At 66.1% G+C, this 57,671-nt stretch carries 49 protein-coding genes, 1 pseudogene and 1 riboswitch (2 of these 51 running past the window's edge); of the genes and pseudogenes, 32 read left to right on the top strand and 18 right to left on the bottom strand.

Annotated features, from left to right (window positions below; translation table 11 throughout):
- On the bottom strand, positions 1-288 hold the beginning of the coding sequence (locus ABD923_RS13050) for a ComF family protein (RefSeq protein ID WP_259548417.1). Its footprint begins 438 nt before the window's first position; the window shows 288 of its 726 coding nt (coding positions 1-288); the start codon lies at positions 286-288; its stop codon lies beyond the left edge, outside the window.
- Positions 289-335: 47 nt separating this feature from the next.
- Here ABD923_RS13050 and ABD923_RS13045 point away from each other — a divergent pair, with 47 nt between their 5' ends.
- Positions 336-1,193, top strand: coding sequence for a methyltransferase domain-containing protein (locus ABD923_RS13045; protein ID WP_259548419.1), 858 nt, complete (start codon positions 336-338; stop codon positions 1,191-1,193).
- A 30-nt stretch (positions 1,194-1,223) separates the two neighbouring features.
- On the top strand, positions 1,224-2,279 hold the full coding sequence (hemH, locus tag ABD923_RS13040) for a ferrochelatase (protein ID WP_259548420.1): 1,056 nt from the start codon (positions 1,224-1,226) through the stop codon (positions 2,277-2,279).
- A gap of 269 nt (positions 2,280-2,548) precedes the next feature.
- Here hemH and mutT read toward each other — a convergent pair whose 3' ends face one another.
- From mutT to ABD923_RS13025, 3 genes are read right to left on the bottom strand one after another with little or no spacing between them, the layout of a single operon-like run.
- A complete protein-coding gene (gene mutT / locus ABD923_RS13035; RefSeq protein WP_259548422.1) occupies positions 2,549-2,947 on the bottom strand; it encodes an 8-oxo-dGTP diphosphatase MutT in 399 nt (132 codons plus the stop codon).
- Positions 2,944-4,317 carry a bifunctional glutamate N-acetyltransferase/amino-acid acetyltransferase ArgJ gene (gene argJ, locus ABD923_RS13030; RefSeq protein WP_259548424.1) on the bottom strand — a complete coding sequence of 458 codons (1,374 nt, stop codon included), beginning with the start codon at positions 4,315-4,317 and terminating at the stop codon, positions 2,944-2,946. Before argJ ends, mutT begins: the two co-directional genes overlap by 4 nt.
- Before the next feature lie 20 nt (positions 4,318-4,337).
- The gene (locus ABD923_RS13025) at positions 4,338-5,177 is read right to left on the bottom strand and encodes a peptidylprolyl isomerase (RefSeq protein WP_259548425.1); all 840 of its coding nucleotides are present in this window, start codon (positions 5,175-5,177) and stop codon (positions 4,338-4,340) included.
- 229 nt (positions 5,178-5,406) lie between these two features.
- Between ABD923_RS13025 and secA the strand changes: the two genes are divergently transcribed.
- From secA to ABD923_RS13005, 4 genes are all read left to right on the top strand, one after another.
- Positions 5,407-8,136 (top strand): preprotein translocase subunit SecA, encoded by a 2,730-nt coding sequence (secA, locus tag ABD923_RS13020; RefSeq protein WP_259548426.1) that lies wholly within the window; start codon positions 5,407-5,409, stop codon positions 8,134-8,136.
- A 59-nt stretch (positions 8,137-8,195) separates the two neighbouring features.
- Complete coding sequence (locus tag ABD923_RS13015; protein WP_259548427.1) at positions 8,196-8,870, top strand: sulfotransferase family 2 domain-containing protein; 675 nt, start codon at positions 8,196-8,198, stop codon at positions 8,868-8,870.
- Between the two features lie 124 nt (positions 8,871-8,994).
- The gene (locus tag ABD923_RS13010; protein ID WP_345229502.1) at positions 8,995-10,095 is read left to right on the top strand and encodes a hypothetical protein; all 1,101 of its coding nucleotides are present in this window, start codon (positions 8,995-8,997) and stop codon (positions 10,093-10,095) included.
- Between the two features lie 24 nt (positions 10,096-10,119).
- A complete protein-coding gene (locus tag ABD923_RS13005) occupies positions 10,120-11,679 on the top strand; it encodes a phosphate ABC transporter substrate-binding/OmpA family protein (protein WP_259548431.1) in 1,560 nt (519 codons plus the stop codon).
- A gap of 62 nt (positions 11,680-11,741) precedes the next feature.
- Here the strand turns inward: ABD923_RS13005 and radC are convergent, their stop codons facing one another.
- The 3 genes from radC to sfsA all read right to left on the bottom strand — a co-directional run bounded on the left by radC (position 11,742) and on the right by sfsA (position 14,196).
- Positions 11,742-12,536 carry a RadC family protein gene (radC, locus tag ABD923_RS13000; RefSeq protein ID WP_405048294.1) on the bottom strand — a complete coding sequence of 265 codons (795 nt, stop codon included), beginning with the start codon at positions 12,534-12,536 and terminating at the stop codon, positions 11,742-11,744.
- Between the two features lie 54 nt (positions 12,537-12,590).
- Positions 12,591-13,400: a type I methionyl aminopeptidase gene (gene map, locus ABD923_RS12995; RefSeq protein ID WP_259548434.1), complete on the bottom strand. Its 810-nt coding sequence runs from the start codon at positions 13,398-13,400 to the stop codon at positions 12,591-12,593.
- Positions 13,401-13,473: 73 nt separating this feature from the next.
- Positions 13,474-14,196, bottom strand: coding sequence for a DNA/RNA nuclease SfsA (sfsA, locus tag ABD923_RS12990; RefSeq protein WP_259548435.1), 723 nt, complete (start codon positions 14,194-14,196; stop codon positions 13,474-13,476).
- 52 nt (positions 14,197-14,248) lie between these two features.
- Here sfsA and ABD923_RS12985 point away from each other — a divergent pair, with 52 nt between their 5' ends.
- Genes ABD923_RS12985 through ABD923_RS12975 form a run of 3 tightly spaced genes read left to right on the top strand, consistent with a single transcriptional unit; the run spans position 14,249 to position 16,715 of the window.
- Positions 14,249-14,977, top strand: a complete 729-nt coding sequence (locus ABD923_RS12985; RefSeq protein WP_259548436.1) for a competence/damage-inducible protein A — start codon at positions 14,249-14,251, stop codon at positions 14,975-14,977.
- Positions 14,974-15,726, top strand: a complete 753-nt coding sequence (locus ABD923_RS12980) for a GNAT family N-acetyltransferase (protein ID WP_259548437.1) — start codon at positions 14,974-14,976, stop codon at positions 15,724-15,726. The genes ABD923_RS12985 and ABD923_RS12980 overlap by 4 nt, the downstream gene beginning before the upstream one ends.
- Positions 15,727-15,728: 2 nt before the next feature.
- Positions 15,729-16,715, top strand: a complete 987-nt coding sequence (locus ABD923_RS12975) for an OmpA family protein (RefSeq protein ID WP_259548439.1) — start codon at positions 15,729-15,731, stop codon at positions 16,713-16,715.
- A gap of 118 nt (positions 16,716-16,833) precedes the next feature.
- On the opposite strand, the gene ABD923_RS12970 is transcribed toward ABD923_RS12975, so the two are convergent.
- On the bottom strand, positions 16,834-17,739 hold the full coding sequence (locus ABD923_RS12970) for a LysR family transcriptional regulator (protein WP_259548442.1): 906 nt from the start codon (positions 17,737-17,739) through the stop codon (positions 16,834-16,836).
- A 196-nt stretch (positions 17,740-17,935) separates the two neighbouring features.
- On the opposite strand from ABD923_RS12970, the gene ABD923_RS12965 reads away from it, so the two are divergent.
- Positions 17,936-18,661 (top strand): class II aldolase/adducin family protein, encoded by a 726-nt coding sequence (locus ABD923_RS12965; RefSeq protein WP_259548443.1) that lies wholly within the window; start codon positions 17,936-17,938, stop codon positions 18,659-18,661.
- A 4-nt stretch (positions 18,662-18,665) separates the two neighbouring features.
- Here ABD923_RS12965 and ABD923_RS12960 read toward each other — a convergent pair.
- Positions 18,666-19,202, bottom strand: a pseudogene (locus ABD923_RS12960) (arginase family protein).
- 126 nt (positions 19,203-19,328) lie between these two features.
- On the opposite strand from ABD923_RS12960, the gene mtgA reads away from it, so the two are divergent.
- The 5 genes from mtgA to ABD923_RS12935 are packed head-to-tail and all read left to right on the top strand — an operon-like array spanning position 19,329 to position 23,223.
- Positions 19,329-20,054 (top strand): monofunctional biosynthetic peptidoglycan transglycosylase, encoded by a 726-nt coding sequence (gene mtgA, locus ABD923_RS12955; RefSeq protein WP_259548444.1) that lies wholly within the window; start codon positions 19,329-19,331, stop codon positions 20,052-20,054.
- 60 nt (positions 20,055-20,114) lie between these two features.
- Positions 20,115-20,780, top strand: a complete 666-nt coding sequence (fzlA, locus tag ABD923_RS12950; RefSeq protein ID WP_259548445.1) for an FtsZ-binding protein FzlA — start codon at positions 20,115-20,117, stop codon at positions 20,778-20,780.
- A complete protein-coding gene (queG, locus tag ABD923_RS12945; protein ID WP_405048295.1) occupies positions 20,777-21,814 on the top strand; it encodes a tRNA epoxyqueuosine(34) reductase QueG in 1,038 nt (345 codons plus the stop codon). Before fzlA ends, queG begins: the two co-directional genes overlap by 4 nt.
- The gene (locus ABD923_RS12940; protein WP_405048296.1) at positions 21,805-22,677 is read left to right on the top strand and encodes an SDR family oxidoreductase; all 873 of its coding nucleotides are present in this window, start codon (positions 21,805-21,807) and stop codon (positions 22,675-22,677) included. The genes queG and ABD923_RS12940 overlap by 10 nt, the downstream gene beginning before the upstream one ends.
- Before the next feature lie 57 nt (positions 22,678-22,734).
- Positions 22,735-23,223, top strand: coding sequence for a L,D-transpeptidase family protein (locus ABD923_RS12935; RefSeq protein ID WP_259548446.1), 489 nt, complete (start codon positions 22,735-22,737; stop codon positions 23,221-23,223).
- On the opposite strand, the gene ABD923_RS12930 is transcribed toward ABD923_RS12935, so the two are convergent.
- Positions 23,210-23,716: a CAP domain-containing protein gene (locus ABD923_RS12930; RefSeq protein ID WP_259549140.1), complete on the bottom strand. Its 507-nt coding sequence runs from the start codon at positions 23,714-23,716 to the stop codon at positions 23,210-23,212. The genes ABD923_RS12935 and ABD923_RS12930 overlap by 14 nt on opposite strands.
- A gap of 392 nt (positions 23,717-24,108) precedes the next feature.
- Between ABD923_RS12930 and ABD923_RS12925 the strand changes: the two genes are divergently transcribed.
- Positions 24,109-24,294, top strand: coding sequence for a hypothetical protein (locus tag ABD923_RS12925; protein WP_222189782.1), 186 nt, complete (start codon positions 24,109-24,111; stop codon positions 24,292-24,294).
- Positions 24,295-24,436: 142 nt separating this feature from the next.
- On the opposite strand, the gene rlmN is transcribed toward ABD923_RS12925, so the two are convergent.
- Entirely contained in the window at positions 24,437-25,618 is a 1,182-nt protein-coding gene (rlmN, locus tag ABD923_RS12920) for a dual-specificity RNA methyltransferase RlmN (protein ID WP_259548448.1), read from the bottom strand.
- A 67-nt stretch (positions 25,619-25,685) separates the two neighbouring features.
- Positions 25,686-26,216, bottom strand: coding sequence for an invasion associated locus B family protein (locus ABD923_RS12915; protein ID WP_259548450.1), 531 nt, complete (start codon positions 26,214-26,216; stop codon positions 25,686-25,688).
- Positions 26,217-26,396: 180 nt separating this feature from the next.
- On the opposite strand from ABD923_RS12915, the gene ABD923_RS12910 reads away from it, so the two are divergent.
- A complete protein-coding gene (locus ABD923_RS12910) occupies positions 26,397-27,419 on the top strand; it encodes an asparaginase (RefSeq protein ID WP_259548452.1) in 1,023 nt (340 codons plus the stop codon).
- Here ABD923_RS12910 and ABD923_RS12905 read toward each other — a convergent pair.
- Complete coding sequence (locus ABD923_RS12905) at positions 27,416-29,569, bottom strand: ATP-binding protein (RefSeq protein WP_259548454.1); 2,154 nt, start codon at positions 29,567-29,569, stop codon at positions 27,416-27,418. The two genes, ABD923_RS12910 and ABD923_RS12905, sit on opposite strands and share 4 nt — an antisense overlap.
- Before the next feature lie 168 nt (positions 29,570-29,737).
- Between ABD923_RS12905 and ABD923_RS12900 the strand changes: the two genes are divergently transcribed.
- Positions 29,738-35,167, top strand: coding sequence for an alpha-2-macroglobulin family protein (locus ABD923_RS12900; RefSeq protein WP_259548455.1), 5,430 nt, complete (start codon positions 29,738-29,740; stop codon positions 35,165-35,167).
- Complete coding sequence (pbpC, locus tag ABD923_RS12895; RefSeq protein WP_259548457.1) at positions 35,164-37,215, top strand: penicillin-binding protein 1C; 2,052 nt, start codon at positions 35,164-35,166, stop codon at positions 37,213-37,215. Before ABD923_RS12900 ends, pbpC begins: the two co-directional genes overlap by 4 nt.
- 12 nt (positions 37,216-37,227) lie before the next feature.
- Here pbpC and ABD923_RS12890 read toward each other — a convergent pair whose 3' ends face one another.
- The 4 genes from ABD923_RS12890 to ABD923_RS12875 all read right to left on the bottom strand — a co-directional run bounded on the left by ABD923_RS12890 (position 37,228) and on the right by ABD923_RS12875 (position 41,942).
- Positions 37,228-38,403 carry an acetyl-CoA C-acyltransferase family protein gene (locus ABD923_RS12890; protein WP_259548458.1) on the bottom strand — a complete coding sequence of 392 codons (1,176 nt, stop codon included), beginning with the start codon at positions 38,401-38,403 and terminating at the stop codon, positions 37,228-37,230.
- Positions 38,404-38,487: 84 nt separating this feature from the next.
- Positions 38,488-38,937, bottom strand: coding sequence for a MarR family winged helix-turn-helix transcriptional regulator (locus ABD923_RS12885; RefSeq protein ID WP_259548459.1), 450 nt, complete (start codon positions 38,935-38,937; stop codon positions 38,488-38,490).
- Positions 38,938-39,060: 123 nt separating this feature from the next.
- Positions 39,061-40,656 (bottom strand): phosphoglycerate dehydrogenase, encoded by a 1,596-nt coding sequence (gene serA, locus ABD923_RS12880; RefSeq protein ID WP_259548460.1) that lies wholly within the window; start codon positions 40,654-40,656, stop codon positions 39,061-39,063.
- Positions 40,657-40,787: 131 nt separating this feature from the next.
- Positions 40,788-41,942 (bottom strand): phosphoserine transaminase, encoded by a 1,155-nt coding sequence (locus ABD923_RS12875; protein WP_259548464.1) that lies wholly within the window; start codon positions 41,940-41,942, stop codon positions 40,788-40,790.
- Positions 41,943-42,289: 347 nt separating this feature from the next.
- On the opposite strand from ABD923_RS12875, the gene ABD923_RS12870 reads away from it, so the two are divergent.
- Positions 42,290-42,724 (top strand): MarR family winged helix-turn-helix transcriptional regulator, encoded by a 435-nt coding sequence (locus ABD923_RS12870; protein WP_259548465.1) that lies wholly within the window; start codon positions 42,290-42,292, stop codon positions 42,722-42,724.
- Here the strand turns inward: ABD923_RS12870 and ABD923_RS12865 are convergent.
- Positions 42,715-43,524 carry an alpha/beta hydrolase gene (locus ABD923_RS12865; RefSeq protein ID WP_259548466.1) on the bottom strand — a complete coding sequence of 270 codons (810 nt, stop codon included), beginning with the start codon at positions 43,522-43,524 and terminating at the stop codon, positions 42,715-42,717. The two genes, ABD923_RS12870 and ABD923_RS12865, sit on opposite strands and share 10 nt — an antisense overlap.
- Before the next feature lie 75 nt (positions 43,525-43,599).
- Between ABD923_RS12865 and ABD923_RS12860 the strand changes: the two genes are divergently transcribed.
- From ABD923_RS12860 to ABD923_RS12805, 12 genes are all read left to right on the top strand, one after another.
- Positions 43,600-47,169 carry a hydantoinase B/oxoprolinase family protein gene (locus tag ABD923_RS12860; protein ID WP_259548467.1) on the top strand — a complete coding sequence of 1,190 codons (3,570 nt, stop codon included), beginning with the start codon at positions 43,600-43,602 and terminating at the stop codon, positions 47,167-47,169.
- Between the two features lie 143 nt (positions 47,170-47,312).
- Positions 47,313-47,504, top strand: a riboswitch (cobalamin riboswitch).
- A 140-nt stretch (positions 47,505-47,644) separates the two neighbouring features.
- Entirely contained in the window at positions 47,645-49,468 is a 1,824-nt protein-coding gene (locus tag ABD923_RS12855) for a TonB-dependent receptor plug domain-containing protein (protein WP_259548469.1), read from the top strand.
- Between the two features lie 31 nt (positions 49,469-49,499).
- On the top strand, positions 49,500-50,297 hold the full coding sequence (locus ABD923_RS12850; RefSeq protein ID WP_259548470.1) for an ABC transporter substrate-binding protein: 798 nt from the start codon (positions 49,500-49,502) through the stop codon (positions 50,295-50,297).
- A complete protein-coding gene (locus tag ABD923_RS12845; RefSeq protein ID WP_259548472.1) occupies positions 50,294-51,283 on the top strand; it encodes a FecCD family ABC transporter permease in 990 nt (329 codons plus the stop codon). The genes ABD923_RS12850 and ABD923_RS12845 overlap by 4 nt, the downstream gene beginning before the upstream one ends.
- Positions 51,280-52,038 (top strand): ABC transporter ATP-binding protein, encoded by a 759-nt coding sequence (locus ABD923_RS12840; protein ID WP_259548474.1) that lies wholly within the window; start codon positions 51,280-51,282, stop codon positions 52,036-52,038. The genes ABD923_RS12845 and ABD923_RS12840 overlap by 4 nt, the downstream gene beginning before the upstream one ends.
- The gene (locus tag ABD923_RS12835) at positions 52,035-52,679 is read left to right on the top strand and encodes an adenosylcobinamide amidohydrolase (RefSeq protein ID WP_259548475.1); all 645 of its coding nucleotides are present in this window, start codon (positions 52,035-52,037) and stop codon (positions 52,677-52,679) included. Before ABD923_RS12840 ends, ABD923_RS12835 begins: the two co-directional genes overlap by 4 nt.
- Before the next feature lie 28 nt (positions 52,680-52,707).
- Positions 52,708-53,325, top strand: a complete 618-nt coding sequence (locus ABD923_RS12830) for a MotA/TolQ/ExbB proton channel family protein (protein WP_259548477.1) — start codon at positions 52,708-52,710, stop codon at positions 53,323-53,325.
- Entirely contained in the window at positions 53,322-53,717 is a 396-nt protein-coding gene (locus ABD923_RS12825; RefSeq protein ID WP_259548478.1) for an ExbD/TolR family protein, read from the top strand. Before ABD923_RS12830 ends, ABD923_RS12825 begins: the two co-directional genes overlap by 4 nt.
- The gene (locus ABD923_RS12820) at positions 53,714-54,100 is read left to right on the top strand and encodes an ExbD/TolR family protein (RefSeq protein ID WP_259548480.1); all 387 of its coding nucleotides are present in this window, start codon (positions 53,714-53,716) and stop codon (positions 54,098-54,100) included. The genes ABD923_RS12825 and ABD923_RS12820 overlap by 4 nt, the downstream gene beginning before the upstream one ends.
- Positions 54,097-55,071, top strand: coding sequence for an energy transducer TonB family protein (locus ABD923_RS12815; protein WP_259548481.1), 975 nt, complete (start codon positions 54,097-54,099; stop codon positions 55,069-55,071). Before ABD923_RS12820 ends, ABD923_RS12815 begins: the two co-directional genes overlap by 4 nt.
- 39 nt (positions 55,072-55,110) lie before the next feature.
- Positions 55,111-55,794: an ABC transporter ATP-binding protein gene (locus tag ABD923_RS12810; RefSeq protein WP_259548482.1), complete on the top strand. Its 684-nt coding sequence runs from the start codon at positions 55,111-55,113 to the stop codon at positions 55,792-55,794.
- Between the two features lie 3 nt (positions 55,795-55,797).
- Positions 55,798-57,671, top strand: partial view of an ABC transporter permease gene (locus ABD923_RS12805; protein ID WP_259548492.1) — the 5' portion only. It continues 529 nt past the right edge of the window; only the first 1,874 of its 2,403 coding nucleotides appear in the window; the start codon lies at positions 55,798-55,800; its stop codon lies off the right edge, out of view.

Below are 57,671 nucleotides of genomic sequence, written 5' to 3'. Positions count from 1 at the left end.
GCCATGCTTGAGGCCAAGCACCAGTTTTCGCCCGACCCCGTCATAGGCCATGACCGCCCGCCCTGCGGCCCAAGGCCTCGCGATCCGGTGGCATTCGTCGCAGACCAGCCTCTCGCCCTCGGCGCTTTGGCCGGGCAAGCCGGTGCCGCAAAGGTCACAGGCCGCACCGAGAATGAAGGGCGTTTCGGCCCAGCACGACCCGCAAATCGCGAAATCGCTGTCCACCCGCGCGCCGCAATTCAGGCATTCCGGCGGAAAAACCGCATGCAGCAACGTTTGCAATCTCACCTTCGCCCCCTAAGTTGCGATGGGTCAGTGAACAGGACCCAGACTTGATGACCCCGACCGCCCCACAGCCTCGTCTCGTGGATGCCGCTGCCCTTGCGCGGCACCGCGCCCGTGCGCGGCTGGATCGGGCCGGGTTCCTGCATGACGAGGCCCGGTTCGAGCTTCAGGAAAGGCTGATCGACGTTAACAGAAGGTTTACGTCGCCCGCGATCGTGACGCCTTTCCCGCAAATCTGGGCCGATTTACTGCCGAATGCCCGCGTGGTCGCGGATACCGAGACGCTCGATCTTGTTGCGGGCGCGCATGACCTCGTGGTGCATGCCATGGGGCTGCACTGGGCCGATGACCCGGTTGGCCAGATCGTGCAATGCCGTCGCGCCCTGCGCCCTGATGGCCTGTTCCTCGCCACGTGTTTCGGCGGAGAGACCCTTGCGGAACTGCGCCAAACGCTCGCCGAGGCGGAGATCGCCACGATGGGCGGCCTGTCGCCGCGCGTGGCACCGATGGCCGAGATCCGCGACATGGGGTCGCTGCTGCAGCGCGCGGGCCTCGCCCTGCCGGTTGCGGACCGCGTGAAAAAGACCGTGACCTACCCTGACGCGTTCGCCCTGATGCGCGACCTGCGCGACATGGGCGAGACCAACGCGCTTGCCGATCGGCACCGTCGCACGATGCCGAAAGGCCTGTTTGCGCACATGGCTGCGCTTTATGTCGAACGGTTCGCGACACCCGATGGGCGGATCACCGCGACCTTCGATCTCGCCTTTCTGACCGGTTGGGCCCCGCATGACAGCCAACAGAAACCCCTGCGCCCCGGCGCCGCGCAATCACGGTTGGCGGACGCGCTGAACACCGCCGAATTTGACGAAGCGGCCATTCCGGCCCTAGACGGACCAGATGACTGAGGCTTGCCACAGATGAACATGATGAAGCAGATGCCCGACTTGAAAACGCCTTCCGACCACGCGCCTTCCGATCACCCCAAGGTGACTTTCGGCAAGGTGGGGATTCTGCTGGCCAATCTCGGCACGCCCGACAACTACGATTACTGGTCGATGCGCCGCTATCTGAACGAGTTCCTCTCGGACAAGCGCGTTATCGATTACAGCCCGTGGGTCTGGCAGCCGCTTCTGCAACTCATCATCCTGACCAAGCGGCCGTTCAGCTCGGGCGCGGCCTACAAGTCGATCTGGAACGAGGACAAGGGCGAAAGCCCCCTCATGACGATCACCAAGGATCAGACCGCCAAGATGAAGGCCCTGATGGAGGCGCGTTACGGCAACCAGGTCGTCGTCGATTTCTGCATGCGCTACGGCAACCCCTCGACCAAGTCCAAGGTCGATGAACTGGTTGCCCAGGGCTGCACCAAGATCCTGTTCTTCCCGCTCTATCCGCAATACGCGGGCGCGACCTCGGCCACGGCGTGTGACGAGTTCTTCCGCGCGCTTCAGAACATCAAGTGGCAGCCCATCGCCCGCACGGTCGAGCCGTATTTCGAGAACCCCCTCTATATAGAAGCCCTCGCGCAATCCATCGAACGGGCTTATGGCGCGTTGGAGAAGCGGCCCGATATCCTCGTCTGCTCTTACCACGGGGTGCCGCGCCGCTACCTGATGGAGGGCGACCCGTACCACTGCCAGTGCCAGAAAACGACGCGCCTGCTGAAGGAACGCCTTGGCTGGGACGATACCGAGATCACCACGACCTTCCAGTCGCGCTTTGGCCCCGAGGAATGGTTGAAGCCCTACACCGTGGAAGAGGTCGCGCGCCTTGCCGAGGAAGACGGCAAGAAGAACATCGCCGTCTGCGCACCCGCCTTTTCGGCGGACTGCATCGAAACGCTCGAAGAGATCAACGAAGAGATCAAGGAAAGCTTCGAAGAGGCCGGCGGCGAAGAGTTCACCTACATCCCGTGCCTCAACGACGACGACGCACATATGAAGGCGCTGGCCGCCGTGGTCGAAGAAAACCTGAAAGGGTGGCTGGACTGATCAGGCGGCCTTGACGGCAGAAACAGGGCGGCCGGTATACAGCTGGTCGCCGACCTTGACCTGAACGAAGCCGTTGTTCAGGCGTTTCACGAATATCCCCTGGATCGTGACGCAACTTCCAAGCGCAATCGTAGCAAACACAGCGTTGTCCCCCCGTTTGTGTTCCCTGAGGTTACTCGGCAAAATTCAAAAAGCACTGCTAAATTGTTCGCAAGCGCGCAACAAACGCTAAAATTTCGGGCAATCGGCGAAATTTCGCGAAATTCCGCTCAGAGCCAGTCGCGCAAAAGCGGGATCAGGGGGATGTCGGCAGCCGGCATCGGGTAGTCCCGCAACTCATTCGCCCGCGCCCAGGCCAGTGTCTGCCCCTCCTGCGCACGCGGTATACCGGTCCACTTGCGGCAGGCGAACAGCGGCATGAGCAGGTGAAAATCGTCGTAGCTGTGGCTGGCGAAGGTCAGCGGCGCAAGGCAGCTGTCCCAGGTCTCGATGCCCAGTTCCTCGTGCAATTCGCGCACCAGCGCCGCCTCGGGCGTTTCACCGGGTTCGACCTTGCCGCCTGGGAACTCCCACAGACCCGCCATCGACTTGCCCTCGGGCCGCTGCGCCAGAAGCACGCGGTTGTCACGGTCGATCAGGGCGACGGCAGAGACGAGGATGGTCTTCACGACCGGTAATCCGCGTTGATCTCGATGTAGCGATTGGTCAGGTCGCAGGTCCAGACGGTCGCTTCGCCGCGCCCAAGGCCCAGATCGACCGAGATGACCAGTTCCTGCCCGGTCATGTAGCTCGCGCCATCCTCTTCCCGGTAGCTTTCGGCAACCCAGCCGTTTTCCGCGACCAGGATATCGCCGAAGCGGATCGACAGAAGGTCGCGGTCGGCCACGGCCCCCGATTTGCCGACGGCCATCACGATGCGGCCCCAGTTCGGGTCCTCACCGGCCACGGCAGTTTTCACCAGGGGCGAATTCGCGATGGACCGCGCCACCTTGTCGGCGTCCCGCGCGGTCTTGGCACCGGTCACCCGCACTTCGACCAGTTTCGTCGCCCCCTCGCCATCGCGCACGATCTGAAGGGCGAGGTCTTTCATCACCTCTTCGATCGCGGCGGCCAGGATCTTGCCCTCGGCGCTACGCCCCGAAGACAGCGGCACGTTGCCGGCCTTGCCCGTGGCGGCCAGCAGCACCGTGTCCGAGGTCGAGGTGTCGCTATCCACCGTAATCGCGTTGAAGCTGCGCTTGGTCGCGGCGCTCAGGATGGCTTGCAGCCCATCCTGCGTGACGGCGGCATCGGTAAAGATGTAGCCCAGCATCGTCGCCATATCCGGCGCGATCATGCCCGAGCCCTTGGCGAAGCCCATCACCTTCACCGCAACGCCGCCGATCTCGACCTCGGCCATCGCTCCCTTGGGGAAGGTGTCGGTGGTCATGATCGCACGCGCCGCATCCTCGGCGGCATCCGGCGACAGACGCTCCACCAGCCCTGGCAAAGCGTCGGTGATCTTTTCGGCGGGCAGCGGCTCACCAATGACGCCGGTGGACGAGGTGAACACATGCCCGACCGGCACCTTCAGCGCCGAGGCGGCGGCTTGTGCGATCACGGCCACATCGCTGGCCCCGCGCTGCCCGGTAAAGGTATTGGCATTGCCGGAATTCACCACGATGGCGAAGCCGCCCTTGGGCGTATCGCCCAACATCTCGAGCTTGTCCTGGCAATCGAGGACGGCCGCAGACCGCGTGGCGGACCGGGTAAAGACCCCGGCCAACGTGCTGCCCGGTGCGATCTCGGCCAGCATCACGTCGGTACGATTCTTGTAGCGGACCCCGGCCTGCGCAGTGGCAAAGCGCACACCGTCGATCACGGGCAGGTCCGGGAAACGGTCGGGCGCGAGCGGGGAGACAAGGGGTTTGGGCTTGGCCGCGACCTCGGCCACTTCGGCCTTGGTCTCTTTCGCGGCTTTCTTCTTGGACTTGTCCTTGGCCTTCTTGCCGGACGTGTCCTTGGATTTGCCCTTGGCCTTCTCGTCGCCCTTTGCCATCGCGCCCGTCCGTGAATGGGTTACTCGGAGATCAAGTCAGTATCCGCGATCACCGCCGGGTCAACCTCGATCTCGGGGCGTTCGATCTCGGCCGCGTCCATCAGTTCGGCAACGCGGGCATCGACACGGGCGCGGCGCATGCCTTCCAGCAGCTCGCCCCGCACCTCTTCCAGCGCCGGCGGCTCCTGCTCGCGGGTGTCGGTCAGCAGGACGACATGCCAGCCGAATTGCGTCTCGACCGGGGGCGACACCTCGTTGACCTCCAGCGCAAGAACGGCGGTCTCGAACTCGGGCACCATCATCCCTTCGGTGAACCAGCCCAGCGCACCGCCGTTCGGACCCGACGGGCCGATCGAATGCTCGGCGGCGAGTTCGGCGAAATCCGCACCCTCGGCCAATTCGTCGATCAGGGCCTGCGCGGCTTCTTCGCTTTCCACGAGGATGTGGCTGGCGTTGTATTCGGTCACCGGCTCGGCCTGTGCGAATTGCTCGTCATAGGCGGCCTGGATCTCTTCGTCGGTGATCTCGGCCATGGCGACCTCGTCAAGGAACATCGACGCCAGGATCGCGCGGCGTTCATTGGCCAGGCTCAGTTCCATCGCGGCGGTCATGTTGTCGTCGGCGACATCGGCCAGCACCTGCTGCTGCACCAGCTGTTCCAGCATGCCGTCGAACAGAACCTCGGCCGGAAGCTGCTGGTATTGCTCGGGCAGCATCGAGCGCATGGCGATCAGGTGACCGACCGTAATGTCAGAGCCGTTCACCGTGGCCAGAACGGTATCCGCGGTCACCTCGTCCTGGGCAAAGGCGGGCAGGGCAAGAAGGGCCGACAGCGCGGCACCGGCAAAAAGCGATTTCATGAAAGACTTCCCTTGGCTGGACGGCCGGGGTGAATGGCCCCTTTGGCCGCGTTGACACTCATGTGGCCGCCCCTTATGTCCCTTGCGGGTTTCGCATCGGGGCCTTGGCCGTCTTGCCGCCGTTGATAGACCGCCGCGATGGGTCGAACAACCCGGATGCCCCACACGATGATTTGAGATGATCCGGGCCGCGCGAGCCCCGCGCGCCCGCAGGAAAAAGGCGTTGCGCATGCTCGGTTTCGGTACGATCGCGAAAAAGGTTTTCGGCACACCGAATGACCGCAAGGTCAAGGCAGTCCGCCCCCTCGTCGCCCGCATCAACGAGCTTGAGCCAGAATTCGAGAAACTCACCGATACCGAGATCGTCGCCAAGACCGCCGAGTTGCGCACCCGCGCCGCGAATGGCGAAAGCCTTGACGATCTGCTGCCCGAAGCCTTCGCCAACTGCCGCGAGGGGGCCCGCCGCGCGCTTGGCCTGCGCGCCTTCGACGTGCAGTTGATCGGCGGCATCTTCCTGCACCAGGGCAACATCGCCGAGATGAAGACCGGTGAAGGCAAGACGCTGGTCGCGACCTTCCCGGCCTATCTGAACGCCTTGACCGGCAAGGGCGTGCATATCGTCACCGTCAACGACTACCTCGCCAAGCGCGACTCGGAATGGATGGGCAAGGTCTTTACCGCGCTCGGCATGACCACCGGCGTCGTCTACCCGCGCCAGCCCGACGACGAAAAGCGCGCCGCCTACCGCGCCGACATCACCTATGCCACCAACAACGAGCTTGGCTTCGACTACCTGCGCGACAACATGCGCGGCAGCCTCGAAGAAATGGCGCAGCGCGGACACAACTTCGCCGTCGTGGACGAGGTCGACTCGATCCTGATCGACGAGGCGCGGACGCCCCTGATCATCTCGGGTCCGTCGCAGGATCGCTCGGACCTCTATGTCGCGATCGACAAGATCATCCCCGACATCCGGGAAGAGCACTACACGCTGGACGAAAAGCAGCGCAACGCGACCTTCACCGACGAAGGCAACGAATTCCTCGAAGACAAGCTGCACGAGGTTGGCCTGCTGCCCGAGGGGCAGAGCCTGTACGATCCCGAATCGACCACCATCGTGCACCACGTCACCAACGCGCTGCGCGCCCACAAGCTGTTCCTGAAGGACCAACAATACATCGTGCGCGGCGGCGAGGTCGTGCTGGTCGACGAATTCACCGGACGCATGATGCCGGGCCGCCGCCTGTCGGATGGCCTGCACCAGGCCATCGAGGCCAAGGAAGGCTGCAAGATCCAGCCCGAGAACGTGACGATGGCCAGCGTCACCTTCCAGAACTACTTCCGCCTCTACAACAAGCTGGCGGGCATGACCGGCACCGCCGCGACCGAGGCCGAGGAATTCATGTCGATCTACGGCCTTGGCGTGGTCGAGATCCCCACGAACAAGCCCATCGCCCGGATCGACGAGGATGACGCGGTCTACCGCACCGCCAAGGAAAAATACGAGGCCATCGTCGAGGCGATCCGCGACGCCCATGGCCGCGGTCAGCCGGTTCTGGTTGGCACCACGTCGATCGAGAAGTCGGAAATGCTCAGCCAGATGCTGACCAAGGCGAACCTGCCCCATAACGTGCTCAACGCCCGCCAGCACGAGCAGGAGGCGCAGATCGTCGCCGATGCCGGCAAGCTGGGCGCGATCACCATCGCCACCAACATGGCGGGCCGCGGGACCGACATCAAACTTGGCGGCAATGTCGACTTCAAGATCATGGAGGCGCTCGAGGCCGACCCCGACGCCCACCCCGACGAGGTGCGCACCCGGATCGAGGCCGAGCATGCCACCGAAGAGCAAAAGGTGAAGGACGCGGGCGGCCTTTACGTCCTCGCCACGGAACGCCACGAAAGCCGCCGCATCGACAACCAGTTGCGCGGTCGGTCCGGCCGTCAGGGCGACCCGGGCAAATCCTCGTTCTTCCTGTCGCTGGAAGACGATCTGATGCGCATCTTCGGCTCGGAACGGCTGGACAAGATGCTGACCACCCTGGGCCTGCAAGAGGGCGAGGCGATCGTGCACCCCTGGGTGAACAAGTCGCTGGAACGCGCGCAGGCCAAGGTCGAGGGCCGCAACTTCGACATCCGCAAGCAGCTGCTCAAGTTCGACGACGTGATGAACGACCAGCGCAAGGTCATCTTCGGCCAGCGCTACGAGATCATGGGCGCCGAGGACATCGCCGAGATCGCCCGTGACATGCGCCACCAGGTGATCGAAGACATGGTCGACACCCACATGCCGCCCCGCTCCTACGCCGACCAATGGGAAGCCGAGGAGATGCAGCAGGCCGCCAAGGACACGCTCGGCATCGACGTTCCGGTGACGGACTGGGCCGCCGAGGATGGCGTCGATCAGGAAGTCATCCGCGAGCGTCTGGAAAAGGCCGCCGACGAATACATGGCCTCCAAGGCCGCGCAGTTCGGCCCCGAGCAGATGCGCAACATCGAGAAACAGGTTCTGCTGCAGACCATCGACCAGAAATGGCGCGATCACCTGCTGACGCTGGAACACCTGCGCTCGGTCGTGGGCTTCCGCGGTTACGCCCAGCGCGACCCGCTGAACGAATACAAGACCGAGGCGTTCCAGCTTTTCGAAATCATGCTCGACGGTCTGCGCGCCGACGTGACCCAGAAACTGTCGCGCATCCAGCCGCTGACCCCGGAACAGCAGGAACAACTGATCCGCCAGCTTCAGGCGCAGCAGAAACAGCAGCAGGAACAGGCTGAACAGGCTGGCGCCGCCGCGTCCGAGGCCGCGTCCGGAGCGCCCACCACCGGCGACCGCGCGCCCTTGGTCGAAGGGTTCGACGAGAACGACCCCGCGACCTGGGGCAACCCCGGCCGGAACGACGCCTGCCCCTGCGGGTCGGGCAAGAAGTTCAAGCATTGCCACGGGCGTCTGGCCTGAGTCTGCTTTCGTCGGGGGCCGTGTGCCGCGTCCGGTCCCCACACAAGGAGGGGCGATAGGTGATTTCGCATCCCCACAAGACGATCTTCGTTCACATTCCGAAATGCGGCGGGCAAAGCATCGAATCCTGTTTTCTCGAGGATCTGGGCCTCGACTGGGAGAGTCGCGCGCCGCTCTTGTTGCGCCCGAACAAGAACCCGCGAAACGGGCCACCACGCCTCGCCCATCTCTGTGCGCGCGAGTACATCCAATACTGGTATGCGACGCCCGAAATGTTCGCGAGCTACTACACATTTGCCCTGTTGCGCGATCCCGTGGACCGCGCCTTGTCCATCTACAACTACCTCGCCCCGAAAAGGTACGGACGCCGGATCTCCTTCGACCGATTCCTTGGAACATGGTTGCCCGAGCAGCTTGGCAAGGCGGGCCGCGCCGAGACGCGCGGGCGCAAGTTCTACTTCGTGCGTCCACAGGTCGATTTCGTCCTCGATGCGAACGGAGAGGTCATGGTCCAGGATCTGATCCTGCTGGATCGCCTGGCCGACCACTACCCCCGGATCGCTGCAAAGGCCGGGCTGCGGTCGCCCCTCGGGCACCAAAACAAATCGACGAAAACCGTGACGCGCAAGGATCTGACCCCGGCCCATCACGACGCGATCCGGGAAATGTACGCGGCGGATTTCGACTTGATCGCCCGGCAGGTGCAGCAGGATCCCACGCCCGATCACGGCTGACGCACGGCGGAAAAACGCGGGGCCTCGTGTCCGATATCCGCAAAACCGCCCCGATTGTTTCCTGATTTCTGCCCATTTCCGGGGTGATCCTCCTCGCCAATCGAAGCGAGCGAAAGGTCACGTCATGCCCAGTTCCCTTATCATTCGCGTTTCCGCGGTGGCCCTCGGCCTTGCCGGCGGCGGCGTTTATGCGGCATCGCAAGGCCTGCTCCCGATGCCTTCCGGCGGTGCCGACGCTTCTCAACCCGTCGCATCGACTGCCGGTGATCTCTTGCCGCCTGCATCCGCCGCGCCGGTAACAGCCGCCGCTGCAGCCACGGACGGCCCCCTTCCCTTGGCCCTTGCCGTCGCGATGGCCCCCGCAATGTCCGAGCCGCAGGTGGACCCCGTTGTCGAGGTCGCCCTGACCGAAGAGGCCGCGGCCCCCGATCTGCGGGACCTCGCCGCGATGGGCGACGGTCCCACGCCCGATGCCGCGCCAGCGCGAATCCCGGACGCGGCCGCCGTAACGTCCGAGGACCCGCAACTGTCTCCGCTTGGCCTGCCCTGCGGCTTGACCGTCGACGCAACGGCACAGCCCGCCGCGATGGTGGCGCTCGATATCCTGTCGCCCTGCCAGCCCGACACCACGGTCACGGTCGAACACTCCGGCCTGACGATCACCGCGCGCACGGATGCCCTGGGCCTTCTGACGCTGGACATCCCGGCCTTCGAGACGCCCGCCTTCTTCACCGTGCGCATGGGCGATGGGACCGAAGACTCGTTGCTTGTGCCGCTGGCCGACCTGCGCGCGTATGACCGCATCGGCGTGTCCTGGGCAGGCCATGCCGCGCTCAGCCTGCACGCGATGGAATTCGGCGCGCGCTTCGGCGAAGAAGGGCATGTCTGGGCCGAAACGCCCCGCACACCTGCCGCCGCGCTTGACGGCACCGGTGGCTTCCTGACGCAACTGGGCGACCCCACGATGGACGATCCGATGCTTGCGCAGGTCTATACGCTGCCGCGCGACACGCTGTCCGAGGGCGACTCCGTCCGCCTGTCTCTGGATGCCGAGATCACAGCGGCCAATTGCGGCGACCCCGCCGAGGCCCGCACCCTGCGCGCCGAGGCCGCGGGCCGGGTCGAGGTGACGCCGCTGACTTTCACCCATCCCGGTTGCGACGCGGTGGGCGACTTTCTTGTGTTGCAAAATCTGCTGGGGGACGTGAGACTCGCCTCCAATTGAGGCCCTGCGCAGTTTCACAGATCCATGATCCGGTATGTCGGGGCGGCAGTCATCGCCGCCCTTTTCCTGTTGTCCCATCCCTCGCCGGCGATCGCGCAGGATGTCGAACTGCGCTCGCTCGATGGATCGGTCACGCTGGAAGGCAACCTGATCTCCTATGACGGCGCCTATTACCGGATCGAAACAGAATTCGGCCCGATGACCGTGTCGGCGCAGGGCGTGGCCTGTGCCGGTCCCGGCTGTCCCGACCTGACGACCTTTGTCGCCGAGGCGCGCATCGCGGGCGCAGCCACAGTGGCCGAGGGGCTGATGCCCGAGTTGCTGCAAGGGTTTGCCGAAGCGCAAGGCATGGCGCTGCGCCAGACCGAGGGCGCGGACGGCACGCAGATCTTTACCCTGTCGCGGAGAGACGGCAGCCCCGCCGCACGCTTTCACCTCACCCCCGGCACCACCGACGCAGGGTTTCTGGCGCTTCTGAATGGCGAGACGGATATCGCGCTGGCCCTGCGCGAACCCAACGCCGCCGAGCGCCGCGCGGCCGAGGCCGCCGCCCCGGATGACCCGGCGCTTGAGCGGCGCGTGCGCGTTCTGGCGTTGGACGCGCTGGTGCCCGTCGTATCGCCCGAGAACCCGGTGGACGCGATCTCGCTGCCGGACCTCGCCCGCCTTTTCGGCGGGGAGGTCACGAACTGGTCCGAACTTGGGGGCCCGGACGCACCGGTTGCCCTGCATCTTCTGTCGCCGGGGCTGGGCCTGGCGCAGGGCTTCGCCGATCGCGTTCTTGTCGCATCCGACTCTGGCCTGTCCGAAGAGGTCACGCGCCATGACAGCGGCGCGGCCTTGGCGGCCGCCGTGGCGAATGACCCCTATGCCGTGGGCATCATGCCCCGATCTTCGCGCGGCCTGGCGCGATCCCTGCCGCTGAGGGGGGCTTGCGGGTTCTCGCAACTGGCGACGCCCGACGCCGTGAAGGCCGAGGATTACCCCCTGACCGCGCCGGTTTACCTGTACCTTGCGCCGCGCCGCCTGCCGCAACTGGTGCGCCAGTTCCTCGATTTCACCCGCTCCGAGACCGCCGAGCGGATGGTCCAATCCGCCGGCTACGTGAACCAGAGCCTCACGCGCACTCCGCTGGCGTGGCAGGGTGCGCGGCTGGCCAATGCGATTGCCGGGGCGGGCGAGGACGTGACACTCGCCGATCTGCAAACCCTCGTCGCGCGGCTGGACGGGGCCGAGCGCCTGTCGCCCACGTTCCGCTTCGGGGACGGCACGGCCGAGCTGGACACCCAATCGCGCGCCTCGGTCCTGCGGCTGGCCGCCGCGATCGAGCGCGGGGCCTTTGACGGGCGGCGCCTGATCTTCGTAGGTTTCTCGGACAGTGCGGGCGCGGCAGCCGTCAACCGCCGTTTGTCGCTCAGGCGTGCCGAAACGGTCCGCGAGGCGGTGATCGCCGCTGCCGAGGCCGTTGACCCGGATCGGGTCGAGATGATCGTCGAAGCCTTTGGAGAGGCGATGCCGATGGCCTGCGACGACACCGATTGGGGCCGCGCGGTGAACCGGCGTGTCGAGGTCTGGCTGGAATAGCGCCTGCGGGGCGTTTTGGCCGGGTTGGGTGAGATGCTCGCAATGGGCCGCGCCCTGCCGCATCACAGATACCCTTCTGCCCGAAAGCTGAGTTCGCGCGCCTTGCCGATCACAAGGTGGTCATGGATCACGAGGCCCAACACCTCGGCCGCGTCCCGGATGGCATAGGTCATGTCGATATCGGCCTGGCTGGGCGTCGGATCGCCCGAGGGGTGGTTGTGCACGAGGATCAGCGCCGAGGCGTTCAGTTCCAGCGCACGCTTGACCACCTCGCGCGGGTAGACGGGGACATGATCGACCGTGCCGTCGGCCTGCGCCTCGTCCGCGATCAGCACGTTCTTGCGGTCGAGGTAAAGCACGCGGAACTGTTCGAGGTCGCGATGCGCCATCGCGGTCTGGCAGTATTCCAGCAGCGCGTCCCACGAGGACAGGATGGGCTTTTTCAGCACCTTGGCGCGGGCCATGCGGTGCCCCACGGCTTGCATCAGCTTCAACTCGAACACGACGCGGTCGCCGACGCCCACGACCTCTTTCAACCGGGCCTCGGGCGCGGCGAGAACGTGGTTGATATCGCCGAACCGCTTCAGCAGCGCCTTGGCGAGCGGTTTCGTATCCCCGCGCGGAATGGCGCGATAAAGGATCATCTCCAGCAATTCGTAATCAGGCACGGCATCTGCCCCGCCCTCGGTAAACCGCTGGCGCAGGCGGTCGCGATGCTTGTGACGGTGAAGCTCCGCCCCTCTGGACGGGCCGCCCGCCGGCGCGCGCGCGGTCGGGGCCGGGTTCGACACGACGGGCCCAGCCGTCACGAAACGCGAAGAGACTTCGTCAAAGGAAAAGCTCGGCTGAGTCGGCATGACATTTGACATGCCGACACTGTGCCATGCTCTGGTTAATATCCGGTTACCGGATCAGGCGCAGGTGGGATGAAATTTATTCGCGGGCGAGAGGGTGAAGATCTCGTATCCCGTCGCCGTCACGCCGATGGAATGTTCGAACTGGGCCGACAGGCTCTTGTCGCGGGTCACCGCCGTCCAGTCATCGGCCAGCACCTTGGTCTCGGGGCGGCCAAGGTTCACCATCGGCTCGATGGTGAAGAACATGCCCTCTTCCAGAACCGGGCCGGTGCCGGGGCGGCCATAATGCAGCACGTTGGGCGGCGCGTGGAACACCTGCCCCAGCCCGTGACCGCAGAAATCGCGCACGACCGACATGCGGTGGCCTTCGACGAAGGTCTGGATGGCATGGCCAATATCGCCGAAGGTGTTGCCGGGCTTGACCGCTTCGATCCCCTTGAACAGCGCGTCATGGGTCACCTGCACGAGGCGTTCAGCCTTACGCCCCAGCGTGCCCGCCACATACATGCGCGAGGTGTCCCCGAACCAGCCATCGACGATCACCGTGACGTCGATATTCAGGATATCGCCATCCTTGAGCACCTTGGTACCCGGAATGCCGTGGCAAACCACGTGGTTCACGCTGATGCAGGAGGCGTGCTTGTACCCGCGATAGCCGATGGTGGCCGATTTTGCCCCGGCCTCGTCCACCATACGCTCGATTTCCGCGTCGAGCGCGGCGGTAGTCACACCCGGTTCGACCATGGGCGCGATCCGGTCAAGGATATCCGCCGCCAGCCGCCCGGCCTTGTGCATGCCCGCGAAATCGGCGGGCTCGTGTATGCGAATGCCGTCCTTGGTCAGACGGCCCTTGAAATCGTCCAAGACAAGCCTCCTGTGCTTGTGCGGAATTTATGCCTTTCGGCGCCGGTTTTCCAGCCGGGGCGGGCCGGACAGGTCAGCGCAGCGCTTGCGGCCCCTCGTCGATCGGCAGCGGCCCGGCCAGAGACACGCCATGGCGGTCGATCCGCGTGGCGTGGCAGAGCATTTCCACCCCGGCATCGCGCGCCGCGTCGAAACCCGCCGCATAGGCCGGGTCGAGATCGGCGGCAAGGCGAAACCGGGCGCAATCGGTGCGCTGGATGACGTAAAGCATGACGGCGCGGCCCCCGGCCTGCGCAATGCGCGACAGCTCACCCAGGTGCTTGGTGCCGCGCGCGGTGACGCAGTCGGGGAACTCGGCCCAGTCGCCGTCGCGGCGCAGGTGCACGTTCTTGACCTCGACATAGGCGTCGGGGCGACCGGGGGCGCTCAGCAGGAAATCGATGCGGCTTCTCTCGCCGTATTTCTGTTCGGGGCGGATGGTTTCGTAGCCCGTCAGCGCCGGGATGCGCCCCTCGGCCAGCGCCTCGCCCACGATGCGGTTGGGCAGACCTGCGTCGATGCCCGCAAGGTGCCCGCCGTCCAGTTCAACCAGCCGCCAGCCGTAGTTCAGCTTTTTCTTCTGGTCGTCATTCGGTTCGACCCAGATGCGGCTATCCGGGGCGTTCAGACCCATCATCGAGCCGGGATTGGGGCAATGGGCCGTCGCCTGGGTCCCGTCCTCCAGCACGATATCGGCGAGGAAGCGTTTGTAGCGACGGATCAGCCGCGCGGGCACGAGAGGGGTTTGAAAGCGCATGGGCCCGCCCCTATACCGATTGGGACGTTTTCCTCAAGCGTGGAGCCTGCCCATGACATCCCCTACCGCCGCGATGCTCGTGATCGGGGACGAGATCCTGTCGGGGCGCACCCGCGACGCGAACATGTATCACCTCGCCCGGGCGCTGACCGATCACGGCATCCCGCTCTGCGAGGCGCGGGTGATCGCGGACGATCACGCGACCATCGTGACCACGGTGAAGGAATTGGCGGGCCGTTACGATCACCTGTTCACCACGGGTGGGATCGGGCCGACGCATGACGACATCACCGCCGAGGCCGTGGCCGAAGCGATGGGTGCCCCGATCGGCATCCGCGACGACGCGCGCGCGATCCTTCAGGCGCATTACGACGCCCGCGGGCAGGAATTGAACGAGGCCCGTTTGCGCATGGCGCGCATCCCCGACGGCGCGACCCTGATCGACAACCCGATTTCCGCAGCGCCGGGGTTCACCCTCGGGAATGTGCACGTGATGGCGGGCGTCCCGTCGATCTTCGAGGCGATGCTGGCGGGGGTGTTGCCCACGTTGACGGGTGGTGCGCCGGTCCTGTCGCAAAGCCTGATGGTGCGGCAGGGCGAGGGCGATATCGCGGCAAGGCTGGGCAAGCTGGCCGAGGATCACCCCGAGGTCTCGATCGGGTCCTACCCGTTCATCCGCGACGGGGTGCACGGGTCGAATATCGTCGTGCGCAGCCAGGACGGGCAGGCGGTGGATGCCGTGATGCAGGAGCTTTCCGCCCTGTTCGGAGAGACGCGGTGAGCGTGGCCCTGCCGCCCGAGCGGCTGGCGCGCGTCATCGCCCGGACATGGCCGCCCGAGCGGGTCGAGACCGTGGGGCCGTTCACGGTCGCGCATGGCGGCGGGGGCGGTAACCGCGTGTCCGCCGCGCGCTTGGTGGACGCGACCTCGGACGGATCGGAGGTGACGCCCGCGCAGATCGCCGCCGTCGCGGACGCGCAGCGCGCCATCGGTCAGGACGCGCTGTTCATGGTGCCGGGGAACCAGACCGGCCTTGATGCCGTGCTGGAGGCCGAAGGCTACGCCAACCGCGACGAGACCGTCGCCCTTGCCATCGCCGCGGGCGAGATGGCCGCGCCGCCGCCGCGCGTCACCTGTTTCGACATCTGGCCGCCCCTCGCCGTGCAGGAGGAGATCTGGGCCGAGGGGGGCATCGGCCCGTCGCGTCTGGCCGTGATGCACCGGGCCGAGGGCGCCAAGACCAGCCTTTTCGGGCGCATCGGCGACCGGCCCGCGGGCACGGCCTTTGTGGCCATCTCGGACGGGGTCGCCATGCTGCACGCGCTGGAGGTTCTGCCCCGCGCGCGGCGGCAGGGGCTGGCCGGACACATGATGCGGGCGGCGGCGCATTGGGCCGCCGAGCAGGGCGCGGAGACCTTCGCCGTTCTTGTCACGCGCAAGAATTCGCCGGCCCTGGGGCTTTACGCTTCCTTGGGGATGAATCCTGTGGGACAGTACCACTATCGAGTGAAAAACGGCGAGACAGCCTGAAAATGACCACCCTCGGCCGCAGAAAACGCGGCCTCTGCGCCCCCCTGAGCCTGATGTGCGCCGCGGTGTTTTGCGCCGGGGCTGCGTCTGCGCTCGACCTCGATCTGCCGCCGGGGGCGGAGCTGGTGGCGACCGACCCGGCCGCGCCGGGGGATCACGCCATTGCCACGGGGCCTTTCGCGGACGGGCAGGTGCCCACGGATCTGGCCCAGGGTGTCGTCCAGGGCTTCACCTGGCATGTACCGAATGCCGCCACCGATAGCAGCGCGCAACTGGCCACTGCCCTGGCTGAACAGCTTGAGGCGCAGGGCTACCGCATCACCTTTGCCTGCGCGGACCGGGCCTGCGGCGGTTTCGATTTCCGCAATGCGATCTCGGTCGGCGAGGCCCCCACGATGCACGTGGATTTGGGCGATTTCCGCTATATCGCCGCGGATCGCGATGGCGAAGATGGGGGGCGCGACCGCGTGGCGGTGGTGGTCTCGCGTGGCGGGCAAACGGCCTACCTGCACCTGACCCTTGTCACCCCGGCCGACCAGACCGCCGCGCCGGTTACAGGCTCCAGCCGCGCGCCGGAGGCGAGCATCCCCACGGCGCCGATGGTAGGGGATATGGGGCTGATCGACCGCCTGCTGATTCACGGCTCGGCCCCGCTGGACGACCTGAGTTTCCAGACCGGGGCGTCGGAATTGTCGGGGGCGGATTATGCCTCGCTTGCCGAGCTGGCCCGGTTTCTGGCCAGCGACCCGGCACGGCAGATCGTCCTTGTCGGGCACACGGATGCGCAAGGGTCGCTTGAAGGCAACATCGCGCTGAGCGAGGCGCGGGCCGAGGCCGTGCGCGGCCACCTGATCGACCGCCTTGGCGTGTCGCCCGAACAGGTCAGCGCCGCGGGGATCGGCTTTCTCGCGCCGCGCGCCGCCAATGACACGGACGAAGGCCGCGAAGCGAACCGGCGGGTTGAGGTCGTGCTGACGACCCCGGGCTAAGGCGATTTCTTGCACATCAGAAAAAATCCCCCCGGGATGGATCGGCCATCACCGGGGGAATAGTCGGCGCGCTGCATGATGCAGGCGCTGGCACGAAGGGGAATACGGGAGGGCGGGCTTACCAGTCGGTCGGCCCCTTGTCCTTGAAAGCCGTCACAAGGAAATCGATGAAGGATCGCACCTTGGGCTGGATGAACCGGCCCGGCGGATAGACGGCGTAGATCCCCTGCACATCCACCGGCAGGTCGGGGATCACATCTTCGAGCAGACCCTCGCGCATCGGCTCCGCGTAGAGAAAGCTGGGCAGGTAGGCGATCCCAAGGCCGCCGATCGCGGCGTTCAGCAGGGATTGACCGTCGTTCACCGTCAGCCAGCCGCCGGTGCGCACCTGGCGCTGCTCGCCCGAGGGCGCGGTGATCTTCCAGACATTGCTGGACGACGAGTTCGAGTAATGCAGCAGCTTGTGTTCGTTCAGATCGTCGATCTTCTCGGGGCGGCCGTAGCGCGCGAAATACTCGGGCGAGGCAATCATGCGGCGGGTGGTTTCGCAGATCTTGCGCGCGCGCAGGCTGCTGTCTTCCAGCTCACCCACGCGGATCGCCATGTCGAACCCTTCCGAGATCAACTCGACATAGCGGTTGTTCAGCACCATGTTCACGGTGATCTCGGGGTATTCGTTCAGGAACTTGCCGAGGATCGGTGAAACATGGTTCACCCCGAAATCGGTCGCGATGGAGACGCGCAGCGTGCCCGAGGGCGCCGATTGCATGGCGGTGACAAGGGCGTCGGCCTCTCCGGCATCGTTCAGGACCCGGCGCGCCCGGTCGTAATAGGCAAGGCCGATTTCCGTGGGGCTGACCCGCCGTGTCGTGCGGTTCAAAAGGCGCGCGCCAAGACGTGCTTCGAGGCTCGAAACGTGTTTCGAGACCGCGGATTTCGAGATTCCCAGCTTTCGGGCGGCATCCGTGAAGCCGCCCTGATCCACGACCGTGGCGAAGGCTTCCATTTCCGTCAAACGATCCATGATGCGTTACACCTGCATACTTGCTGCTCAGGGTGCACATTGATCGTGAAATGGGGCGCGATTGGGGTCACGCCTTGTTCAAAGACGGGAAATTGCGCGGATCGTTCGTGACCGCGCAACAGCATTCGAGGCAGTTCGCCTTGTTCCCGCGGGGGCGTCCGCTAGGGTGGCCGCGACCGACCGAAGGAGCCCCGATATGGATCACGCCACCGCCCGCGCCGAGCTTGCCGCCGCCCTCCGCCTGACCGCGCGCGAGACCATGCACGAGGGGGTCGCCAACCATTTCTCGCTGGCGGTGAACGACGACGGGACCGAGTTCCTGATCAACCCGAAAAAGCACTTCAGCCGGATGCGCGCCTCGGACCTTTGGGTGATCGACGCCAACGACCCCGACAGCGCGAAAGGCCCCGATGCGCCCGACCCGACGGCCTGGGGCCTGCATGCCAGCCTGCATCGCCATGTCCCGCATGCGCGCTGCGCCATGCATGTGCATTCGACCTATGCCACGGTTCTCGCCAGCCTCGCCGACAGTCGCCTGCCGCCGATCGACCAGTCCTCGGCCATGTTCTACAACCGGCAGGTGGTGGACGAGGCCTATGGCGGCCTTGCGCTGGAAGAAGAAGGCACGCGCTGTGCCCGCCTGTTCCAGGATCCGAGCGTGCGCACGATGATCATGGGCAATCACGGCGTGCTGGTGATCGGCGAGACCGTCGCCGAGACCTTCATGCGCATGTACTATTTCGAGCGCGCGGCGCGGACCTACATCCTTGCCCTGCAAACCGGCCGCCCCTTGCGGGAGCTTTCGCCCGACGTGGCCGAGCTGACCGCGCGGCAGCAGGAGGGCGACACAAAGGCCGAGGCCGAGTTCCTTGCCGGGATGCGCGCCATGCTGGATGCCGAGGAACCCGACTACGCGCAGTGATGGCTCAGGCGTTGCGGGCGTGCAGGATGCGCCCGATCAGGTTCAGCAGAAGTTGTGCCGCCAGGAGCGCCAGAAGTTCCAGGACCTCGTAATAGAGGAACCCGCCATGGCTGGGCCTACCCGTGCCCTGCGCGATGGACGGATCGAATCCGTCAATATCTATGGTCAGGTAGAGGTCCACGCCCTCCGGCACCCGCGCGCATGGCGGCCTCGATATTCGCGTGGCTGCCCTCGGTATCGGTATGGACGATATCGGCATCGCCCATATCGACGATCCGCGTCCCCGGCCCGAGATAGGTGACGTCATCCTCGTGGTCATAGGCCCCGGCATGGCCAACGCGAAGAGCGTCGAAGCCTCGCGGATCGCGCGGGGGCCAAAGCGCGCGCCGGCCCGCCATCGCGTGCCGAAATCGAACGGGGCGCCAAGAATGGCGACATCGGCCTGAAGCCCCTCCCAATCGGGCTGGTAGGGGTATTTGCCGAAAGTGGCGATGCCGACAAAGGGCAGGTTCAGGCGGCCGGACTCGTATCCATGTGTCATGGGGCAAACCCTGCGGGCGGATCGGCGCGCTGACAAGCGATTGTCGCGCCGACGCCTTTGTTTGCGCCGCACTTGCCGCTATCGTGCCCGCACAAGAGGGCAAAGAGCCCCCGGCAGGCAGGCGAAATGGCGAAACGAACCCGCAGGAAAACCGTGACCCCGCGCGTGTCGCGGACAAGGCGCGCAGCGCGTTGGCTGCGGCGCTGGTTGGCGCGTGCCACGCTGGCCTCGGTCGCTGTGATCCTCGCCTGGGTCGGGCTTTATGCCGTCATGCCCCCGCCCACGACGCCCTACATCTTCTCGGAATCGCGGCGGCTTGGGGGCGCGGAATACGCGTGGGTCCCGATGGAGGAGATCTCGGAAAACCTGCAAAGGGCCGCCGTCGCCGCCGAGGATGCGAATTTCTGCCTGCACTGGGGCTTCGACATGGACGCGATCCGCGCGGCCATCGACGAAGGGGCGGCGCGCGGCGGCTCCACCATCAGCCAGCAGGTCGCGAAAAACGCCTTTCTCTGGCACGGGCGATCCTGGCTGCGCAAAGCGCTCGAGGCTGTGATCACCCCGGTGATGGAAGCCCTCTGGCCCAAGCGCCGGGTTCTGGAGGTCTATCTGAACGTGGCCGAGTTCGCGCCCGGTGTCTTCGGGGCCGAGGCGGCGGCCCGGCATCATTTCGGCATCTCCGCCGCCGATCTCTCGGCCCGGCAGGCCGCGCTTCTGGCCGCCGTTCTGCCCAACCCGTCCGAGCGCGATGCCTCCGCCCCCTCGGCCTGGGTCGAGCGGAGAGCCGCCGCCATTCGCGACGGGGCGGCGACGATCCGCGCCGATGGGCGCGACGCGTGCTTTGCGAATTGAAAAACCGCGCGGATTTCTGCAAAGACGATGAACAATCCCAACCCGGTTTCCCGAGCAGTCATGGTTCGCCTTTATCACTTCGCCCTCTCGCCCTTCTGCCGGAAGGTGCGTCTTGTCCTGGCTGAAAAGAAGATCGACGTCGAACTGGTCGAGGAAAAATACTGGGAACCCAAGACCGAGTTCCTGCGCCGCAACCCGGCGGGCAAGGTGCCCATCCTCAAGATCGACGGCATGAACCTGTCCGAGTCGCAGGCCATCTGCGAATACATCGAGGAGACGCATCCCGAACCGGCCCTGATGCCCAGCGCGCCCGCCGAACGCGCCGAGGTGCGGCGGCTGGTGGCGTGGTTCGATGACAAGTTCCACCACGAGGTGACCAAGAACCTCGTCTACGAGCGCGTGAACAAGAAGATCATGCGCGGCGGCTACCCGGATGGGCGCGCGGTCAAGGCGGGGGCGGCGAACATCAAGTTCCACCTGAGCTACATGGAATGGCTTCTGGATCACCGCCGCTGGCTGGCGGGCGACCGCATGACGCTGGCCGATTTCACGGCTGCCGCGCACCTGTCCTGCCTCGACTACATCTCGGACGTGGACTGGAACCGGTCGCCTGCTGTCAAGGATTGGTACGCGACGATGAAATCGCGCCCGGCCTTCCGGTCGATCCTGGCCGACCAGATCTCGGGCTTCATCCAACCGCCGCATTACGCGAACCTTGACTTTTGACCGATCTGAAGACCGCCCTGCAAACCGAGGCCCGCGCGGCGGGCTTCGCACGGATGGGCGTGTGCCGGCCCGACGCCATCCCGCAGGCCGCCGGCCGCTTGGCGGAGTTCGTGGCCAAGGGGCGGCACGGGCAGATGGGCTGGATGGCCGAACGGATGCATTGGCGCGGCGATCCGACGGCGCTTTGGCCCGAGGCGCGGTCTGTCATCATGCTGGCCGAGCCCTACACGCCCGAAAGCGACCCGCTGGAGGCCATCACGCGCCGGGACCGCGCGACCATCAGCGTCTACGCGCAGAACCGCGACTACCATGACCTTGTGAAAAAGCGCCTCAAACGCGTCGGCCGCTGGTTGCTGGACCAGGCGCCGGGGCACGAGATCAAGGTCTTCGTCGACACCGCGCCGGTGATGGAAAAGCCCTTGGCCCAAGCCGCTGGTCTGGGCTGGCAGGGCAAGCACACCAACCTTCTGGCGCGGGATCTGGGCAACTGGTTCTTTCTTGGCGCGATCTTCACCACCGTCGAGATCGCGCCCGACCCGCCCGAGGGGGAGCATTGCGGAAGCTGCACCGCCTGCCTCGACATCTGCCCGACGCGCGCCTTCCCCGCGCCGTTCCAACTCGATGCGCGGCGCTGCATTTCCTACCTGACGATCGAGCACAAAGGCCCGGTCGACCCCGAGCTGCGCCCCGGCCTCGGCAACCGGATCTATGGCTGCGACGATTGTCTGGCCGCCTGCCCTTGGAACAAGTTCGCGGTCGAAGCGACCGAAATGCGGTACGCCGCGCGGCCCGAGTTCCTGTCGCCCCGGCTGGAGGAGTTGGCCGGGCTGGACGACGCCGGTTTTCGCGCGATGTTCTCGGGCAGTCCGATCAAGCGGATCGGTCGGGACCGTTTCGTGCGGAACGTGCTTTATGCCATCGGGAATTCGGGCGAGGCCCGGTTGCGTCCGGTGGCGCAGGGTTTGATGAATGACCCCGACCCGGCCGTGGCGGACGCGGCCCGGTGGGCAGTGGAGAGATTGCAATGCGCCTGATCGTGTTTGGCCTGGGATATTCCGCAAAGGCGCTGCTGCGCCTTCTGCCCGACGATACGCGGGTGTTTGCAACCACGCGCTCACAGGAGACGCTCGATCAATGGCGCGGCACGTCGATCCTCGGCGCGCTTTTTCCCGGCGAGGAAGACAAGATCGCCGCCGAACTGGCCGAGGCCACTCATGTGCTGGTGTCGATTCCGCCGGTCGAGGGTGAAGATATCGTGGTGGCACGCATGCGCGACGCGCTGGCCGAAGCCGCGCCGCGATTGGACTGGGTCGGCTACTTGTCGACGACCGGCGTCTATGGCGACCATGACGGCGGATGGGTCGACGAATCGACGCCGCTGACGGGGACCACGAAGCGCGGACAGGCCCGGATCGCCGCCGAAACGGCCTGGATGGACCTGTACCGCGACCATGGCCTGCCGCTTCATATCTTCCGGCTGGCAGGCATCTACGGACCGGGGCGCGGCCCATTCGCCAAGGTGCGCAACGGCACGGCGCGGCGCATCATCAAGGAGGGGCAGGTCTTCAGCCGCACCCATGTCGAGGATATCGCGCAGGTGCTGCTGGCCTCGATTCACCGGCCCAATCCCGGCGCGGCCTACAATGTCTGCGACGATGACCCGGCGCCGCCGCAGGATGTCATCGCCCATGCTGCCGAGTTGCTGGGCCTGCCCGTGCCCGAAGCCATCCCCTTCGACGAGGCCGAGCTTGGCCCGATGGCGCGCAGTTTTTACGCCGAAAGCAAACGCGTGCGGAACGACCGCATCAAGGACGAGCTTGGCGTGCGCCTGCGCTATCCGACCTACCGCGAGGGGCTGGCCGCGCTGCTTTCTGCCGAGGCGGACGGCGACCCCTAGCCGGGCATCGCGCCGGAGTGTATTTTCGCGATAGCTCCCGCCAGGAAGGTTCCGGCCATGCGCGCCCTTTTGATCCTCAGCCTCAGCCTGTTTCTTGCGCTTGGCGCGGGATGCTCGCGGTTCATGGAGTATGACGGCCCCGAGGTGACGCGGGTCGAGGTGCATAAATCCGAGCGGTTCCTGGTACTCTATCACCACGAGGAAATCCTCGAGGCGATGCCGATCGAGCTGGGGTTCGCACCCGAAGGGCACAAGGCGCAGGAAGGCGACGGGCGCACGCCCGAGGGCGAATACGTCATCGACCGGCGCAACCCCGACAGCGAGTATTACCTGTCCATCGGCATCAGCTATCCCAACGCAGAAGACATCGCCGCCGCGGAAGAGGCCGGGGTCAGCCCCGGGGGCGATATCTTCATCCATGGCACGCCACGGGAATTCCGCGGTGATGAAGACTGGACGGCGGGCTGCATTGCGGTGACGAATCGCGAAATGCGGCGCATCTACGCCATGGTCGAAGACGGCACGCCGATCATCATTCATCCGTAGATCCCCCGGTTCCGGTCATCACGACCCACCAGCCCGTGCCGACCGCGTCGACATGAAGGGCCAGCCCCGCATCCTGCGCCGCAGGGTCGAGCAGAACCGCGGCGGTATCGGGGTCTGCCAGCCAGTCGGACAGGACGGCGCCCGCCCCGGAGGTCGAGCGCGCCACGACCTCACCCAAAAGGCGCCCGGCATATCCGGTTCGGGCGGCGCGCTGGGTCGGCATGCTGCCATCGGTGCCGCGATGCCCGGTCTGGCCCTGTCCAGAGAGATCGCGCGCATGGGCCAGCGCCGCGCGGTCGAGCGTTGGCGCAAGGGTGAGATTCGGCAAATCAGCCGCGCTGCGGTGCGCATTGAGCACGGATAGCAAGGAAAGCCGCCGACGGCTCACATCATCGCGCGCCCGAGGGGCGGCCCCAAGCTGCGGGGCGGTCTGGGGATGGGCACCGGACAGCCCGCAAGATCCGAGCGCCGGAAGGATCGCAGCACTCGCCATGAGGACCTGTCTGCGTGTCATGCGCCAAGGATTTAAGGCAAAATCCTTTAGATTTCGTAAACGATCCGGCCAGGTTGGCCGCCCGCCCCGGAAAAGCCCGTGGCATAAATGTCGCAGCCGGGGGGCGCTTGTTGCAGGGGCAATGCAACCCAATCGCTCCGGCCACGTTGCACCTCTATGTGTGAACCATGGCTTCGGTCTGAGTCGATTCCGTTCGTCAGGACCCGCATGTGTTGCCAATATGACGACACGTTCGGAATCCTGCCGCGCGCGAATTTCAAGTGGCGTTGCAATCGCAAGGCATTGCTGCTTAAACACGGATACGAGGTACAGTCTTGGGTGCCCTGAACCTGTGCATGTCGCGCAAAAAGGGGCGTATCTTGGAGGATACTATGAAGAAACTCGCTCTCGCTGCTGCTCTGTCGGTCGTCGCCACTGGTGCGTTCGCCGGCGGCTACGTTGAACCGACCGTTGTCGAGCCCGTCGTGATCGTTGAAGACACGTCCAGCTCGGCTGGCGGTATCATCGTTCCGGTGATCGCTCTGATCCTGATCGCAGCTGCTCTGCACCACAACTGATCCCAACGGATCAGACGTGATTGGAAAGGCGGGTCGCTTCGGCGGGCCGCCTTTTCTTTTTTCAGGATCGTGCAGATGCACGGCGTCCACATGAAAAAGCCGCCCCTCGCAGGGCGGCTTTTCGCTGTCTGGGCGGATATTGTCAGATGCCGGTTTCGGCCTCGATCTCGGCCTTGGACTTTCGGCCGCGTTCGGTGGCCGATTTCAACTGTCCGCAGGCGGCCATGATGTCTTCGCCGCGCGGGGTGCGGATCGGGCTGGCATAGCCGGCCTTGTAGATGATGTCGGCGAATTTCTCGATCCGGTCCCAGTCCGAGCGCTGATAGGGCGCGCCGGGCCATTCGTTGAAGGGGATCAGGTTGATCTTGGCCGGAATGCCCGCGATCAGCTTGACCAGGCGGCGTGCATCCTCGTCGCTGTCGTTCACATCCTTCAGCATCACGTATTCGAAGGTGATACGCTCGGAATTGGACGCCTTGGGATACTCGCGCAGCGCCTCCAGCAGCTTCTTGATTCGCCACTTCTTGTTGATCGGCACGAGGACATCGCGCACCTCGTCCGTCGTGGCGTGGAAGGACACGGCCAGCATGCAGCCGATCTCTTCGGCGGTCTTGGCGATCGCGGGCACGACGCCCGAAGTGGACAGCGTGATGCGGCGGCGGGAAATGGCGATGCCTTCGCCGTCCATCGCGATCTTCATCGCGTCGCGCACGTTCTCGAAATTGTAGAGCGGCTCACCCATGCCCATCAGAACGATGTTCGAGATCAGGCGCGGGCGCTCGCCCGAGCCTTCGCCGGGGCGCGGCCATTCATCGAGGTCGTCGCGGGCCACCATGACCTGGCCGATCACCTCGCCCGCGGTCAGGTTGCGCACCAGGATCTGCGTGCCGGTGTGGCAGAAGGTACAGGTCAGCGTACAGCCCACTTGCGACGAGATACACAGCGTGCCGCGATCTTCCTCGGGGATGTAGACAACCTCGACCTCGTGACCGCCGGCAATGCGCATCAGGTATTTGCGCGTGCCATCCAGGCTGACCTGTTTCGAGACGATCTCGGGCACCGCGATGGTGAAATGCTCATCGAGCTGCGCGCGATAATCCTTGGACAGGTTCGTCATCGCGCCGAACTCGCGCACGCCCTTCTGGTAGATCCATTGCCAGATCTGCCCGGTGCGCATGCGGGCCTGTTTCTCGGGCGTGCCTGCGGCGATCAGGGCATCGCGCAGCCCCTCGCGGGTCAGGCCCACGAGGTTCAGTTTGCCGCCCTCGGGCAGCTTGCGCGGAATGGTCAGAACATCCTGCGTGACAGGGGCGCTGGCGGTCATCGGTCAGAATCCTCGGATAAGGTCGAGGGTCACATATAGAGGCCGCCGCGTTTTCGCAAACCCGGGCTTAGCCCGAGCAGCGCGTCTCGGCATCCTCGACGGCGGCGGTGAAGCCCATGAGCGAGAAGGTGTCCTGCGTCTGGGTGCCCCGGCTGGAGCGCGCGGTCAGGACGGCGTCGGCGCCGCGCTTCATCGCGGTGATGATGCGCTGGTCATCCTGCGGGGACGCGGCCCAGGCCATTTCACCATCGGTGAACAGCTCGAAGGTCGAGTCGCCGATCTGCATCGTAACGGTGGAGCCGTCGGCAAAGGGGTAGCCACCGGTGAACGAAACCTCGCCCAGACGGTCCTGGCCGGGCCAGAAGCTGACGAACATCAGGATCTCGCCGCGGCGCACCGACACTTCGCGCCCGTCGCGGGTGTTCAGGGTCTCGCGCGGGGTGGACACGACCCAGCACTGGGTCGGATCGTCTTCGACGAAAACGCTCCAATCCGTCTCGGCAGCCACACGGTTCGAGGATTCTTCTTCTTGCGCCAGTGCCGCCCCGCCAAACGTGAGCGCCGCCGCCGCAACCATGCCGACAATGGTATTCTTCATGACCACGAGAGCCTCCAGCCCCTTCTCTGCCTCTGGCGCGCGCAAGGTTTTTGGTTCAGGACTAACCCGGTCGCGCGCCTTATCCACAGGACGAACATAGGGGATTGCGCGGATTTGAGAAAGACCCGGCGGCGGAAATTCGCCGTTCTGTGAACGCCAGCGGACAAGAGGGACACGCGCATGATGGAACGAGCCAATACGGACGCCGCGGAACTGGTGGAAATCTGGCGCGGGCCGTTCCACGAAGGCACCCATCGCGGCCATGTCGCGATCTGGCATCACGACACCGGGCTGGTGGCCAGTTGGGGCGATGCAGAGGCCGTGATCCTGCCGCGCAGCGCCTGCAAGATGATCCAGGCCTTGCCGCTGATCGAAAGCGGGGCAGCGCGCGAGGCGGGCCTGAGCGAACGGCAGCTTGCGCTGGCCTGCGCGTCGCACCAGGGGGCAGCGGTGCATCGCGGAATGGTCGAAGACTGGCTGGGCGATCTGGGGCTGGGCGAGGGCGCGCTGCGCTGCGGCTGCCAGTGGCCCAACGACATCGAAGAACGCGACCGCCTGATTCGCGCCCATGACGGGCCAAACCAGATGCACAACAACTGCTCGGGCAAGCATTCCGGCTTTCTGACAGTGGCCAAGCATCTGAACGCCGGGCCGGAATACCTTGAGATCGACCACCCCGTTCAGGTCGCCGTGCGCACCGCCTTCGAAGAGGTAACGGGCGAGGACAGCCCCGGTTACGGCATCGACGGGTGCTCGGCCCCGAATTTCGCGACGCGGCTCAAGGCCTTTGCCAAGGCACTTGCGGCCTATGCGGCGGCGGGCGCGGGCGGCGGGGTGCGCGACGAGGCGATGGTGACGCTGCGCACGGCCATGGCCGCCCACCCCGAGCTTGTCGCGGGCGAAGGGCGCGCCTGTACCCGGCTGATGCGGGCGATGGGCGGGCGCGCCACGATCAAGACCGGGGCCGAGGCGGTCTTTGCCGCAATCATCCCCGAGCGGCGCATGGGCGTCGCGGTCAAGATCGAGGATGGCGGCACGCGCGCCTCGGAGGCGGTGATCACGCAGATCCTGATCGCGATGGGCGTGCTGGACCCCGAACACCCCGAGGCCGTGGCCTTTGCGCACGGGCCGATCCGCAACTGGCGGGGCATCGAAACCGGCTTCATCAAGGTTAGTGACGACCTCGCGCGCTGGCGGCCCTAGCGCGGCGTGACCGGGGTGCGGCCCGGCGGCAGGTGCGCGGCGATGTTCGACAGCAGCACCTCTTTCCTCAGCGGCTTGGTCATGTAACCGTCGAGACCGCTGGCAAGGATGCGCTGGCGGTCTTCGTCGAGGGCATGGGCCGTCATGGCGATGATCGGGACGGGCGGGACGCCCCGGCTTGCCTCGATCTCGCGAATGCGCCTGGTTGCCTCGGTCCCGTCCATGCCGGGCATGGAAATGTCGGTGAGAATCAGATCGGGCGGGTCCGATTGATACGCGGCGACAAGCGCGGCCCCGTCATTCACCATCGTCAGGTCCAGATCGCAGGTTTTCAGCAGGGCGCGCAGGACCATCTGGTTGGTCTTGTTATCCTCGGCCGCAAGCACGCGGAGGCGGCGGTTTGGCACGGCTTTCTGTCCCGAAGACTCGGGCGAAGGGGCCATCGTAAGCATGGCCGCGAGATCGCCCAATGAGATCGACGCCTCAAGCGGGGTCAGCCAGTCGGGCAGATCGGGCGTGGGTCCGGTCACGAGGCACGCGGTCAGGCCCGACATGCCCGCCGCTTGCAGGGCAGCATGTGTTTTGGGCGGATCGTCGGGCGGCTGCGTCCAGATGAATGCCGATGCACCGGCACATACGTCAGGGGGCGGCAGGGATGGCACGTAGCGCATGTCGGCCCTGAGCCGCGCCAGCTTTGCACCGATGGCATGCGCCACCTCTCCGCCATCGCCGACCAGGTAGACGGGGCCGGTTCCGTCGGGCAGCGGCGGCACCGGGTCGCCGCCGGCCCTGGGGTCGACATCGAAACTGATCCGGAACCCTAAGGCGGAGCCTTGGCCAAGGGTCGAGTCCAGCCACATCTCGCCCCCCATCATCTTCACCAGACGATAGGAGATGGCGAGTCCAAGGCCCGTGCCGTCATGGCGGCGGTTGGCCTGATCCTCGACCTGGTTGAACTCTCCGAACACGTGCTTCTGCATGTCGGGTGGAATGCCGATGCCGGTATCCTCGACCATCACGCGCAGGGTGAGGCGGCTGGGGCTGGTTCCGGCGGGCGGTGGCGGGTCGCCCACGACGCGCACGATCACATGCCCGGCTTCGGTGAACTTCACGGCGTTGCCGATCAGGTTCGTCAGCACCTGCCGCACGCGCCCGCGATCCCCGATCATGCGGTCGGGCAGGAACGGGTCGTAGTCCAGCCGCAGGTCCAGATCGCGCCCCGCGATCGTGGGGCGCAGCAGTCGGAAGATCTCGGATATCATCGCGGGCAGATCGAAAGCATCGCGATGCAGCACCATCTTGCCCGCCTCGATCTTCGAATAGTCGAGGATGTCGTTGATGATGACGAGAAGCGCCTCACCGGAATTGCGGATCGTCTCGGCATAAAGCGCCTGTTCCTCGGTCAGACCGGTCTCGCGCAGCATGTCGGCCATGGAGACAACGCCGTTCATCGGCGTCCGGATCTCGTGGCTCATATTGGCGAGGAAGGTGGATTTCGCGCGGCTGGCGGCAAGGGCGGCATCGCGCGCCTCGCGCAGGGCCTGCTCGCGTTCAATGGTGCGCGTGATGTCGAGGCCAAGGCAAACGGTATCGCCCTGCGGCGTGCGCTTGTCGATCAGGCGGATGAAGGTGCCGTTGAAGAGCCGGATATCCTCTTGCGGGATCGGGGCTATTTCCCACCGCGCCAGCATCCGGTCGATCCAGTCATCCGGCCCCTCGCCCTGCAAATCGACGATCCCCTCATCGGTCGCGATGCGCAGGATCGCCTCGTAGGAGGCGCCGGGCGCGACATCCGTCATCCCGTCGAAGGGGGCCAGCCAGGCCGGGTTGGCAATGACCAGCCTGCAATCGGTATCGAAAATGGCAAAGCCATCCTCGGCGGCGGTCAGAGCATCCCACAGGCGCCGCTCGGCCAGAACGGCGCGGTCGGTGGCGATATCAAGCGCGGCAGCGGCCTCTTCGCTTTGGCCGCGCAGGGCGGCGTTTTCTTCGCGCTGCTCGATGACCTGGTGGGACAGGGCATGGGCGTGTTCGGCCAGCTTGCGATTGGCGGAATACAGTTCCTCGGACCGCAGGGCGAGCAGGCGCTCGGCCTGAAGGCGCGCCCGGCGTTCCTGCGCCAGCCTGTCATCAATGCCGCCAAACCCCATCGTTCTTCCGTCAGTCGCCCCTTTACGCGCGGACAGCATGGCGCGGACAGGCTGAAGAATTGGTTAACGGGTAAGGATGTCCTGACCCTGACCGGGCGAATCGTGGACTCGGGGATCACCGCTATGGCACGCTGAGCCTTATTTGATTGCGTTTCCCGCGAGGATCCCATGCGAGCCCTTGTTGCCCTGCTGTTTGGTGCGGGGCTGATCGCGCCGCTTTCCGCCACCGCCCAAGAGGTCGTCCCCGACCGCTACCTGTCGATTGCGCGCGATGTCGATCTGCCCGGAAACGACCTTCGCCCGCTGTTCGACACGACGCTGGAGGCCTGTTCAGCCGCCTGCCGCGCCGATCCCGAGTGCGCCGCCTTCACCTTCAACAGCCGCAACGACAGCTGCTTTCCGAAATCGGCTGCGGGAGAGAGCGCAGACTACGCTGGCGCGTTCTCGGGGGTATTCCGTCCCACAGATGCGGGCGTTCTGGCGCGGTTGGAGGACCGGATCGGGCAGCTTGGCTTCCTGCGGGAAAGCGATTTCGAGCTTGCCCGCGACCAGGCGCTGGCCATGGCGCGGGCGCATTGCGGCGGGGCGTTTCCCGCCAACGACTGGCGCGACGTGTCGCAGCGTGAAGAGGCGGATGGCAACCTCGTCGGCGCGATGCGCCTGATGGGCGCCGGGATCACGCGCGGGGACCTTGCCGAGGACTGGACCGATTACGCGCGGCTTCTTCTGGCCATCGAAACGGAGGATCCCAGCCGCCAGCGGGAATATCGCCGCGCGGCCCTGCGCGCCGCCACCAATGCCGCGCTGCGCGCCGCCCCCGGTGAGGCCCTGGCCCGCGCAGCGACGATTCTTGCACACTCGCTGGAAAAGCAGGGGCGCGGGCGCGACGCCATCCCGGCCCTGCGCCTTGCCATCACTGAGGCACCCACCCCCGCGCGGGAAGAGGCGCTGGACCGCGTCCTTGGGCTTTACGGGTTCCGCGTCACCGACACGCGGGTCGAGGCCGAGGCCGAGTTTCCGCGCATCTGCGCCATCTTCTCGGAACCGCTGGCACCGGGCGGCGTACTGTTTGATGACTTCCTGCAAACGACCGAGGACGGATTGGCCGTCGAGGCCGAGGACCGGCAGTTCTGCATCACCGGCGTCAGCCACGGCTCGCGCTATGAATTCACCCTGCGCGCGGGCCTTCCCGCCGCGTCGGGCGAGGTGCTGCGCGCGCCGGTGACCTTGCGCCAATACGTGCGCGACCGGCAGCCGAGCGTCCGTTTCGCCGGCCGCGCCTATATCCTGCCGGCCAGTGCGGGAGGCACCATCCCGCTGGTCGCGGTGAACACCGATCTCGTCGACCTGCGGCTTTACCACGTCTCGGACCGCAACATCCTGCGCACCTTGCAGACCCAGTATTTCGGGCGTCCGCTGGCCGATTGGGAACTGACTCGCTTCGCCGAGGAGATCGGGGAAGAGATCTGGCAAGGCGAGGCCGAGGTCGCGATGGAGCAGAACCGCTCGGTTACCACGCGCCTGCCCATCGGGGAGGTGCTGGACGGGCGCGAACCGGGTCTTTACGCGCTGGAGGCCTCTGTCGGCGGTGCGGGGACGCGCTCGGACAGCGCGACGCAGTGGTTCCTTGTCAGCGACCTTGGCGTCACCACCCTGCGCGGGGCGGACGGGGTGCATGTGATCGTGCGGTCGCTGGAAACGGCAGGCCCGCGCGCGGGCGTGTCCGTCTCGCTGGTGTCGGCCTCGAACCGGGTGCTGGGCGAGGTCACGACCGATGCCGAGGGTTATGCCCATTTCGACGCCGGGCTGGCCCGCGGAGAGGCGGGCGCAGCACCGGCCATGGTCAGCCTGCGCGACGGGGAAAGCGATTTCGCCTTCCTCAGCCTGCGCGAGGCCGAGTTCGACCTGAGCGACCGCGGCGTCGAGGGGCGCGAACCCGCCGGCGCGATCGACCTTTTCCTGACGACCGAGCGTGGCGCTTACCGCGCGGGCGAGGCGATCCATGCGACCGCGCTGGCGCGCGACGGCCGGGCCGGGGCGGTGACGGACCTGCCGCTGACCGCGATCCTGAACCGGGCGGATGGCGTGGAATATGCCCGCCAGTTGATCGAAGAGGTCGGCGGCGGGGGCTATGTCTTCGATTTCGATCTGGGCGCGGACGTGCCGCGCGGGACGTGGCGCCTGTCCGTGCATGCCGACCCGGATGATGCGCCGCTCTCCTCCACCAGCGTGCTGGTCGAGGATTTCCTGCCCGAGCGGATCGACGTCGCCCTCGGCATGGACGAGGGGCCATTCACCCCGGGCGACCGGCCGCGCCTGTCCGTACAGGCCGATTACCTGTTCGGCGCGCCCGCCAGCGACCTCGAGGTCACGGGGCGCGCCGCCTTGCGCCCCACCCGCCGCACCGAGGACTTTCCCGGCTACCTCTTCGGGCGTCACGACGACCAGCCCAATGCCGAGTTCCCGACGCTCTCCGCCACCGCGACGGGCGATGACGGGTCGGCCGCCCTGCGCATCCCGATCCCGTCGCTGTCGGGGGCCCCGCAGCCCGCGCGCCTGACGGTCACCGCGCAAGTTGCCGAAGCCTCCGGGCGTCCAGTCGAACGGAGCCTGACGCGCGTGGTCCTGCCCGACACGGCGATGATCGGGATCCGGCCGCTATTCGACACGACCCTGCCCGAGGAGGCCGAGGCCGAATTCGACCTGATCGCGACCGGCGCCGACGCCCTGCCCGTCCGCTGGGTCCTGAACCGGGTCGAGCGGCGCTACCAATGGTATCGCCAGAACGGCAACTGGACGTGGGAGCCGATCACCACGCGCAGCCGGATCGCGACGGGCGAAACCACGCTTGGCGACACGCCCGAGCGCCTGACCCTGCCCGTCGATTGGGGCAGTTACGAGTTGCGCGTGGAAAGCGATGCCAGCGCCTATGCCGTCACGTCGGTTGGTTTCGACGCGGGCTGGTACGGGGCCGAGGGGGCCACCGACACGCCCGATGTCCTCGAGGTGTCGCTCGATGCCGAAAGATACGGCGCTGGCGACACCGCGACGCTGCGCATCGTGCCGCGGCAGGGCGGCGTGGCGCTGGTGCAGGTCATGTCGAACCGGCTGATCGACATGCAGATCGTCGAACTGGGCGACGACCCGACCGAGGTGACCTTGCCCGTGACCGAGGACTGGGGGGCCGGGGCCTATGTCACCGCCTCTCTGATCCGGCCCATCGGCGCGGTCTCTGGCCCGGTGCCGACGCGCGCCATGGGTCTGGTCCATGCCGCCGTCGATCCCGGCGCACGCGCCTTGGACGTCACGCTGGAGACGCCCGAGGAGGCCCGCCCACGCCAGCCGCTCGAGGTCGCGCTGCGCGTAGACGGTGCGGTCGAGGGCGAAACCGTCCATGCCACCATCGCGGCGGTCGACCTGGGGATCCTGAATCTGACCGGCTTCGACAGCCCCGATCCGCAAGGCCACTATTTCGGCCAACGGCGGTTGGGTATGGAGATCCGCGACGTCTATGGCCGCCTGATCGACAGCCGCGACGGCGCCGAGGGGCGCATCCGGCAAGGTGGTGACGCGGGCGCTGGCCTGCGGATGCAGGCCCCGCCGCCCACGCAGGAGTTGGTGGCCGAGTTTTCCGGCCCGCTGACGGTGGGCGCGGATGGCCTGGCGCGCGCCAGCTTCGACATGCCCGCCTTCAACGGCACCGTCCGGCTGATGGCCGTGGCCTGGTCCGAGACGGGCGTGGGGCAGGCCGAGGCGGATGTCATCCTGCGCGACCCCGTGGTGGTGCAGGCCAGCCTGCCGCGATTCCTCGCCCCCGGCGACAGCGCGCGGATGCTGCTGGAACTGACCCATGCCGAGGGCGCGACGGGCGAGATGCAACTGGCCATCGAGACGGATAACGGCGTGCGGATTGGCGAAGTGCCGGATGCAGTGACCTTGGGTGAGGGCGAAACGCAGCGCCTGTCCCTTCCGATCGAAGCCACCGGAGCGACCGGCGTTCAGGAGATCCGCGTCGCGCTGACCACGCCGGATGGTATCGAATTGATGCAAGATTTGGTGCTGCCCGTGCAGGTGAACGACCCAGAGGTCGCGGAAACCAGCCGTGTCACCCTTTCGCCCGGCCAGAGCTTCCTTCTGGATGCCGCCGCCTTCACCGGTTTCCGCGAAGGCGTGGGGCGGGTGACGGTTGCGGCCGGACCGCTGGCGCGGTTCGACGCGGCGGGCCTTCTGACCATGCTGGACCGCTATCCCTACGGCTGTACCGAGCAGGTGACGAGCGGGGCGCTGCCGCTGCTCTACCTGTCCTCGGTCGCCGAGGCGCTGGACCTTGGCACGGCCGAAGACCTCGGGCTGCGGATCGACGATGCCATCGGGCAGGTTTTGACCAACCAGTCGGCGAATGGCGGGTTCGGATTGTGGCGCGCCGGGTCGGGTGACCTGTGGCTCGATGCCTATGTGACCGATTTCCTCAGCCGCGCGCGGGCGCAGGGGCACCGCGTTCCGGCGCAGGCGTTTCAATCCGCGCTCGACACCCTCGCCAACCAGGTCGCCGCCCATCCCGATTTCGAGGAGGGTGGGCAGGGCCTTGCCTATGCGCTGATGGTTCTGGCGCGCGAGGGGCAGGCCAGCATGGGCGACTTGCGCTATTATGCCGACGTGAAGGCCGACAGCGTTGCCACGCCGCTGGCCTTGGGTCAGTTGGGGGCGGCGCTGGCGATGTATGGCGACCAGCCGCGCGCCGATACGATGTTCCGCGCGGGCTATGCCCTGTTGCAGGAGCTTGAACGCGAGGGCGAAGGCCAGTTCTGGCGCGCCGATTACGGCAGCGACCGGCGCGATGCCGCGGGCCTTCTGGCACTGGCGGCGGCGTCCGGGTCCGAAGCCGTGCCCTTCCCTGCCCTGTCGGAGTCTCTGGCCACCGTAAACCGGCCCGTTTCAACGCAAGAGGCGGTGTGGAGCCTGCTGGCCGCCCATGCGCTGATCGACGACCCGAGCGCCGGTGGCCTGCGCATCGACGGCGAGGTGGTGAACGGCCCGCTGGTCGAAGTGATGCAGGCTGGCGATGCCGCCCGCACCCTCGAAAACGCGGGCGCGCGCGACGAAGTTCTGACGATCACGCGCTTCGGCGTGCCCGAGGGCGCGACCGAAGCCTTCGGCAACGCGTTCCGCATCACCCGCAGCTACCTGACGCTGGAGGGTCAGCCGGTTGACCCGGCGCAGGTCGCGCAAGGCACCCGCATGGTCGCGATCCTGACGGTGACGCCAACCAGCGGCACCCGTGAAGGCCGCTTGATCGTGAACGATCCGCTACCGGCAGGCTTCGAGATCGACAACCCGAACCTTCTGCAATCGGGCGACCTTGCCGCAGTGCAGGGGCTGGACCTGTTCCTTGGGACCGAGATGGCAGAGTTCCGGCAGGACCGCTTCCTTGCCGCCGTCGACAGGCGCGGCGATGCCGGCCAGTTCCGCCTGGCGTACATCGTGCGGGCGGTCACCCCCGGGGACTTCCACCACCCCGCGGCCAGCGTCGAGGATATGTACCGCCCGCAATACCGCGCGCAGACCGCCTCGGGCCGGGTCGTGATCGCAAGCGAATGATCAAACGGGTCATCACCACGCTTCTGGTCGCGCTGCTACTGGCGGCGGGTGCGGGCGCGTGGTGGCTGGATCGCTGGATCGACGCCACCGAGATCCCGCCGCTGGTGCTGGAAACCGGGGTCGAGGTGCTGGACCGCGACAACCGCCTGCTGCGCGCCTATACGGTCGAGGACGGGCGCTGGCGCCTGCCGGTCAGCTATGGCGCGGTGGACCGCGATTTCGTCGAGATGCTGATCGCCTACGAAGATCGGCGGTTCTGGAGCCATTCCGGCGTCGATCTGCGGGCCTTTGGCCGCGCGGCGTGGCAGGCCGTGACCTCGGGGCGGATCGTTTCGGGGGGATCGACCCTGACCATGCAGGTGGCGCGCCTGTTGGAGGACTCAGGCACCGGGGCGCTGGACGGCAAGATCCGGCAGATCCGTCTCGCCTTGGCCCTGGAGCGGGTGCTGTCGAAGGAAGAGATCCTGACGCTCTATTTCCACCTCGCCCCCTATGGCGGGAATATCGAGGGGATCCGCGCCGCGACGCTGACATGGTTCGGGGTCGAACCCAACCGCCTGACGGCCGCACAATCGGCGCTGCTGGTGGCCCTGCCGCAAGCGCCCGCGTCCCGACGCCCCGATCGCTTCCCCGAGAATGCCCGCATCGCACGCGACCGGGTGCTGGACCGCGCCGTGCGCTTCACCTCGCTGACCGAAGCCGAGATCGCCTGGGCGCGTGAAGAAGCCATCCCGACCGAGCGCCGCCCCTTCCCCGCCCTCGCCGCGCATCTGGCCGACCGCGCCGTCGCCGAGCGGCCCACGCAAGGCACCCATCGCCTGACCCTCGATGCCGGGCTACAGGCCCGGATGGAGGACCTTGCCCTGCGGGCCATCGAGGGGCGCGGCCCGCGCATGAGCGCGGCGATCATGGTGATGGACCACCGAACCGGGGCGCTGTTGGCCTCGGTCGGGTCGCCCGACTACACGGATGTGACGCGCGAGGGCTTCGTCGACATGACAACCGCCGTGCGCTCGCCCGGTTCGACGTTGAAGCCGCTGATCTACGGGCTGGCCTTCGACGAGGGGCTGCTGCACCCCGAAAGCCTGATCTCGGATCGGCCTATCGATTTCGGCGGCTACGCGCCCCGGAATTTCGACAACGCGTTCCGGGGCGAGGTTTCGGCCGCCGAGGCGCTGCAATTGTCGCTGAACATCCCCGCCGTGACCCTCCTGCACGAGATCGGGCCAGCGCAGATGCTGGCCGCCATGCGCCGCGCCGGGATGGAGATCGAATTGCCCGTGGGAGAGGAGCCTGGTCTGGCCATCGCCCTGGGGGGGATCGGCACGCGGATGGAAGACCTGATGCGCCTTTACGCGGCCATCGCGCGCGGCGGTGTCGAGGTGCCCTGGCACTGGCGGCAGGGCGATACGGCCACCGAGGGGCAGCGCGTGATCGGCCCCGTCGCGTCATGGTATCTTGGCGACGTGCTGGGCGATGTCCCGCCCCCGGCGAGCGCCCCGCGCAACGGCCTGGCCTTCAAGACCGGCACCAGCTACGGGCATCGCGACGCCTGGGCCTTCGGGTTCGACGGGCGGCACGTGGTGGGGATCTGGATGGGGCGGGCCGATGGCGCCTCGGTTCCCGGGGCGTTCGGCGCGGACCTTTCGGCACCGCTTCTGTTCGAGGCCTTCGCGCGGATCGACGGCGATCTGGCCCCGCGCGCCGGTGCGCCCGAGGGGGCATTGACCCTTTCGCACGGGCAGCTTCCGGCGCCGTTGCGCCGGTTCACACCCGCCCATGCCGCCGTGCCCGAGGCTGACGGCCCCGAGATCGCCTTTCCCCCGGAGGGCGCCGTTTTGGCCTGGCAACCCGACCTGCCCGTCACCGCGCGCGTGGCCGATGGAACGCCCCCCTTCACATGGCTGTGGAATGGCGCGCCCGTCGCCTCAGGCCTGCATGACCGCGAGTTCGCCCTCGACCGGCCCGGCCTGGGCTTTGGCGAATTGATGGTGATCGACGCGGAGGGCCGCGCCGGACGCCGCGCGATCGAGATCGCGGCGCCCTAGTTAAGGCCAGGCTCAGATACGCTCGATGGCGAGCGCGATGCCCTGCCCGCCGCCGATGCACATGGTGATCAGCGCCTTGGAGCCACCGATACGCTCCAACTCGTAAAGCGCCTTGACGGTGATGATCGCGCCCGTCGCACCCACAGGGTGCCCCAGCGCGATGGCCCCGCCATTCGGGTTCACCTTGGCCGGGTCGAGGCCGAGGCCCTTATTCACCGCCAGCGCCTGCGCGGCGAAGGCCTCGTTCGACTCGATGACGTCGAAATCTGTGATGGAAAGGCCGGTCCTCGCCAGCAGGTTCTCGACCGCGGGAACCGGGCCGATCCCCATGACCTCGGGGCGCACCCCGGCATGGGCATAGCCGATCACGCGGGCGCGCGGCGTCAGGCCCGCCTTTTCCGCCGCATCCGCGCGGGCCAGAACCAGCGCCGCCGCGCCGTCATTGATGCCCGAGGCATTGCCCGCCGTCACCGTGCCGTCCTTCTGGAAGACGGTGCGCAGACCGGCCAGCGCCTCGGCCGTCGTAGCCTTGGGGTGTTCATCCGTGTCAAAAGGCACAAGATCGCGTTTCACCTTCACCTGGACCGGCACGATCTGGTCCTTGAACCGGCCTTCGGCGATGGCCTTGGCCGCACGCTGCTGACTTTCCAAGGCAAAGGCATCCTGCGCTTCGCGGGTGATCTCGTGCTCCTTGGCGACATTCTCGGCGGTCACGCCCATGTGGCCGGTGCCGAAGGGGCAGTTCAGCGCGCCCAGCATCATGTCTTTCGCGCCCACATCGCCCATCTTCTGGCCCCAGCGGGCATCGGGCATGATGTAGGGGGCGCGGCTCATGCTTTCGGCGCCGCCGGCAAGGCCGAACGCGGCATCGCCCATGGCCAGCGACTGAATGACCGAGACGATGGCCTGCGCACCCGACCCGCATAGACGGTTCACGTTCATCGCGGGCGTCGTGTCGGGGATGCCCGCCTGCATCGCGGCGACACGGCTGAGATACATGTCGCGCGGCTCGGTGTTGATGACATGGCCGAAGGTGACGTGGCCGATCTGGCCGCCCTCGACTCCCGCACGCTCCAGCGCGGCCTTCGTGGCGACCGTGCCCAGGTCGATCGGCGCCACGCCCGCAAGCGAGCCGCCAAAAGTGCCGATGGCGGTCCGCGCACCGGATAGAATGACGATATCGTCCATGAGATCCCTCCCCCGTCTCAGGTAAGTCACGTTGGCTCTGGTTAAGCCAAACGGCAAGGCGAGGGTAAAGAGCGACGTTGCGTTTTATGCAGCGTCGTCCCCGTCGGGATCGTGCTCCATCAGGCGTTCCAGCCCGGCGAGGAACGCGTCGGCATCGGGGCCCAGACGCGACTTCAACTCGCGTTCAAAGACATGCGCCTGCTGCGCAAGAGCGTGGAAGATGGACTTGCCTTCGTCGGTCAGCTTCAGCTCGACCAGGCGGCGGTCGGACTGACTGACCGTCTTGGTGACAAGGCGGGCGGCCTCAAGCCGGGCAGCTGCGCGCGAGACCTTGGACTTGTCCATGTCGACACGCCGGTGGATCTCGCGGACGGAGACCGATGCTTCCTCGTTGAGATGCGCGAGCACCCGCCACTCGGACCGGCTCAGCCCGTATTTGGACCGGCACCTATCAGCATATTCGCGGCTGATCCGACCAGCCAGAACGGCAAGGCGGTAGGGAAGGTAATCGTCGAGGCGAAACGACAGGGACATGGCACATGACTACTCTTTGCAAACTGCAACTGTCTTACGTAAAACGATGAATTTGGCAAGGTGGAGTTCAGGAGAAGGGCGCCCGGCGGAAGGCCGGACGCCCTTTATGCTGCAATGTCCGGCTCAGGCGGCGTCGAATTGTAGCGGGCGGATCTGCTGGAACATGCCGGTTTCGCGCAGCGCGACCAGGGCCGGCTCAGGTGGCTGTTCGTCGAGGTAGAGAAGCGCGATGGCCTCCTCACCCGCGCCCGACCGGCCGAGCGTGAAATTCGCGATGTTCACGCTGTTCTCGCCCAGCGTCCGGCCCAGGGTCCCGATGATGCCCGGCACGTCCTTGTTGGTCGTGTAAAGCATGTGCTCGCCGATCTCGGCATCGATGTTGATGCCCTTGATCTGGATGAAGCGCGGCTTGCCATCGGAGAACACCGTACCCGCAATCGAACGATCCTTGACGGCCGTTTTCACATGCAGGCGGATATAGCCGTCGAACACGCCGGTCTTGTCCTGCGTGGTGGTCGAAATCTCGATCCCGCGCTCGCGGGCGATCACCGGCGCGGACACCATGTTCACGCCCGGGTTGGACGGCTTCATCAAGCCCGCGATGGCAGCGCAGTTCAACGCCTGCAGGTTCATGTCCTTGACCAGGCCGTTATAGGTGATCTCGATTTCCTCGATCGCCTCTTCGGTCAGTTGGCCGACAAAGGCGCCCAGGTGCTCGGCCAGCTTGACCCAGGGGCCCATGATCGCGGCTTCCTCGGCCGTAACCGACGGCATGTTCAGCGCGTTCGTGACGGCCCCGGTCAGAAGGTAGTCCGACATCTGCTCGGCCACCTGGAGGGCGACGTTTTCCTGCGCCTCGGTGGTGGCGGCGCCAAGATGCGGTGTGACCACGACATTGGGCAGGTTGAACAGCGGGTTCTCGGTGGCGGGTTCTTCCTTGAACACGTCAAAGGCCGCACCCGCGACGTGACCGTCCTTGATCAGCTGCGCCAGCGCCGCTTCGTCGACCAGACCACCACGGGCGCAGTTGACGATGCGCACGCCTTTCTTGGTCTTCTTGAGGTTCTCTTCCGACAGGATATTCGCCGTCTTCTCGGTGAAGGGTACGTGCATCGTGATGAAATCGGCGCGGGCCAGCAATTCGTCGAGCTCGACCTTGGTCACGCCCATGGACTTGGCGCGTTCCTCGGACAGGAAGGGGTCGTAGGCCATGACCTTCATCTTCAGCCCAAGCGCCCGGTTGCAGACGATGGAGCCGATGTTGCCGGCCCCGATGACACCAAGGGTCTTGCCGGTCAGTTCCACGCCCATGAAGCGGGATTTTTCCCACTTTCCGGCATGGGTCGAGGCGTTGGCCTCGGGGATCTGGCGGGCCACGGCGAACATCATCGCGATGGCGTGTTCGGCGGTGGTGATGGAGTTGCCGAAGGGCGTGTTCATCACGATGATGCCCTTCTTCGACGCCTCGTGGATATCGACATTGTCCACGCCGATCCCGGCCCGGCCGACCACCTTGAGGTTCGGGGCGGCGGCGATGATCTTTTCGGTCACCTTGGTGGCCGACCGGATCGCCAGACCATCATAATCTCCAATGACTTCAAGGAGCTTGTCCTTGTCCTTTCCGATGGAGGGGTCGAAGGTCACGTCGATGCCGCGATCGCGGAAAATCTGCACGGCGGTTTCAGAGAGCTTGTCGCTCACGAGCACTTTGGGGGCCATGGTGATGGGTCCTGTCGTTTGAAAATCGGGAAAGACGGCGCCACCCGGCGCGAAAATCCTTCACGAAGGATTTTCGGCCCGGCAGGATTTTCGGGAAAATCCTGCCTCGTTGGAGGGCGCGATCAGATCTTTCAGGCGGCCTGGGCCTGCGCGTCGATCTCGGCGTGGAAAGCCCAGTCGAGCCAAGGCAGCATCGCCTCGATATCGGCGGTTTCCACCGTCGCACCGCACCAGATCCGCAGACCGGCGGGGGCATCGCGATAGGCGCCGATATCCAGCGCCACGCCCTCGGCCTCCAGCCGCTTGGCGACGGCCTTGGCAAAAGCGGCGCCATCGGTGATCCGGTCATCGGTGAACTTGAGGCAGACCGACGTGTTCGACCGCGTCGCCGGATCCTCGGCAAGGTTGTCGATCCAGTCGCGCTCGGCGCAGAAATCGAAGATGGCCTGCGCGTTGGCATCGGCCCGCGCCATCAGGGTAGGCAGGCCGCCGATGGCCTGCGCCCAGTCCAGCGCCAGCAGGTAGTCCTCGACCGCCAGCATGGAGGGGGTGTTGATCGTCTCGCCCACGAAGATGCCTTCGATCAGCTTGCCGCGCTTGGTCAGGCGGAAAATCTTGGGCAGGGGCCATGCGGGGGTGTAGTTTTCCAGACGCTCGACCGCGCGGGGGCTGAGGATCAGCATGCCGTGCGCCGCTTCGCCGCCCATTACCTTCTGCCAGGAGAAGGTCGTCACATCCAGCTTGTCCCAGGGCAGGTCCTGCGCGAACGCGGCAGAGGTCGCGTCGCAGATCGTCAGGCCCTCACGGTCGGCCGGGATCAGGTCGCCATTCGGGACGCGAACGCCCGAAGTGGTGCCGTTCCAGGTGAAGACGACGTCGGTGTTGAAATCGACCTCGGCGAAATCGACGATCTGGCCGTACTCGGCGGTCTTCACCTCGGCCTCGATCTTGAGCTGTTTGACAGCGTCGGTGACCCAGCCCGCGCCAAAGCTTTCCCAGGCAACCATCGTCGCGGGGCGCGCGCCCAGCAGCGACCACATGGCCATCTCGACCGCGCCGGTGTCCGAGGCGGGCACGATGCCGATGCGATAATCGGCGGGCACGCCGAGAACCTCGCGCGTCGTTTCGATCGCGGCTTTCAGCTTGTCCTTGCCGATCTTGGCCCGGTGCGACCGGCCCAGCGCGGCGCCAGACAGTTTATCGAGGGAAAAAACGGGGGGTTTGGCACAGGGGCCAGAAGAAAAACGCGGATTGGCCGGCCGCGTGGCCGGTTGGTCGATAGTCATGATCTGATACCCTCTCAGATATACGCCCCTCGTTGGGGAGGGGTGTCCCGCCGCCGCACATACGGGGGACCGACAGGACCGACAAGCCGGAAAATGTGACCAAAGCGTCGCAACCGGGCGATCTGGCGACTGAGAATGAAACGCCGAAGCGCAAGGTGTTTTGCGCAAACGAAGGGTAACACCCTGATTTCATGGGTTTCGTCAGCTCAGCAAAACAGGCAGATCTGGCAGCGCGATCAACGCTTCACGCAGCGTCTTGCCCATCGGAATTGACAATAAACTTGCGCGAGTAGATTAAGCCGACTTAAACTTAAGATTGAATTCCTCGCGAATGAAAGGATTGCGGCGTGAAGGATCAAGCCCAATTCCTGCTTTTCGATCTCTGCGAGTACCTGCCATTCCAGATGTCCGTCATCTCTGGCCGCGTGTTCCAGCAAGTCATGGAAGATGCAGGTCTACAAGTGCCCGAATGGCGGATCATGATGGCGCTGCCGTCGAACCAGCCCTGCTCGTCCCAGGATCTGTGCATCCTGACGGCGATGGATGCCGCGCGGGTCAGCCGCGCCCAGCGCCGTTTGGAAGAGTTGCAGATGATCTCGGTTATCCGCGACACGGAGGATCGGCGGCGCCTGGTCGTGAAATTGTCGGACAAGGGCTCGGACGAGGTGAATCGCCTGCGCATCCTGGCGCGCGCTGCGGAAAGCAACATGCTCGATTCGCTCGGCCCGGAAGATCGCGCGCAACTCAAGACCGCCATCAGCGGCCTTTACGATCAGCTCTGATCCAACAGCAACCTGGTCAGTGTCCCGTCGGGTGATTCCAGCCCGGCGATGATGGTGAAGTGATTGTCACCGGGCAGATGCACCGCCTGCGTGTCGACGCCCATCCCCGTCCAGATATTCGCCAGAAGATCGTTCTGGCGTAGGAACTCGGGCCGTTCCTCGGACCCGACCGCGCAGGTCAGGCGCAGGCCCGGGCGCGGGGTCAACAGGGCGGGACTTTCTGCTGCGGCCTCCTCGGCATCGAGGCGGAGTGTGTCGTTCATCGCCGTGCGCAGCAGGGGGCGAAGGTCATGCACCCCAGAGATCGACAGGATATGCGCAATCCGGTCCGCGACCGGGTCGGGCAGCACCCCCGGACACCCCATGCGGCTGACCAGATGCCCGCCGGCGGAGTGACCGGTCAGGAAAATGGGGCCATCGGGAACGGCCTTGGCCGCCGCGATGACGGCATGGGCAATCTCTTGCGTGATCTCGGAAATCCGGGCCTCGGGGGCGAGCGTGTAGGTGACGTTCGCCACGGCATAACCAGCGGCCTGCGGCCCGGCGGCGAGATGGGCAAAGGCGCGGCCTTCGAACTTGTGCCAATAGCCGCCGTGGACGATTACGCACAGACCCTGTGCTGCGGTTTCGGGTCGATACAGGTCGAGGAACTGGCGGTCGCCGGACCCGTAATTCAGCACCTCCTCAAAATGCTTGGCGCGGAAGGCTGCCGCGCGGGTAGCCCACCCCGCGACCAAGTCATCGGCCCCGGGGATGTAGGCCCCGTTCTGATAGGCATCGTCCCAATCGGTGATCTGCATGCTGTGATCCTCACTCTGGCATCTGGCTAGCCCGAGGGCGGTTTGCTAGCAAGACGCAGGCAAACGGAGCGCATCATGGGCAAGTGGCAATTCTGGGTCGATCGTGGCGGCACCTTTACCGACCTGGTCGGACGGCGACCCGATGGCACGCTGGTGACGACCAAACTCCTCAGCGAGAACCCCGAGCACTATGCCGATGCCGCCGTCGAAGGGGTCCGCCGCCTGATGGAGGGGTCCGACGCCCCGATCGAGGCGGTCAAGATGGGCACGACCGTCGCCACCAATGCCCTGCTGGAGCGCAAGGGCGCGCGCGTTCTGCTGCTGATCACAGAGGGGTTTCGGGACCTGCTGCGCATCGGCACGCAGGCGCGACCACGCCTGTTCGATCTGAACATCCAGTTGCCGTCGCTGCTTTATGAGCAGGGGACCGAGGTGCCCGAACGGCTGGATGCCGAGGGCGGGGTGCTGACCCCCCTGGACGAAGACGCCGTGCGCGCGGCGCTGACCAAGGCCTATGACGATGGCATCCGCGCCGTCGCCATCGCCTTCATGCATTCCTACCTGAACCCTGCGCACGAGGTCCGCGCCGCCGAGATCGCCCGCGAGGTGGGGTTCACCCAGGTCACGCCCAGCCACGAGGCCAGCCGCCTGATCAAGCTGGTCGGGCGCGGCGATACGGCGGTGGTCGATGCCTATCTCTCACCGATCCTGCGGCGCTATGTCGACCAGGTAGCCGATGCGCTGGACCTCGGGCGGGGCGGCTGCGAGCACCTGTTCTTCATGCAATCGAATGGCGGGCTGACCGATGCGCGGCTGTTCCAGGGGCGCGACGCGATCCTCTCGGGGCCCGCGGGCGGCGTTGTCGGCATGGTGCGCACCGGGCAGGCGGCAGGGTTCGACAAGCTGATCGGCTTCGACATGGGCGGCACCTCGACCGACGTGTGCCATTTCGCAGGCGAGTACGAGCGCAGCTTCGAAACCGAGGTCGCGGGCGTGCGGATGCGCGCGCCGATGATGCATATCCACACGGTCGCGGCCGGGGGCGGATCGATCCTGTCTTACCGCGACGGGCGCTTGCAGGTGGGTCCCGAAAGCGCGGGCGCCGACCCCGGCCCGGCCTGCTACCGGCGCGGCGGGCCCCTGACCGTGACCGATTGCAACGTGATGCTGGGCAAACTGTCGCCCCGCCACTTTCCCGCCGTGTTCGGGCCGAATGCGGATCAGCCGCTGGATGCCGATATCGTACGCGAGAAGTTCGCGGCCCTGGCCGAGGACATCGGAGATGGCCGATCTCCCGAAGAGGTCGCCGAGGGGTTCCTGCGCATCGCGGTCGAGAACATGGCCAACGCGATCAAGAAGATCAGCGTGCAGCGCGGCTATGACGTGACGAAATACGCGCTGGCGAGTTTCGGCGGCGCGGGCGGGCAACATGCCTGCCTCGTCGCGGATGCGCTGGGCATGACGACTGTCATGCTCCATCCCTATGCCGGGGTCCTGTCGGCCTATGGGATGGGCTTGGCCGATATCCGCGCGCTGCGCGAAGCGCAGTTCGATGAAGGCCTGGATCGGTTCGCACAGGCGGAACAGAGACTTTCCGAGATGGCGGACCAAGCCCGCGCCGAGGTGTCGGAACAGGGCATCGGGGCCGACCGCATCCGGATCGAGAGACGCGCCCATCTGCGCTATGCCGGCTCGCACCAGGCCCTGGCCGTCCCTTTTGGCAGTGCCGACGATTTGCGGGCCGCCTTCGAAGACGCGCATCGCGCGCGGTATGGGTTTGCCGCGCCAGAACGGGACCTTGTCTTCGAAATGCTGGAGGTGGAGGCCATCGGGTCGACCGATGCGCCCGACGCCCCTTTGCCGACCACAGAAAAAGACCCTGCACCGCGCGATATGCTCTCTGTCCACCTCTCCGGGGCGCAGCATGACACGCCCCTTTACGCCCGAGACGACCTGCCTGTCGACACAACGGTGGCCGGACCTTCCGTGATCACCGAGGCGACCGGCACCAACATGATCGAACCGGGCTGGCAGGCGCGGGTCGATGAGCTGGGCAACCTCTTGCTGGAACGAACAGAAGCGAAGGCGACCGAACATGCCCTTGGGACCGAGGCCGACCCGGTGATGCTGGAGGTTTTCAACAACCTTTTCATGAACATCGCCGAGCAGATGGGCGCGACACTGCAAAACACGGCCTATTCGGTGAACATCAAGGAACGGCTCGACTTCTCCTGCGCGCTGTTCGATTCCGATGGCAACCTTGTGGCGAACGCCCCGCATGTGCCGGTGCATCTTGGCTCCATGTCCGAGGCGGTGCGCACCGTCGCGCGCCTGAACGCCGGACAGATCGCCGAGGGCGACGCGTATATGCTGAACGCGCCCTTCAACGGCGGCACGCACCTGCCGGATGTGACCGTGATCACACCCGTTTTCGACAGGGCCGGGCAAAAGATCGTCTTCTGGGTCGGCAGCCGGGGCCACCATGCCGATATCGGCGGCAAGACCCCCGGATCCGCCCCGCCCGACTCGACCCGGATCGAGGAGGAAGGCGTCGTCATCGACAATTTCAAACTGGTGGAAAACGGGCGCCTGCGCGAGGCCGAGACACGGGCGCTGCTGGCCTCGGGCCGCTATCCCTGCCGCAACATCGGCCAGAACATGGCCGATCTGGAGGCGCAGGTGGCCGCCAACGCGACCGGCATCCGCGAGGTGCAGAACATGGTCGAAACCTTCGGGTTAGACACTGTTCTGGCCTATATGCGCCACGTGCAGGACAATGCCGAGGCCAGCGTGCGCCGCGTGATCGGGTCGCTGAAGGACGGGGCCTGCACCTACCCGCTGGACGATGGCAGCGAGATCAAGGTCGATATCCGCGTCGATCAGGCGGCAGGCCGCGCGGTGATCGACTTCACCGGCACCTCGCCGCAGCATCGCAACAACTACAACGCCCCCAAGGCCATCGCGACAGCGGCGGTGCTCTATGTCTTCCGCACGCTGGTCGGGCGCGAGATCCCGTTGAACGAAGGGTGCCTTAAACCGCTGGAGATCATCCTGCCCGAGGGGAGCATGATCAACCCGGTCCACCCCGCCGCCGTCATCGCGGGCAACACCGAGGTCAGCCAGGCGATCACCGAATGCCTCTATGGCGCGCTGGACGTGATCGCGGGCAGCCAGGGGACCATGAACAATTTCATCTGGGGCAATGACCGCATCCAGAATTACGAAACCATCGCGGGCGGCGCGGGCGCCGGGCCGGGGTTTGATGGCGCCTCCTGCGTGCAGGTCCACATGACGAATACGCGTGCAACCGATCCAGAGATCCTGGAAACCCGCTTCCCTGTGAGGGTTGAGCGCATGGCCCATCGCAGCGGATCGGGCGGCATCGGCGCATGGAGCGGTGGAGAGGGGATGCACCGGGTGCTGCGCTTCCTCGACCCCATGACGATCACGACGCTCTGTTCGCACCGGGAGGTGCCTGTTCCGGGGCGCGCGGGCGGTGGCGAGGGGGCTATCGGGGAAAACTGGGTTCTCCGGGCCGATGGCACGCGCGAGCGCCTTGCCGGAAATGCCGAAGTCGCGCTGGGCATCGGCGATGCGATCGAGATGCTGACCCCCGGTGGCGGTGGCTGGGGCCAGCCCAAGTGACCCGAAAACACGGCCTTCCAGGGCGCGGCACGGTCAGGATCGTCTGACAGGACGCCCGGCGAGTCCTGTCAGAAACCTGTGACATTTCGGTTTCGGGAACCGAAGTGCCGCGTTCAACCCTTGCTTGAATGCCCCGGCGCGCGTATCCGGGGACTCGCTTCGGTCCGGACGGCGCAAACCGTTCGGGTAATAGGGAACGCGGTGTAATCCCGCGACTGCCCCCGCAACTGTAAGCGGCGAGTGTGGACGGCACATGCCACTGGGACATCCCGGGAAGGCCCGTTTCACGCAACGACCCGCGAAGTCAGGAGACCTGCCGAAGTGATCACCCTGTCCGGGCGCGGGTGGCGCCATGGGCAACGGACCCTTCCGTAGTGGTGACGCATTTGCACCGTCTGCGGAGGGACGAACCCCTCCGATGACATACACCAACGAGTCCGAATGCCGCCATACCGGTATCGAAGGAGGGACATACATGACGAAACGATTGGCTTTGACCGCCATCTCCGCACTCGTTGCCGGCAACCCGGCCTTGGCGCAGGACGCCTTTTTCCAACTGGATGAGGTTATCTTCTCGGCGGGCCTGACCGAGATCGAAGAGGATCGCACCGGCGTATCGGTCGATGTGCTGACGACCGAAGAATTGCGCTATCCCGGCGATATCCAACTATCGAACACGCTGGCGACCGTGCCCGGCCTCACAGTCAGCCAGAATGGCCCGGTCGGGTCGAGCACCACACTGCGCATTCGTGGTCTCGGGACGTCCTACATACCCGTTTACCTGAACGGGATAGATATCACCGATCCGTCCTCCTCCCAGACCGGGTTCGACTTCGGCAGCCTTCTGGGCACCGGGGCAACGCGTGTCGAAATCCTGCGCGGCTCGCAAGGCTCCATCTACGGGTCCGAAGCCATCGGCGGCGTGGTGAACATCACCTCCGACTTGGCCCCTGACGAACCGGGCACCGAGGTCACGGTCGGCGTCGAAGCCGGCAGCTACGAGACCTACCTGTTGAATTTCGGCGTTGGCACTCGGTTCGAGCGCGGAACGCTGTCCTTCTCCGCCACGGAACTGACGACAGAGGGTTTCTCGGCCGCCGACGAAAATGACGGCAACACCGAAGAGGACGGCCACCAGTCCACCACCCTCATTCTTGCGGGTGAATTTGAGACCACCGAGGCTCTGACCATCGGGTTCAGCGCCTTCTACATCGACAGCTTTACCGAGATCGACGATTCCATCGATACCGCCGATGAACAGGAAGGCGAGCGCTCCGGCCTGCGCGCCTACGCCAATTTTGACGCCTTCGGTATAGAACACGAGCTGTCCATCAGCGGATCGCGCACCGAGCGTTATTACCCCGGCGGCTTCACCGAAGACTATCTCGGCGAGCGCATGACATACTCATATCTCGGCACCGCCAACCTACGCACGGCCGATACGCTGACGTTCGGCCTTGATCTGACCGAGGAAGAGTTCGACGCCGATTCCGATTCCGGCGGCGTGGATACCGCCGCGGTCTTTGCCGAATATGTCGCGGCACTGGGTAGCGGTTTCGACCTCTCGGCTTCGCTGCGCTATGACGATCATTCGATTTTCGGCGGACAAACCACTGGTCGTCTTGCCGGCGCATGGCGCCCGGCAGAAGGCACTGTTTTGCGCGGGTCGATTGCATCGGGCTTCCGCGCGCCGTCGCTCTACGAGCTGTATTCCGGATTCTACGGCAACCCGAACCTCGAACCCGAGCAGAGCCGCAGCATCGAATTGGGCATCGAACAGGCGTTCGGCGACCTGAACCTTAGCGCGACCGTTTTCTACACCGAGATCGACGACCTGATCAGTTTCTCAGGCGGCGGCTACAACCAAGTAGCCGGCACCAGCACCACGCAGGGCTACGAACTCACCGCCAACTACATGCTGAGCGACACCCTGTCGGCTTTTGCGAACTATACCTACACGGACGCCGAGGACCGGGCCGGCAATCGTCTGCCGCGTGTGCCGCGCCATAACCTCGTGCTTGGTCTCAATGCAGCAATTGCAGAGCGTGTTACCTGGGCGACGACCGCTCAATTCGAGTTTGACAGGCAAGACGTCGTCTTTCCTGCACCCAACTACGAACGAACGCCGGTTGACGTTCCCGATTATGCCGTTGTCGACACAACCTTCAGCTACGCGGTCAACGACACCACGGAGGCCTTCCTGAGGATCGAGAACGTCTTCGACGAGGAGTACCAGACGGCAATCGGCTACGGCACCAGCGACAGGGCGTTCTACATTGGCCTGCGCTCGCGCTTCTGATCGTTTGAAGCGCCTTGCGGTGGCGGCGGGGATGACCCTCGCCGCCGCTACATCGGCATGGGCGGACGCCCCCACCCGGGTCGTGTCGATGAACCTGTGCACGGATCAACTGGCGATGATGCTGGCCGCGCCGGGGCAGTTGATCTCGGTCAGCCAGGTCGCGGTCGATCCGCTGACCTCCCCCATGGCCGAGGAAGCGGCGGCCTACGACATCAACTTCGGTAGCGCGGAAGAGATCTACCTGCTCGACCCCGACCTCGTCCTGGCCGGCGTCTATTCCGACCCGGCGACCGTGGGCATGCTGCGCCGCCTCGGGGTGCGAGTGGAACAGATCGCGATCACGCAGCGCCTTGTCGACGTGCCGGATCGCCTGCGCGAGGTCGGGGCGCTTCTTGGCCGCGAAACCCGGGCAGAGACCCTGATTGCCGCGTTCGAGACGGATCTTGCGCGGCTGACGCATGCCGCGACCGGCCCCCGCGCGGCCTTCTACTTTCCCAACGGCTATACGCTTGGCACCGGGACGCTGTCGCACGACATCCTCACAACAGCCGGATTCACCCATATCGCCGAAGAACTGGGGCGCAGCGCATCGGGGCGGCTGGCGCTGGAATTGCTTGCCATGGCCGCGCCGGAACTGGTGATCGGCAGCACGCCCTATGCGGGCGCCTCGCGGTCGGAAGAGATCTTGCGCCACCCCGCGCTGCAAGCGGTGATCGCGGCCGGCCGAGGCACGGTCAGCGGGCCGGATTGGGTCTGCGGCACGCCCCATGTCATCAATGCCCTCGAAAACCTGACCCGCCTGCGGACCGAGATGGAGGCCGCGCGATGACCCGGCGGCTCCTCATGCCCGGTCTCGTGGCGCTGGTCCTCGTGCTGTTCACCCTCTCGCTTCTGATCGGGCCGGCGGGGTTCGGCCTTGGCGATTCGCTGAGGGCCCTGGTCGGCGGACAGGGCGATGCGGTCACGCTGGTGATGCGGGAAATCCGCCTGCCCCGCGCCATCCTCGCCGTCATGGTCGGCGTATCGCTGGGCCTGTCGGGTGCGGCCTTGCAAGGCTACCTGCGCAACCCTTTGGCGGAACCGGGCCTGATCGGCGTATCGGGGTCGGCGGCGCTGGGCGCGGTGATCGCGCTGCAAACGGGGTTTGCCACGCTCTTCGCCCTTGCCTTGCCGCTGGCGGCCCTGATCGGGGCCTTGATCGCGGTGATGCTGATCCTGCTGCTGGCCGGCCCGCGCGGCGGGTCAATCACGCTGATCCTGGCCGGCATCGCGATTTCGGCCCTTGCGGGGGCGTTGACCTCGCTTGCGCTGAACCTGTCACCCAACCCTTTCGCGGTCAGTGAAACGGTGTTCTGGATGCTCGGGTCGCTGTCGGATCGCTCCTTTGCGCATGTCTGGATCGCGCTGCCGTTCATGGCCGTGGGCTGGCTGCTCCTGTCGCTGACGGGCCGGGGCCTGGAGGCGCTGACGCTGGGCGAGGACGCCGCGCAGGCGATGGGCATTGACCTGCGGCTATTGCGCCTGTCGGTGGTGCTGGGCACGGCGGCCAGCGTCGGCGCGGCCACCGCCGTGGCCGGGGCCATCGGGTTCGTCGGGCTTGTCGTGCCGCACATCCTGCGGCCCTTCGTGGGCGCGCGCCCGGGCCGGCTGCTTTGGGCCTCGGCCCTGGGCGGGGCGGCGATGGTTCTGGCGGCCGATATCGCGGTGCGGCTGGTTCTGCCAGACCGCGACCTCAAGCTGGGGGTCCTGATGGCCATCGTGGGGGCGCCGCTGTTCCTGCACCTGATCTACAAGACCCGGAGGGCGATGGCATGACCCTCCTGTCGCTCGAGAACCTGACGGTGATGCGCGGGTCTTGCCCCGTGGTCGACACGGCCAGCCTGACCATCGACAAGGGCGAGGTCGTCGGCCTGATCGGGCCAAACGGCGCGGGCAAGACGACCCTTCTGCGGGCGGCCTTGGGGCTTTTGCCATTCAAGGGCAGTTCCTCGCTTGCCCGAATGACACCGCGCGACCGCGCCAAGGCCGCCGCCTGGATGCCGCAGGCGCGCGAAATCGCTTGGCCCGTGGCGGTCGAGACGCTGGTGATGCTGGGGCGCGTGCCCTACCTGTCGGGCGGTCAGAAACCGGGCGAGGCTGATCACGACGCGGTTCGGCGCGCCATCGCCGATATGGGCCTGACAGGGTTCGAGGAACGCGCCGCAACCGACCTGTCGGGCGGCGAGCAGGCCCGCGTGTTGATCGCACGGACGCTGGCGCAGGACTGCCCCCTGATCCTCGCGGACGAGCCGATCGCCGGGCTGGACCCCGGCCACCAGATCGCCACGCTGACCCTGTTCCGCAGCATCGCGGCGCAGGGCAAATCGGTTCTCGTCTCCCTGCACGATCTGGGCTTGGCCGCGCGGCATTGCACGCGGCTGATCATGATGCACCAGGGCCGGATCGTGGCCGATGGGGCGCCTGCGACCGTCCTGACGCCGGGCAACCTGCACGACGTTTTCGGCATCTCGGCCCATGTTCAGGACGGCCCCAATGGTATGATCTTCCAGCCGCTCGAGGTGATGCGATGATCGCCGTCACGCTTGACCGTCCCTGGCTGATCGCCGATCTGGGCCAACCGCTGCGCCTGCTCAGCTTTGCGCCGCACCGACCGGGGTTCGTCTCGGCCAGTCGCGTCCTTTGGCGCGAGGTCCGTAACGCGGACCTGACGCGCGAGTTCGACGCGATTTCCTGGCTCGGCCACGAGATGAGTGCGCGCGGGGATGAGGACGCTATCGGGATGCTGACCTCTCGCAATATCGGCCAGAACCATCTCGAATTCGCGGTTTCGGGTCGAATTTCGGCCTCTTGCCTTGCAACGGTTGGCCTTACCAATGCCGAGCGCGTGGGGCATCGCCTGCCCGCGCTGGCCGTGGCCTATGGCACCATCAATCTGTTGGCCGTCACGGATGCCCCCTTGTCGGACACGGCCATGATCGAAGCGATGACCATCGCGGCCGAGGCGCGGACCGCCGCTGTAATCACACATGGCCCCGACCTGCCAACAGGGCGCGCGACAGGCACCGGGACCGATTGCATCGTGCTTGGCTGCCCCGGCGGGTCCACCGCCTATGCCGGGCTTCACACCGATGTGGGCGAAGCCCTGGGCCGCTCGGTTTACAACGCTGTGGCCAAGGGCACGCGCGAGTGGATGGAAACGAGGGACGTGTGATGGCATTTTGCGACGGGGAGACGATGACATGACAGACCTGATCGCCAATGGCGGCGTCGTCCTTTGGATCATCGCCGCGCTTTCCGTCGTGACCGTCGCGCTGATCCTGTGGAAGGTCTGGCGCCTGTCGCTGTCGGGGGCGTGGTCAGGCGGGCGCGTGACCGCAGAGGCGATATCGCACTGGCAGGCCGGAGAGGTCGACGCCGCGATGGCGATATTGTCGGGGCGAAACTCGATCCGGGCGCGGCTGGCCTTGGCGGCGATGTCGTCCCGTCTGGATGCGGGCCTGTCCGACGCCGCCGCGCGCGAGGACACCGCAAGGCAGGCACGGGGCCTTCTGGCGCAACTGCGCGTCGGATTGCGGCCCCTTGACCTGATCGTGACGATTGCGCCGCTTCTGGGTCTGCTCGGCACTGTTCTGGGCATGATCGCGGCCTTCCAGGCCTTGCAGGAGGCCGGTGTGCGCGCCGATCCCGCCACCTTGGCCGGTGGCATATGGGAGGCCCTTCTGACCACGGCCGCGGGGATGGGGGTCGCCATCCCGGCCTCCATGGCGCTGACTTGGTTCGATTCCGTGGCCGACCGGCTTCAGGGCGAGATGGAGGATGACGCGACCCGGATCTTCACGCGGGGGCCTGCGGCGTGAGTTTCACCTTCGACACCCCGCGCGCCCGCCGACGCCCCAGCCTGACCCCTATGGTCGACGTGGTGTTCCTGCTGCTGGTATTCTTCATGCTGGCCTCGCGCTTCGGGCAGGAGGCCGAGATCGCGCTATCGCCGCCCTCGGGCAGCGCAGGGTCAACGACGTGGGACGGCCCCCCGCGCCTGATCGAGATTGGCCCCGATACCCTCCGCCTGAATGGTAACACCACTGCCTTGACCGATCTGGCCGATGGCATCTCGGCCCTCGTCTCGGGACCAGAGGACCCAATCGTCCTGATGCCGGTCGAAGGCAGCGATCTGCAACGCCTGCTCGATGTCGCCGCCGTCTTGCGCGCTGCCGGGTTCGAGTCGCTTATTCTGGTGGACGCGCCATGAATCTCGCTCAGGGTACAAAACGGCGCGCGATGCAGGACCGGGCCATCGTTCCGATGATCAACGTGGTCTTCCTGCTGCTCGTGTTCTTCCTGATGACCGCCAGCCTGACCCCGCCCGCCCCGTTCGAGATCGACCCGGTCGAGGCCGAAGGCGTCTTGACCGACCCACCGCCGGACACGTTGCACATCGCCGCCGATGGGCGCCTTGCCTATGAAACGGCCCGCGGCGACGCGGTGTTTGGCGCCTTGGCCAATCGCGATGCGGACCGCCCCTTGCCGATCCGGGCGGATTCGGGCCTGCCCGCATCTGAACTCGCCGCCCTCCTGCCCCGGCTGGCCGAGATCGGGATTGCCGACATCCGGCTTGTGACGGTGCAGCCATGAGGGGCGGCGCTGAAATCCTTGCCTTTCTTGGCCTTTCCGCCGCGCTTCATGCAGGCGTTGCCTATTGGGTGCCCGGGGATTTCGGCGGCTCAGGACAAGGGGCTGGCGGCCAGGATATCGTCTCGCTTCAGGCGAGCCCGGCGGCGCTCTCGACCCTTGTGCGCGAGTGGCGCGATGCGCCCGAGGTGTCGGACGTCAGCGCGTTACAGCCGCCGCAGGTCACCCCCGATCCGCCCATCGCGCCGAACAGCGATGTGGCACCCGTGCAGCGCATGCCAGCGTCCCTCTCGACACCGGTCCTGGAAACGGCGCCGCAGCGCCCGGCGGCTGTTCCGGCACCGCCCGCCCAGATGCAGGCCATGACCGAATTCGACGGCCCCACCCTGCCCACCATTCCCAGCCTCGCGCCGCCGCCCACGGCAGACGGCGATGCCCCCGGTCGCATGGTTCGGCCCACCCTGACTGCGCCCGATCTGACGGCCAGACCGACCGTCGACGCCACCGCGCCGGAGCTACCGGACTCGCCCCTTGCCACGCGCAGTTCGCCCCGCCCAATGGCACGGCCCGAGCGGCCCGAGGCAGCGGCCAGTGCACCACGCACGCCCGCACCGGCGCGCGTGGCCGGCGGCAGCGGCGGAGGGGCGACCCAAGGCGCGGCCACCCAACCCGCGCCACAGCCCAGCTTGTCCGCGGGAGAGCGTCAAAGCCTGATTGCGTCGTGGGGCGCCCAAATCCAAAGGCGCATCGAACGCAGCCGGCCCCGCGTGCGCGGCACCGGCCAAGTGGTGCTGCGCCTGACGATCACGCGGGGCGGGCAACTGGCCGGTGTCGGCATAGCGCGGCCCTCCGGTGATCCGGCCATCGACCAGGCCGCCGTTCAGGCCGTGCAACGCGCCGGGCGCTTCCCCGCGGCCCCCGATGGCCTGACCGATCCGAGTTACGGATTCTCTCTGCCCGTGACATTCCGCTAAGGGCTGTTCGGGGCTGATCGGGCTGCTATGTCGGACAGCATGGTAAACAGCTTTCTGCATATCGAGTCCGTCTCGAAAAGTTATCCCGGATCGGATGGACCGGTCTCCGTCCTGCGCGGCGTGGACCTGAGCCTCGCTGCCGGAGAGACCCTCGCCCTGACAGGCGAAAGCGGGTCGGGCAAAAGCACGCTTCTGCACCTCGCCGCCGCGCTGGATGCGCCCGATAGCGGCTCGATCCAGCTTGATGGGATCGAATTTGCCGGATTGGGAGACTCGGACCGTGCAGCGCTTCGGCGCGAAAAGATCGGTCTCGTCTTCCAGCAGTTCAACCTCGTTCCGTCCCTGACCGTCGCCGCCAATATCAGCCTGCAAGCGCGGCTAGCCGGTCGCCATGATGCCGATCTGTGCGCCCGCCTTGTCGAGCGATTGGGGCTGAACGCGGTGACCGACCGCTACCCCGAACAGCTTTCCGGCGGGCAACAACAGCGCGTGGCCATTGCCCGCGCATTGGCGGCGCGCCCCGCCCTGATCCTGGCGGACGAGCCGACGGGCAACCTAGATGAAGCGACCGGCGATACCGTTCTGTCCCTTCTGCTGGATCTGGTGGCCGAGACCAATGCAGGCCTTCTGATGGTGACCCATTCCACCCGCTTGGCCGACCGCCTGTCGCGTCGGGTTCACCTATCGCAAGGCCGGATTGCGATGCCTGCGTCGGCGGCCTGAATCATGCTCTATCCCGCATTACAGAGCCTGTTTTCCCATTGGCGTCGGCAGCCCGGTCAATTGGCCATGCTGGTGCTGGGCCTTGCGCTGGCCACCGCGCTTTGGTCCGGGGTGCAGGCGATCAATGCCGAGGCCCGCGCAAGCTATGACCGGGCCGCGCAAACCCTGGGTCAGGACAGCCTTCCGCGCCTGTCGCGCGCCGATGGGCAACCCGTGCCCCTGTCCGATTACATCGCGCTGCGGCGGGCCGGTTACCTCGTCTCCCCTGTCATCTCGGGCGAGGTGCGCATCACGAACGCCCGCCTGCGCATTCAAGGCATCGACCCCCTGACCGCACCCGAAGCCGCCCAAGGCCCGGCATTGGACGGAGAGTTGGATCTTGCAGCCTTCTTCACCGCGCCGGGCCTTTTGCTGGTGTCACCGGACACGGCTGCTGGCCCCCTCCCGCCCGATCTGCCGCGACTGGTCGAGGCCGATGGCATCCCGCCCAACGCCGCGTTGACCGATATTTCGACCGCCGCGCGCCTGACGGGCCAGACGGATCCCTCTTTCCTGTTGGTCGCGCCCGAACAGCCGCGTGGCCTGCCGCCTTTGTCCGAGGCGACGGACCTGGTCCTCAGCCAACCGCAGGAAACCGGCGATATCGCGCGGCTGACCGACAGTTTTCACCTCAACCTGACGGCCTTTGGCCTTTTGTCCTTTGCCGTGGGTCTGTTCATCGTCCATGCCGCGATTGGGTTGGCGTTCGAACAAAGGCGCGCGAGTTTCAGGACACTTCGCGCCCTCGGCCTTCCCTTGCGGAGCCTTCTGACCGCGCTGGCCTTGGAAATCTCGACGATTGCGCTTCTATCAGGGCTTGCCGGGATCGCGCTTGGCTACGCGATCGCCGCCGCGCTGATGCCGGGCGTCGCGGGAACACTGCGCGGCCTTTACGGCGCAACCGTCCCCGGCACGCTCAGCTTCGATCCGGTTTGGGCGATTTCGGCGCTTGTGATCACACTCTTGGGCGCGGCGGCCGCGACAGCGCAGGCCATGCTCAGAACCGCGCGCATGCCCCTCCTGTCCCCGGCGCAACCGCGCGCATGGGCCCAGGCCTCGGGCCGGACGATCCGAAGCCAAGGCATCGCCGCGCTGATCCTGTTCATCGCTTCGGGTTTGATCCTGCAGTTCGGGCATGGCCTTGTCGCGGGATTTGCCGTCCTCGCGACCCTGCTGGTCGGCGCCGCCCTGTTGCTGCCTGTTTTCCTGACTGTTCTGCTGAACAGGGTCGAAAAATTGATCCGAGCGCCCTTTCTGCAATGGGTCATGGCGGATACGCGACAGCAGATCCCGGGCCTGTCGCTGGCCTTGATGGCCCTGCTTCTGGCGCTGGCGGCGAATATCGGTGTTTCGACCATGGTCGGGTCGTTTCGCGGCACGTTCCTTGGCTGGCTGGACCAGCGCCTCGCCGCCGAGCTCTATGTCGGCGCCCGTGACGAGGAACAGGCCATCGCGCTTGCCGAATGGCTGGCCCCCAGGTCCGAGGCCGTTCTTCCGATCATTTCCACCGATGTTCGGCTTCTGGACCTGCCCGGCGAGGTGTTCGGCATGGCCGACCATGCCACCTATCGCGACAACTGGCCCCTTCTGTCGGCCACGCCGGACGCGTGGGACAGGTTGTTCGCCGGTGAAGCTGTCTTGATCAACGAACAACTTTTCCGGCGCGAGGCCTTGGCGCTTGGGCAGGACATTGTGATCACGGATGATCTGACCCTGCCCATCGCGGGCGTTTATTCCGACTACGGCAACCCATCGGGGCAAGCGATCATCGGTTTCGACCTGTACCGGGCACTTTTTCCGGATGTGCCGCTGACCCGCTTTGCCGTGCGGGTTCCAAC

It is taken from the genome of [Roseibacterium] beibuensis (assembly GCF_039542305.1).
Lineage (GTDB): Bacteria > Pseudomonadota > Alphaproteobacteria > Rhodobacterales > Rhodobacteraceae > Roseibacterium > Roseibacterium beibuensis.
The sequence above is the reverse complement of the archived record's forward strand: the minus strand, read 5'-3'. Positions and strand labels throughout refer to the sequence as shown.

Excerpts from the sequence above, each read along its gene's own strand:
- ABD923_RS13045 (WP_259548419.1), top strand. The coding sequence starts at position 336 with ATGACCCCGACCGCCCCACAGCCTCGTCTCGTGGATGCCGCTGCCCTT.
- hemH (WP_259548420.1), top strand. The coding sequence starts at position 1,224 with ATGCCCGACTTGAAAACGCCTTCCGACCACGCGCCTTCCGATCACCCC.
- argJ (WP_259548424.1), bottom strand. The coding sequence starts at position 4,317 with ATGGCAAAGGGCGACGAGAAGGCCAAGGGCAAATCCAAGGACACGTCC.
- ABD923_RS13025 (WP_259548425.1), bottom strand. The coding sequence starts at position 5,177 with ATGAAATCGCTTTTTGCCGGTGCCGCGCTGTCGGCCCTTCTTGCCCTG.
- secA (WP_259548426.1), top strand. The coding sequence starts at position 5,407 with ATGCTCGGTTTCGGTACGATCGCGAAAAAGGTTTTCGGCACACCGAAT.
- ABD923_RS13010 (WP_345229502.1), top strand. The coding sequence starts at position 8,995 with ATGCCCAGTTCCCTTATCATTCGCGTTTCCGCGGTGGCCCTCGGCCTT.
- ABD923_RS13005 (WP_259548431.1), top strand. The coding sequence starts at position 10,120 with ATGATCCGGTATGTCGGGGCGGCAGTCATCGCCGCCCTTTTCCTGTTG.
- radC (WP_405048294.1), bottom strand. The coding sequence starts at position 12,536 with ATGCCGACTCAGCCGAGCTTTTCCTTTGACGAAGTCTCTTCGCGTTTC.
- sfsA (WP_259548435.1), bottom strand. The coding sequence starts at position 14,196 with ATGCGCTTTCAAACCCCTCTCGTGCCCGCGCGGCTGATCCGTCGCTAC.
- ABD923_RS12985 (WP_259548436.1), top strand. The coding sequence starts at position 14,249 with ATGACATCCCCTACCGCCGCGATGCTCGTGATCGGGGACGAGATCCTG.
- ABD923_RS12975 (WP_259548439.1), top strand. The coding sequence starts at position 15,729 with ATGACCACCCTCGGCCGCAGAAAACGCGGCCTCTGCGCCCCCCTGAGC.
- ABD923_RS12970 (WP_259548442.1), bottom strand. The coding sequence starts at position 17,739 with ATGGATCGTTTGACGGAAATGGAAGCCTTCGCCACGGTCGTGGATCAG.
- ABD923_RS12965 (WP_259548443.1), top strand. The coding sequence starts at position 17,936 with ATGGATCACGCCACCGCCCGCGCCGAGCTTGCCGCCGCCCTCCGCCTG.
- mtgA (WP_259548444.1), top strand. The coding sequence starts at position 19,329 with ATGGCGAAACGAACCCGCAGGAAAACCGTGACCCCGCGCGTGTCGCGG.
- fzlA (WP_259548445.1), top strand. The coding sequence starts at position 20,115 with ATGGTTCGCCTTTATCACTTCGCCCTCTCGCCCTTCTGCCGGAAGGTG.
- ABD923_RS12940 (WP_405048296.1), top strand. The coding sequence starts at position 21,805 with ATGCGCCTGATCGTGTTTGGCCTGGGATATTCCGCAAAGGCGCTGCTG.
- ABD923_RS12935 (WP_259548446.1), top strand. The coding sequence starts at position 22,735 with ATGCGCGCCCTTTTGATCCTCAGCCTCAGCCTGTTTCTTGCGCTTGGC.
- ABD923_RS12930 (WP_259549140.1), bottom strand. The coding sequence starts at position 23,716 with ATGGCGAGTGCTGCGATCCTTCCGGCGCTCGGATCTTGCGGGCTGTCC.
- ABD923_RS12925 (WP_222189782.1), top strand. The coding sequence starts at position 24,109 with ATGAAGAAACTCGCTCTCGCTGCTGCTCTGTCGGTCGTCGCCACTGGT.
- rlmN (WP_259548448.1), bottom strand. The coding sequence starts at position 25,618 with ATGACCGCCAGCGCCCCTGTCACGCAGGATGTTCTGACCATTCCGCGC.
- ABD923_RS12915 (WP_259548450.1), bottom strand. The coding sequence starts at position 26,216 with ATGAAGAATACCATTGTCGGCATGGTTGCGGCGGCGGCGCTCACGTTT.
- ABD923_RS12910 (WP_259548452.1), top strand. The coding sequence starts at position 26,397 with ATGATGGAACGAGCCAATACGGACGCCGCGGAACTGGTGGAAATCTGG.
- ABD923_RS12905 (WP_259548454.1), bottom strand. The coding sequence starts at position 29,569 with ATGGGGTTTGGCGGCATTGATGACAGGCTGGCGCAGGAACGCCGGGCG.
- ABD923_RS12900 (WP_259548455.1), top strand. The coding sequence starts at position 29,738 with ATGCGAGCCCTTGTTGCCCTGCTGTTTGGTGCGGGGCTGATCGCGCCG.
- pbpC (WP_259548457.1), top strand. The coding sequence starts at position 35,164 with ATGATCAAACGGGTCATCACCACGCTTCTGGTCGCGCTGCTACTGGCG.
- ABD923_RS12890 (WP_259548458.1), bottom strand. The coding sequence starts at position 38,403 with ATGGACGATATCGTCATTCTATCCGGTGCGCGGACCGCCATCGGCACT.
- ABD923_RS12885 (WP_259548459.1), bottom strand. The coding sequence starts at position 38,937 with ATGTCCCTGTCGTTTCGCCTCGACGATTACCTTCCCTACCGCCTTGCC.
- serA (WP_259548460.1), bottom strand. The coding sequence starts at position 40,656 with ATGGCCCCCAAAGTGCTCGTGAGCGACAAGCTCTCTGAAACCGCCGTG.
- ABD923_RS12875 (WP_259548464.1), bottom strand. The coding sequence starts at position 41,942 with ATGACTATCGACCAACCGGCCACGCGGCCGGCCAATCCGCGTTTTTCT.
- ABD923_RS12865 (WP_259548466.1), bottom strand. The coding sequence starts at position 43,524 with ATGCAGATCACCGATTGGGACGATGCCTATCAGAACGGGGCCTACATC.
- ABD923_RS12860 (WP_259548467.1), top strand. The coding sequence starts at position 43,600 with ATGGGCAAGTGGCAATTCTGGGTCGATCGTGGCGGCACCTTTACCGAC.
- ABD923_RS12855 (WP_259548469.1), top strand. The coding sequence starts at position 47,645 with ATGACGAAACGATTGGCTTTGACCGCCATCTCCGCACTCGTTGCCGGC.
- ABD923_RS12850 (WP_259548470.1), top strand. The coding sequence starts at position 49,500 with ATGACCCTCGCCGCCGCTACATCGGCATGGGCGGACGCCCCCACCCGG.
- ABD923_RS12845 (WP_259548472.1), top strand. The coding sequence starts at position 50,294 with ATGACCCGGCGGCTCCTCATGCCCGGTCTCGTGGCGCTGGTCCTCGTG.
- ABD923_RS12840 (WP_259548474.1), top strand. The coding sequence starts at position 51,280 with ATGACCCTCCTGTCGCTCGAGAACCTGACGGTGATGCGCGGGTCTTGC.
- ABD923_RS12835 (WP_259548475.1), top strand. The coding sequence starts at position 52,035 with ATGATCGCCGTCACGCTTGACCGTCCCTGGCTGATCGCCGATCTGGGC.
- ABD923_RS12830 (WP_259548477.1), top strand. The coding sequence starts at position 52,708 with ATGACAGACCTGATCGCCAATGGCGGCGTCGTCCTTTGGATCATCGCC.
- ABD923_RS12820 (WP_259548480.1), top strand. The coding sequence starts at position 53,714 with ATGAATCTCGCTCAGGGTACAAAACGGCGCGCGATGCAGGACCGGGCC.
- ABD923_RS12815 (WP_259548481.1), top strand. The coding sequence starts at position 54,097 with ATGAGGGGCGGCGCTGAAATCCTTGCCTTTCTTGGCCTTTCCGCCGCG.
- ABD923_RS12810 (WP_259548482.1), top strand. The coding sequence starts at position 55,111 with ATGGTAAACAGCTTTCTGCATATCGAGTCCGTCTCGAAAAGTTATCCC.